This is a genomic window from Ruegeria sp. SAZD013, from assembly GCF_059612525.1.
Genome location: NZ_JBXWQT010000031.1, coordinates 1 through 55,433, shown reverse-complemented (window position 1 = coordinate 55,433; position 55,433 = coordinate 1). Strand labels below are relative to the sequence as shown.

Below are 55,433 nucleotides of genomic sequence, written 5' to 3'. Positions count from 1 at the left end.
GCCCCAAGATCAGCCTGTCGGGCAAACCCTTGGCTCGGGCAAACTGAACGTATTCGGCATCAAGGACCTCGATGATGGCGGCGCGCAGGTTTCGCATGATGATCGCCGACGTGTACAACGCCACCGCTACGGCAGGCAGGAACAGATGATACAGCCTGTCCATAAAGGTGTCGCCATAGCCGCCAACCGGAAACCACCGCAGTTGGGCGGCAAGAAAAGTCAGCAAGATCAGACCGATGTAAAACACAGGCATCGACAACCCCACTTGGAAAACCGTGCGGATCACTGCGTCGGGCCACCGTCCGCGGTTCAGAGCTGCAACAAACGCCAGTGGTCCTGCAATCAACAAAGACATGAGGACTGCATAGATTGTCAGAAAAGCCGTGGTCGGCAGGCGGTTGATGATGACTTCAGTAACCGGTGCGCGCATCAGGATAGACCGGCCCAAATCGCCTTGCATCGTATTTGTCAGAAACAGCCAAAACTGCACCAACAGCGGCTCGTTCAGTCCCAACCGTTCGCGGATAGCAGCAAGATCGGCATCCGAAGCCCGGTCTCCTGCGATGGCGATGGCCGGATCCCCCGGTAGAAGACGAACCAGAACAAAGATGATGATCATCACGAGGATGAATGTGGGGATCATCAACAACAAGCGTTTGAATGTGTATTGAAGGGTTGCCATCAAGGCCTCCGTCAAATGAACCGCCGGCAGGTACTGCCGGCGGCATTTAAGCGATCAGCGGCTGACGGTCGCCTGATCGAAGACGTTATTTCCCAGTGGTGTCTGAACGTATCCGTCCACGCTGGTCGATACTGCCACCGCAAAGGGCGTCTCATACATGAAAAGCAAAGGGGCTGCATCTGCATATATTTCCTGCATTTCAGCATACTGGGCCGCTCTTTTTTCAGCGTCTATTTCTGTTGCCGAAGCCTCAAACAGAGCATTGAATTTCGCGTTTTCCCAACCAGTGCCGACCGCATTGGCTGTAGGGGTATAACCTAACCAGCCGACGACCTGGCTGGGGTCGTTTACGTCGTTCACCCAGCCATAGGTGTGGATGTCAAATTCGCCCGAGCGGTTCTTGGCGCCACGTGTCGGCCCATCCACCTGTTCGACTGACAGATTGATCCCCAACGGAGCCCACATCTGCTGAAGGGCCGCAAATATGGTGCTGTCATCCGCAGAGCCAGCCAAAGTCGTAAAGGTGATTTCGGTTCCCGGCGCTACGCCTGCCTCGGCGATCAGAGCTTTGGCCTTGTCAAGGTCGTAGGCATACAACGGACCAAGATTTGCGGAAAGCTGGGTCGCCGCTGCCATCAGAGGTGAGGTCATTGGCTTGCCGGCGCCTTGCAGCACAAGCCCGATCAGTGCCTCTTTGTTGGTGGCATAGTTGAGTGCCTGCCGAACCCGAGCGTCTGACAACGGGTTAGGCGATCCGTCAGCACGGGTTTCACGCGTGTTGATCGGCGAATATATGATCCGTGTTGACGGATAGAGGTTCATGTTGATCGCTTGGTCTGCTTCAAGCTCCGGCACACGTGAAAACGGAATGAATTCAGCGGCATCCACTTCACCAGCCTGAAGCTTCAGAATCCGGGTTGCGTCATCAGGTATGATCTCAAAATGCACGCCGTCCAGGTAAGGCAGCGCTTTGCCGTCGGACCCTTTGCGCCAGTAGTTCTTATTGGCACAGAACTCCATGGAGGTTCCCTGCTCAAATCCACACAGATAGAAGGGGCCGGACCCGACACCGGGGCCTTTGGCTGCAAAGATTGCGGCGGACTTTTCCTGGTCAGTGGAACCTTCGGCCGCCTCAAAGACGGCTTTGGAGACAATACCGGTTGTGAAAGTGGCAAGCATTGAGAGGATTGTCGGGTCAGCCGCTTTCAGACTGATCGAGACGACATTTCCTTCCGCGCTTACATTGTCGATGGATCCCAGAAGTCCGGCCCAGGGGCTTAGATCGGGATTGCGGGCGCGATCCAGCGAAAAGACAACGTCTTCTCCGGTCAAAGGCGTTCCATCCGAAAAGGAGACGCCGCTGCGCAAGGTAAGCGATACAGACTGTCCATCATCGGAGATACTGTATTCTTCGGCCAGTCCTGGGATGACAGAGTTTCCATCTTCACTGGGGCGCAATAGCGTGTCGAAAAGGCTGCCAACCATCCAGATGTCAGAGTTTCGATCGGCATAAATCGGGTCAATCAGGTTTGATCCGTCATATCTGGCGAAATTCAGAATGCCACCACGCTCTTGTGCGAACAAAGGTAGGGCCATTGCGGTAGCCACGACGGCAGTCGCTGCCATCAAATTACGTTTCATTGATGAGTTCCTCCCAAAGCGATTCTCGATCGCATGAAGGCGGTATACATTAATTTCAATACTGCTAAAACAATTTTTAGTTAGACGTAAATTGCATATTGCGATCACAGGAGCATTGATTGGAAACCCAGGATGCGCCACGACATTCTGGGCAGCACTTTCAAGTGCGACCCCACGATAGAACTCGGAGAACTGTCGATGAACGGTTCGGCCGACCTGATTAGTTGGAGGAATTATTGATCGGCGTTGTATTTACCCACAATTCAACTGCTTCAGTGTCTCCTAGGACAATCGAATAATGCGGCTTGGAGGTGTCGTGATGTATCGTGTCACCGCTCGACAAGATGTGGACTTCGTCACCCAGATGGTATTCCAACTGACCCGAAATCAGATAGCAAAAGCTCTCGCCTTCGTGGCACATCTTCTCGGACATGTGGCCCGCAGGACGATGAACGATGCACGGATATAAAAGCGCGCCCGAAAACCCCGGACCCAACTTTTCATAGAACCGCCCGTTGACTCCCAATGCATAGGTTTGACGTCGATCTTTGCGAACGTATTCGGTGTATTCCTCGGGAACGCTGACAAGCTGTTCAATGCTGGTCTTTAAAGATGCAGCAATTGCCATAAGCGAAGACAGGGACGGGGCACTGATGCCGCGCTCGACCTGTGATATGAATCCTGTGGTCAAACCAGCTTCATCCGCAACCTCGACAAGTGTTTTGCCAAGCGCTTTCCGGCGGCGTCGAATTGCTTTTCCCAGTTGAGACGGGTGATTTTTCTGATCCATCATTTCTTCTCTAGTGGTCGAGCTCGACGGCTCTCTGGGGCCTTGTTTCAGCAAATCCTGTACCTGTGACCGACGGGAACAGCGATTCGCTTAACTAGGCAAACTTCATAACCGGTACGGTTATCATTGGCTAAGTTTCTACTAAAAGCGTTTTTAACCCGGAAAAGCAAATTAGGTTCCTTCCTTCGTGTCGCTGCAAACTTCTGAATGAGAGGCTTAGTCTCGGCGATCACGTGGGAGGAAGGTAGCCAAATCAGCCCACCGCTATGACTGGCTCGGATCTGACGAAGGACCTTGTTGCGGCCGACTTACTTCACCGCGCGCACAGAAGAAAATCAGTGAATTTGACGCCTTCATCCCAGAATGGAAGAAGAAACAGCCGCGTGCCCGTTACGTTGAAGTATCTTAGGGCCAAGTGCCAGGAATTCTGCACTGAGCGTACCTTCGAATGCGCCCGTGCAAAGACCAACGGTGAAAAAACGCAACTCGATTGTTGAGGGTCGCCTGATCAACTCTCGGACTGCGTTCGGCCATGATCTCTGTTCGATTGCGACAGGAAACTGTGTGCCTCAAGTGGAATTGCGCAGTATATTGAGCCGTCGTTATTGGGACGTTGCGGCCCCTCAAAGAGCTCATTGTGAAACCTGTTCGAAACCCATTTGTCCGAACCAATCTTTCATTTCCACATGCCAGTCATTCACCAAAAGATTGCAACTTATCCATCTGCTTTATTCGGTCGCAACTGCCTGAACATGCGCTGCGAAAGCAGGATCAAACATCAGTGCCTTGCACCTGTCGAACCGACCCGTTGCATAGGCCCAGAAATCTTCGGCGGGGTTATCATCGGCATGTTGGATCAAGCCCCAGAGTGTCCACAGAAGATCGCACATCGCCTTGTAGATCACCATTCGCCCGAATTGAGCCGCTGTTGGTGCCGCGCCGAAATAGGACGTCAGCATCTCGATTTCTTGCGCCTCGGTCAGCCCGGCTTCGACCGACAAATCGCCGAGGTCCCAAAGGGCATCATTCATGCCGGAATATTCGAAATCCACGATCCACATACGGTCACCGTTGTCGAGAAAGTTCTCGCAAAGCGGATCGCAATGGCTGGGAACCAGCATGCCCGGCCTGTCTTGCAGCAGCTGTTTGATCGGCGCAGCTTCCGCGACAATTTCTGTATAGCCTTCGGGCAGGGAAATATCCTTTGTTGACAGGACTTTCAGATATTCATCGATCATCGAAAAAAGTTCGAACCGAAATTCGAAAGGGCGGGGTGACTCGTGTAGTTGCCGCAGGGCATGCCCGGCACGTGCGGCCGCTCCGGAGCGCGTTGCGAAAAGCTCGGGTGTCATGGTGACGATACCGTCAATGCAGTCACTGATCATCACACCGGTATCTGCATCCGCCCAAAGCACAGCAGGACCGATACCAGCTTCGGCTGCGACCTTGGCATTGTGAATCTCAACGCCGCGATCGATATAATCCGCGGTGCCATCTCCGGGGATACGAACGATCATGGTGTGCCCGCCGGTTTCCACTCTGTAGACCAGATTGGTCAACCCACCCAGCCGTTTGATTTTGCTGTCTTGTGCTGAGATTTCCTCAAAACCTTTCAGGTTGCGAAGTTCACTCAGGACACGATCAGTGTTTCCGTCAGTCATTTTCTGCCCTCCCCCTCAGGCTTTTAGCCGCTCATTGGTCGGATCGTACAGAGGCCCATCCACCCGGTGGATCTGTTCGCGGTCTCCGAACAATTCGAGTTCGAATTCCGTCTGGTCCATCAGCGCCACCGGAAGATAGCCGTAGATGATCGTTTTCCCGACATGGTACCCATAGCCACCGCTGCTGGCGCGCGAAACGGTTACGCCATTGTGCAGGATGGTTTCCCCCCCGGTCATCGGCAGTTTTTCCTCGGTCACGAAGGTACAGAGTTTCTGTGCTGCGCCATTGGATTTCTGGCCCTCCAGAACATCGCGCCCGAAAAAACTTCCCTTGGATTTCAGGTGGACGCGAGAGCTCAGGCCCGCTTCTACAGGTGTATAGTCCGGGGTGATATCGGTGCTCCAGTAAAGATACCCCTTTTCCAGGCGCAGCGAGTCTATGGTCCGGTAGCCAATGTCGCGGATGCCATAGGCCTGTCCTGCCTTCCAAAGTTGATCATAGACATGAAGTGCAAATTCGGTTGGGATGTGCAGTTCCCAGCCCAATTCGCCGGTATAGCCGATGCGCACCGCACGCACTTTTGCTGCTCCGACCGTAATGTCGCGCGCTGTTGCAAAGGGAAACGCAGCGTTTGAGATATCCTCTTCGGTTACCGCCTGCAGGACGTCGCGCGCTTTTGGTCCGCAGATATTGATCACCGCCCGGGATGAGGTAACCTCGATCAGATGTGCCGATCCGTCTTGCGGCAGATGGCGTCGGATCCAGTCGGAATCGTGCACCCCGAATCCGGCGCCGGTCACGATATAGAAATGGTCGCGCCTCAGGCGGGTGATGGTGACATCCGCCTCGACGCCGCCTTTGTCGTTACAAAGCTGGGTATAGATTACGCTGCCATCCGGCTTGTCCATGTTTGAGACCGCTAGGTGTTGCAACACACCCAACGCGCCAGAGCCGATCAGTTCGAACTTGGAAAAGCTCGACTGGTCGATCAGAACGACACCTTCGCGGGCAGCGCGGTGTTCTTCGGCCGCGAAGACATTCCAACCGGGATTGAGAAAATCGAGTTGATCCACTGGGGCGACCCCAGCTGGCGCAAACCACAAGGGCCGCTCCCACCCGTTCTTTGACCCATAGACCGCCCCGTGTTCTTTCAATCGGTTGTATAGCGGAGACAGTCGCAAATTGCGTGCGGTCTCGGCCTCTTGGCCCGGATAGCGCATCTTGTAGTGATGCGCGTAATGTTCGACGGCTCGGGGATACATAAAGGCCTTGGTCGCATGATGTGGGCTGAACCGCCGCACGTCCAATGGCCAAAGATCCAGGCTTGGACGCCCGTTCAGAATCCATTCCGCGATCATTTCCCCCGCGCCCCCGCCAGCCGCAATACCGTAGAGGAACCCGGTCGAGAGCATCAGGTTTTTAACCTCAGGGGCCCAGCCCATGACAAAATCACCATCGGCGGAGTAGGGGATTGGTCCATTGATGATTTGCCGGATGCCGACCTGGTTCACGACAGGCGTGACGACACCGGCAAGTTCAGCCAGCGGCGCGAAACGGTCAAGATTGTCCGGTAGCAACTGGCGCACGAACTCTCCGGGAATGCCCCGTTCTCCAAATGGCAATGTGTCGTCTTCGTAACCTCCGATGACCAGACGCCCGCCAGCATCGGGCTTGTAATAGACCAGACGCTCAGGGTCGCGCAGCGTGGGCAGGCCCTTGACCAATTCCGGCTCTGGCAACGGTTCTGTTACGACGTATTGGTGCTCGACAGCGCAGGCTGGCACCACGACGCCCAGTTTTGCGGCCAGTTCACGGCTCCACATGCCCGAGGCCAGCACAACGGTTTCCGCCTCATAGTCGCCGTTGGTTGTCATCACTTTGGTTATGCGGCCATTGCGGATTTCGAAATCCTTGACCTTCACCCCCTGCCTGATCTGTGCGCCGTGGCTCCGCGCACCGGCTGCAATCGCCAGACACAGGCCAGCGGGGTCAACGTGGCCATCCGATGGAATAAAGGCAGCCCCCTCTAACCCGTCGGCATCAATATAGGGAAACAGGGCTTTCGCTTCGGCTGGTGAGATGATTTCCATCTCCAGGTCAAAACTGCGTGCCATTGTCGCCAGACGTTTTGCCTCCAGCAGCCGTTCCTTGGTTGCCGCCAGCCGCAAGCTGCCGACTTTCTTCCAGTCGAACTCCATACCGGTCTCGTCGGCCAGCCGGTCATAGAGCGCGACCGATCGTTTCAGCATCCGGGTCGTATTGCGGGAAGACCGCAGTTGCCCAACCAGCCCGGCAGCGTGCCATGTTGCCCCCTCTGTCAGAGATGCCTTTTCCAGAAGGACGACATCCGTCTCACCTGCCCGGGCCAGATGATAGGCGATTGAGCATCCGATGATGCCGCCGCCAATAATAAGGTGTTTTGCAGAATGGGTTGTCATGGCCTCGCCCCTGTCGACAAATTTGATGCCAGATCATCGTATCGACCAACAGAAATCAACAACAATTAAAAAAGAGTGTTGAAATATGTTGATTTAAAGATGTATCAACAATTCATCCTGTTAGAATCCAACATCCGAGTGGCTGAATGTCGAAATACGAAAAGGACATCCTAAGCGCGGTTAACATTCATGGCCGAATCTCGGTCATGGACCTGGCGCAGAGGCTTAACGTTTCCGATCAGACAATCCGTCGAATTGTGAAGCCGTTGGTGGATGCGGGGCACATCGACAAGGTTCACGGCGCGTTGGTCAGCACCCAAAAGGTTCTGGATCCCCCTTTCATCGCGCGTATGACAACCAACCGCGCGGCGAAAGTCGCCATTGCAAAGTCCATTTTGAACCTTGTGCCTGATAACGCGTCCATTGCTATTGATACAGGATCTACGTCGGGTTTTGTGGCTCAGGCTCTCAAGGCGCGCAGAGATCTTACCGTGGTGACGAATTCAGCGTTCATTGCAACAACTCTGGCGATGGGGAACGGCAACCGGGTATTTATGGCGGGCACACAGCTTAGAAATCATGACGGCGCAGCGTTCGACCGCGCGGCCTTTGACGTTATTGCAAATATGTCGGTGGAATACTCGATCCTGTCGGCGTCGCGTGTGCATCCGAAACAGGGTTTTTTGGTGTTCGAACAATGCGAAGTCGATATTGCGGTCGCAATGAAGGCGATCAGCGAACGATGTTTCATGGCAGTGGACTCGACCAAGTTCCAGGCATCCGAACCCAAACCGGCCTTGCATCTTCCAGCTCTTTCGGCAAGTGACTTCCTGATAACCGAGCGGAAGCCTACGTCAAAATTTGAAGGCGTTATAGGTCGGGCAAAGACAGTAATCGCCGCAGATTAGTTTCAAGCTTTTGACGAATGAGCGGCTAAGAAAGGACGCGGCCCACCTGCACGCCGCGTTCAGTCATGTTCTGGACAGAGTGTACCGGGGTTATAAGTTAACAGCGTGCAAGACTGTATCCTTGGGGAAGTGACAGGGCTTCAATGTGATCAAGTTGCGAACTGTTAACGAACTGTTTTATGGGAACAAACGTCAGATCACCTATGCTCCCCAACTGTATTTTAAAGTTGGCAACATAGTCTTCGTCCGCAAATGCGCGGCGTACGTCGCTCCGCCGCGCGTGTTTTCGGGCATCTAGGTCCGGATTAGAAGATAAATTGGCCAGCTGTAGACATCCGGATCTGCTTCAGTGGCTGAGAATCTTGGAAAGGAAATCCTGAGCACGCGGGCTTCGCGGGGAACCAAAAAACTCGGCCGAGGGCGCGTCTTCGACGATTTCGCCATGGTCTATAAAGACCACGCGGTCGGCCACCTTCTTGGCAAACCCCATCTCATGCGTGACGACCATCATCGTCATGCCTTCCTTGGCCAGTTCCACCATGACGTCCAGAACCTCGTTGATCATCTCTGGGTCGAGCGCCGATGTTGGTTCGTCAAAGAGCATTGCCATCGGCTCCATCGCAAGGCCGCGGGCAATCGCCACCCGCTGCTGCTGGCCGCCGGACAACTGAGAGGGGTATTTCTGCGCATGTTCCGTCAGGCCCACGCGCTCAAGAAGTGCGAGCGCCTTTTCCTCCGCCTCTTTCGGATCGCGCCCCAGCACCTTGATCTGGCCGATCTTGATGTTCTCGGTCACGTTCATATGGGGAAACAGCTCAAAATTCTGAAAGACCATACCGATCTTGGAGCGCATCTTGTCGAGATTTGTCGATTTCGCGGTGATCGAGGTGCCCGCGACGGTGATCTCGCCATCATTGATCGGCTCAAGCCCGTTCACCGTTTTGATCAGCGTGGACTTGCCCGAACCAGAAGGGCCGCAGACCACGATCACCTCACCTTTGGCGACGCTGAGGGTACAGTTCTTCAGAACCTGAAAGGTCTTGCCGTACCATTTGTTGACATTCTTCATCTCGATCATGTGGCAAGCCTTTTTTGCAGATACCGGACGCCCATGGAGGCGAGGAAACAGAGGGTGAAGTAGACCGCAGCGACGAAGAGGAACATTTCCACCAGCTTCTGGTCACGGTTTGCAACGATCTCGGCACTGACAAGGAAATCGCTTAGGCCGACGACATAGACGAGCGATGTGTCCTGAAAGAGGATGATCGCCTGTCTCAGCAGGATCGGAGTCATCGCCCGGAAGGCCCGAGGCAGCACGATATAGCGCATCGACTGGCTGTAGGTGAGGCCGATGGCGCGCGCGGCGGCCAGTTGTCCAGGGCGGACAAAGTTGATGCCGGCCCGGATGATCTCGGAATAATAGGCGGCCTCAAACAGGATAAATGCCACGAGAACCGAGGAGAAGGCGCCGACAGGTCGCCCGACGATAAGCGGCATAAGGAAGAAGAGCCAGAAGATCACGAGGATCAGCGGCAGCGAGCGGAAGAAGTTGACATAGGCCGCAGCAAACTGCCCCAGAACCGGTACCTTTGCGATGCGCAGAAGGGCAAGGACCGTGCCAAGGACGATACCCCCTGCCACTGCGAGGCCCGTCAGTAGAAAGGTCATTTTCATGCCGTCCCACAACAGTTCGCCATTGACGGGAATGACGGAGAAATCGAGTGTCATTACGCAGCCCCTTTTGCGAAGGTGCCGGGCAGGGCGGTCATCCTGTCGACCCGCCGCATAACCGCCATCACCGTGAAGGTGACAAGGCTGTAGACCACAGTTGCTGCGGTGAAGGCTTCAAACCCCTGGAACGTATATTCCTCGATCTGTCGTGTCATCGCCGTCAGTTCGACGACACCGATGGTCAGCGCTAGCGAGGAATTCTTGAAGATCGTCAAAAACTCGCTTGTCAGCGGCGGGATGATGATGCGGTAGGCATTGGGCAGAAGAATATATCGATGAACCTGCACCTCGGTCATGCCGATGGCGCGGCCTGCCTGGCGCTGGCCACGGCCCACGGCCTCGATTCCCGAACGGACCTGTTCGTAGACACGCGAGGCGGTATAAAGGCCGATAGCGACAATGGCGGTGGTCAGTGCCGGGAAGGGCATGTCGCGCTTGACCTAACGCGACCAGTCATCCGGCAGGACTTCGGGGAAAACGAAGTACCACAGGAACAGCTGTACCAGCAGCGGAAAATTGCGGAAGATCTCTACATAGGTGGTGCCAACGGCCCTGAGGACCGGGCTGGATGAGGTGCGGAAGACACCGAGCGCTGAGCCCACCGAAAAAGCGATTGTCCTGGCCAGAAGCGAGATAACTATGGTCCAGCCGAAATAGGGCTCGCGGAACAGAATGCCCCAGTCCCAATTATAGTTCATGTCATCCCCCTGCCGCAGCTGGGGAGGGGCGGATGTACCCGCCCCTTCTTTTGTTGCTTATTCTGGCAGTGCCTGAATTTCGAACGCGGTCGCCAGTGTATCGGAAAGCGGCATGTCGATGTTTGTCGGGCCCGGCTCGAACCAATTGGCGTAAATCTCCTTGATCTCACCAGAGCGCATCAGACCGGCCATGACCGTACGTCCAAGACGTTCGAATGTGGAGTCGTTGCGCTGCACCATCAGGGCATAGGGATCGAAGGACAGGTACCGCCCGGTGACCTGATAGCCAGTCGGATCGGACGCCTTTGAGATCAGGCCATAGAGCGGAACATCGTCCGAGCCATAGGCGTCGATGCGGCCCGTTTCCAGCGCCAGCCAGCCCTGGCCGCGATCTTTGACCGGTACGATCTCGACGTTCAGGCCCTTTTCTTCGATGATGGCCTTGATCGCCTTTTCGTTGGTCGTGCCCGCAGACAGGCCAATGACCTTTCCTTCCTGATCCTCGATCTCGGTGATGCCCGACCCGGTTTTAGAGGCAATCTTGGTGCCGGTGAGGAAGGTCGTGGGCGGATATTCCACCTGCAACTGGCGGGTCAGGTTGTTGTTGGTGGTATCGCATTCCATGTCGATCGTGCCATTGGCATCAGTGAGATGCAGGTCTGGCCGGTGACCGGCACATAGTGGACCTCCAGATTGTCTACGCCAAGCTCCGCCTTGATCGCATCGACAATCTTCAGGCACAGGTCGATCGAATAACCGATCGGCTTGTTAACAGGGCCGATACAGGAGAAAGGGATCTAGGTTTCCCTTTGGCCGATACTGACCACGCCGCGTTCTTGAATGCGCTGCAATACCGGGCTCTCGCCGGCATCGGCAAAGGCCGGACCCGCAAGGGGAAGAATCGCCGTGACGGTCACTTGTGCAAGCATGTGCTTCATTTTCGTCTCCTCCCAAAAGTCTGTCTCTATTAGGCTATAGCTTTCATATGGTGCAGTTTCCGCGACCATCTTTGATCCGCCGGGGCTGCACCCTAGCCCCCATCCATCACGCCGAATACCGCGCACCACCCCGACGGACTCGCATTATCATTACTCAATACATGCGCTATCTGAAATTTGTATCGCTATTTAGGCAAGTTTATATGCAGAAACTGAATGCTAATGTGTCGCCGTGGACAAAGACTCAATACTCGATCTGCTCGCGCTGATCCGCGCCGAAAGCGTTTCGCTTGCCGCGCATAGCCGCATTTCTTCGCAATCCGCCTATTCCAGGCGACTTCAGGCCCTTTAGCATCTGTTTGACACTGAACTGTTGGACCGGTCGCGACGACCGTCAGGCCCGACCTATCAGCTCAGGTCCCTACAGGTGGAGCTTGAAGCAGCACTCGTCGGCCTCAACCGGCTTTCCGACGCTTTTGCGATCACGTCCGCTGAACCATTGCGGATATCCGCATTGCATTCGATCTCGGCCAACATCCTGCCTCGGGCGCTTGCCGCGTTCGGCGACACGCTGGCATCTCACGACTTGCGGCTGCGGTCGGCCAATCAGGAAACCTGCTTTCAGATGCTGATGACCGAAGAGGTCATGGTTGCCTTCTCCTACGAGGCTGAAACCCGCAGGCTAAACCCGCCAAAGGATCTGGTGCATCGCGCACTTGTCGGCAAGGACGGGTTCGTTCCCGTGGCAGCCGCGGGGGATGTTGCAGGAGTTTCAGGCGCGTAGCGAGCGGGACGAGGTGTTGCCGATCATCTGCTATCCATCCAACGTCTTTATGGGTGATCTCACCCGCTCGGTGCTGTTGCCGCAAATTCCGCAAAGGGTCTCGTTAAAGATCGTTTCGGGCCTGACCCAGACGATCGCCAAATGCATTGAGCACGGGCTGGGTGTCGGATGGCTGCCACGAAGTTCCATCGAAGACCAGTTAGCGAATGGAACCCTGGTCGAGCTTTCCGATCTCGGCTTTCCGACCGCCTTGATCGACCTGACCATGATGCGGCTCAAGACGCGCAGCTTTTCCCAGCCCGAAAAAGTGGTTGAGGCGATCTCTGCCGAAATATCGGCAATCTTTTCGCGGCAGGCCTGACGCCTGTTCGTTGCCGTCGGCGGTTTCGGCGGCCTTGTCGAAATCCGTCCGTTTCAGCAGTTCGCCCAACTGTCAGTGTAGTCAAGACGCCATCTCCACTGATGCTGACATATATAAGTTACTGCGGCAAAACCGGTGACGCCAAGTCGACGCACCGCCTGAGTAACGTCGGGCTCAGAGGCCAGTGCAGTCACTCCACGATGCCTATCCGTTCGATCTGTTGCACTAACGTACCACAGCTGATCAGGGCCTGCCCCGTTGCCAGGATCATCTGGGGCAGGATCATCCATTCTAGCGTCCAGGCAACGCCGGAACGTTCCTGCTCGTGCACCAGCGCCTGATGCATGCCCGACAGTTGGGTTGCGTTGAAACGAGCCAGTGCGACCAGCAGTTCCGCACGGACCGGGTTGCGCTTGTGAGGCATCGCCGAAGATCCGCCGCCACCTGTCAGCGAAACCTCGTCCACCCCTTGCTGGGCCATGAGCGACACGTCCTGACCAATCTTCCCCAGCGATCCGGTTATCAATGAAAGCCATGAGGCAAGTTCTGCAAGATTGTCCCGGCGGGTATGCCAGTTTGCATTGCAGCTGGCCAGGCCAAGCCTGTCGGCCATATGATCTGCGATTGCCTGTCCGGATCCGAGCATCCCAACGCGGTCGCCAACGGCGCCGCCAAGTTGCAGCACAAGCAATCTGGGCTGCAATTCGGTCAGGCGTTTCTGGTGATCGGCCAATGGCAACCGCCAGTTTCGCAGGCGCGTGGCAACCGAAATCTGCAATGCCGCCTGCATTCGGGTTCGCCCCATCATCACGTGTTCGCCATATGCCTGCTCCAGCGCCACAAGCGCATCTATCAGGTCTGAAAGACGGGCCGAAAACACCTCCAGAATGTCTTTGATTGACAGAACCAGAGCGTTGTCGACAACATCCTGCGACGTCATCCCCTTATGCAGCGCGACGTGGCAATGATCGGGCAATGCCGCTTTGAGTGACCGCACCAGCGAGGGCACCACCACGCCATCCAATGACGTCCCGTCGCGCAGCGCCTGCATGTCGGGACGGTGTTGTCGGATAAGTTTAGCCGCGGTATCCGCCACCTCTGTTGGTACCTTGCCGACCGCCGCCAAAGCCTCAGAATATGCGGCCTCGACGGACAGCATGTGTCTTAGCTGAGTCTCTGCGCCCAGCATCTCTGAGGTCTGCGGGTCCTCAAACAGCCCGCTGAGCCAGGGATGAGTGGAAAGCTGTTCCATCCTATATGTGGCCTTTGAATTGAAGCGGGCGGATATCAATCGTCATGGCGCCATTACTCCCTGCGCTCAAAGAGCCAAAATCTCGCGGGCCTGTTGCCAGGTGGCGACCGGACGTTCGTGCTTTGCGCATAACTCGGTCACGCGATTGACCAGCGCAGCATTCGAAGGCGCAAGCGTGTTTCGGTTCAGCCGGACATTGTCTTCCAAACCTGTCCGCGTGTGCCCGCCCGCAGCAACGGCCCATTCATTTACCACAATCTGGTTTGGACCGATCCCGGCGGCACACCATTCGGCATCCGGTGCGCGATCCTGCATGGATTTCACGTAAAAGTCGAACACGGCCCTGTCGACCGGCATCGCGTTTTTGACACCCATGACAAATTGAACATACAGCTTGCCATACAGCTTGCCTTCCTTGTGCAATCTGATCGCTTGCAGGATGTGGGACAGGTCAAACGCCTCGATCTCGGGTGTGACTTTGTATTTTTGCATTTCGGCTGACAGCCAGTCCACCAGGTCGGGTGGATTTTCGTACACCCGGGTGGGAAAGTTGTTCGACCCGACAGACAGCGACGCCATGTCAGGGGCCAGGGGCAGCATTCCGCCCCTGGCCTGACCGGCGCCTGACCGCCCACCAGTGGAAAACTGGATGATCATTCCGGGACAGTGTTTTTGCAAACCCTCTTTCAGGAGAGCGAATTTGTCGGGGTCGCTGCTGGGCGTCTGATCATCGTTGCGAACATGGGCGTGGACAATGCTGGCCCCGGCCTCGAACGCCTCTTGCGTGCTTTCGACCTGTTCCGCAACCGAGATCGGCACCGCGGGGTTGTTGTTTTTGGTAGGCAGGGAACCGGTGATGGCCACGCAGATGATGCAAGGTTTGGTCATGGTGACTTCCTGAAATGAGTGCCGCCTTGGGAAGGCAACACCAAGTAATCAGATATCAAAAAAGACGGTCTCATCTTCGCCTTGTATCTTGATATCGAAGCGATAGACAACTTGACCGTCCCGATTGGTGCGTTTGGCCAGCAGCGTTGCGCGGCGGCGTTCCCATTCGATGAGATTAAGGACCGGGTCCTTGCTGTTGGCCTCTTCCTCATCCTCGAAATAGATACGCGTATTCAGACCGACATTGATGCCCCGGGCTACAACCCAAAGGTTTATGTGAGGCGCTTGCTGGTCCACGTTTCGTCCCGGTGTCGGGCCGGGTTTGACTGTGTCGAACGCCCATTCGCCGGTTTCAAAATTGGTGATGACGCGTCCCCAGCCGCGAAAGCCGTCTTCGACATCGCAGCCGCCCTCAGGATGGGCATAGACGCCCCTGGCATTTGCCTGCCAAGCCTCAAGCAAGACATCCTTGATGGGCGATCCTGCCCCGTCCACGACCAGTCCTTCGACCCGAATACGCTCACCTTCGGCATTTGGTCCGGCTATATCCCAGCCCAGTTCCTGCCTGTAGATCTCAAATCCGGCAGCCCCAGGCGCCAGACCGATATGGACGTAAGGCCCGGCTGTTTGCGAGGGGGTTTCCTTTAGATAATCCAGCTGTTGCATCTTCAGTTCCCCTCCAGACGGTTTTCAAACAGGGTCGAGCGCCGACCGCGCAAGACCACGTCAAATTTATAGGCGATGGTATCCAGAGGGATCGTTGAATTCATATCGAGCCGCGAAATCAGGCGGCTGATCGCATCGGCATCAGGAATAGTTTTCACGATCGGACACCTGTTGATCAGCGGGTCACCTTCGAAATAGCATTGTGTGATCAGGCGCTGTGCAAAACCTGTTCCGAATATCGACATGTGGATATGGGCGGGACGCCAGCTGTTCACCCAATTGCGCCAGGGGTAGGCACCGGGTTTTACGGTGCGGAAGAAATAATACCCGTTTTCATCTGTCAGGGTGCGGCCACAACCACCGAAATTGGGATCGATCGGTGCCAGGTAGGTATCCTTCTTGTGGCGATAGCGCCCACCCGCATTCGCCTGCCAGATTTCCACCAACGTGTTTGGCACCGGACGTCCGTTTTCATCCTGCACCCTGCCGTGCAGAATAATTCGCTCGCCAATCGGGCTTTCACCGGGCTGCGCATAGTTCGAGATCAGGTCCTTATCCAGAGGATCAACATCGTTGTGGCCAAAAACCGGGCCGGTGACCTCACTGATCGAGTTTTGCAGCGAGATCAGCGAATATTGCGGTGAACGGGTCACGCTGGTCTTGTAGTCGGGCGTCAGTGCAGGTGGGTGCCACTCGCGGTCACGCTGGTAGAATTCACCTTGTTTCAACATTGTCGGATCACACTTCCTTTTTGTCTAACTGGGGTTTCTGCGCGTTTCCCATTCAGTCCTGTTCCATTTCGTCATACGTTTGTTTTGCCAGCCTGAGGGCCTGATTGGCGCGTGGTACGCCCGCGTAAATCGCGACGTGCTGAAACGCTTCAAGTACATCCTGCTTGCTGGCGCCGGTACGGGCTGTGGCGCGGATATGCATCGGGATTTCTTCGAAATTGCCCAACGCAGCCAGCAAAGCCAGCGTCAGCATGGATCTCTCACGGTCGCTGATCCCGTCCGAAGCCCAGACAGTGCCCCACGCGCCTTCGGTGATAAGCGTCTGAAATGGACCGTCCAGATCAGATTTGGCGGCTTCGGCACGATCCACATGGGCATCGCCCAGAATTCTGCGCCGCACTCGCATACCGGACGCGTATTTGTCACTCATTGCGGTTCTCCATCAGGAATGCGGACAAGTGTTCAGCATAGGTGGCGGGGGCTTCCACGCATGGCAGGTGCCCGGTGTTGGGTATTTCGGCATAGCGCGCCCCGGGGATCATAGCACAGGTCTGCCGGACCAGTTCGGGCGGGCAGGCGCGGTCATCTGATCCGGCGATGGCCAGAACTGGCAATCGCAGCGCCCAGGTCATGGATTCAAGATCAACATTTGAAATCGCGTTGCAGCATCCCAGGTACCCAGAAACAGGGGTACGCACCAGCATGTTGCGCCAAAGCAGCACGTTATCGGTTGCCCTGAAACCCGCTGCAAACCAACGGTCCAGAATTGCGTCAGCCACAGACTCGATGCCGGACGATCGGATTGCGCCCATCCGGTCACGCCACATCTGGGCCGTCCCCATTTTTGCGGCGGTGTTGGAAAGAACAAGGGCGCGGATCAGGTCTGGTCGGCGCGAAGCCAGCGCCTGACCGATCATGCCGCCAATCGACAGGCCGACAAACACCGTGTCGCGAACCCCGATATGTTCAAGCAACGCCTCGGCGTCATCTGTCAGCTCAGCCAAGCTGTAAAGTGCCTGAGGGCATTCCGACAGGCCGTGACCACGCAGATCGAACCGGATCAGGCGCAGCCCCTTGGGCAGCAAGGGCAAAACTTTGTCCCAAAGGCGCAGGTCAGTTCCCAGCGAGTTGGCAAACACCACAGGCGTGCCATCTGGATCGCCATCCTCACGCCAATGCAGGTGAATGTTATTCAGCGCCGCAATCTGCATCAGTAGGGCAGCCCGACGTAGTTTTGTGCAAACACCGATTGGGCCTCTTTGTTTTCGCGCAGGAAATCAATGTCAGCCTTCTGTATTTTCAGGTCAAAGCCGTTCTGTTCCGGAAAACGGTGCAACAGGTTGGTCGTGGACCAACTGAACCGCTCGGCTTTCCAAATTCGGGCCAACGCTTTTTCGGAATAGCGGTCGATGCCTTCGCTGTCGTGGTTTTTATAGAATTGCAGCAGGGCGTTGTGCAGATAGTGGATGTCGCTTGCCGCCGTGTTAAGCCCCTTGGCCCCGGTGGGGGGCACGATATGCGCGGCATCACCACACAGGAACAAACGGCCCCAGCGCATTGGTTCAGTCACGAAAGACCGCAGCGCCGCAATTGATTTTTCGACAGATGGCCCGGTGATCAGTGTCTCAGCATATTGCGCGGGAATCCTGCGTTTCAGCTCCTGCCAGAAGGCTTGATCAGTCCAGTCATCGGCACTGTCAGACAGCGAGCATTGAATGTAGTAACGGCTGAGGTTCTCATTGCGCATGGAACAAAGCGCAAAACCGCGTTCCGACCCGGCATAGATCAGTTCGTCATGGACCGGGGGAGTTTCGGACAAAACGCCCAGCCAGCCAAACGGATAGACCTTTTCATATTCCCGGCGCACGGTCAGCGGGATGGTTTGACGCGACACCCCATGAAACCCGTCGCACCCGGCGACAAAATCGCAATCAATCCGGTGTCCGGTCCCATCCGCTTGATACGTCACATAAGGTGCATCGCTGTCAGCCCCATGAATCTGAAGATCATCGACGTTAAAAGCAATCTTGCCGCCCATCGCATCGCGTACATCATACAGGTCGCGGGTTACTTCCGTTTGTCCGTAAACAACCACATGTTTGCCCGTCAGCTCTTTAAAGTTGATGCCGAATTCGATATCGCCATACGAGATCACTGTGCCGTCATGGACAAAACACTCCTTGTCCATCCGATCTGCTACACCGGCTTCGCGCATCAGCTCCACAAAACCGGTTTCCAGAATGCCAGCGCGAATGCGACCCAGAACATATTCCCTGGTTTTGCGCTCTAACACGATGGTGTCTATGCCGTTGCGGTGCAACAACTGGCTGAGCAAAAGACCTGAAGGTCCACCGCCGATGATCGCGACCTGAACGCGCATGTTGGCTCTCCTGATTTCGCGTGTCTAATAATTGAACGTCATTTCTCGATATGTAAAATGAGTTCTGCTTGGACTTAGTTGCTATAATTGGAAAGTTATGATAGATCGCCGCATCAAAGTTAGGCATATTCAATGTTTTATTGAGATATGTCGCGAGAAAAGCCTGAAAGTTGCGGCAGAGAAGCTGTTTCTCACGCAACCGGCGATATCCAAGACGCTTAAGGAGCTTGAGGATATTCTGGGCACTGTGCTGTTGTCCCGTAACCGGTCCGGTGTTTCTCTGACGCGGCAGGGCGAAGTGTTTCTGCATTTCGCCGAAATGTCGCTGGCCGCTTTGCAGCAGGGCTTTTCTGGTGTAGAGCAGATCGAAGCGCGCGGCAGGGCCAGTCTTCGGGTCGGGGTGCTGCCTTCGGTTGCGGCCCGTTTGATGCCAGCCGTTGCCACCGAGTTTTCCGAACTTGCGGGCAATGCCCGACTGAGCGTTTTCGACGGTCCACATGGCCATTTGATGGAGCGTCTTCGTCTGGGCGACCTGGAGCTTGTTATCGGGCGTTTGGGTCGCCCTGAAACCATGCAGGGCATTTCCTTTACCCAGCTTTACGAGGAGAAGGTCGTCTTCGTCGTGCACGCGGATCACCCGCTGCTGAAAGCCCCCGATCTCAGGCGGATTACCGAGTGGCAAGTGCTTTATCCACCTGAAGGATCGGCAATCCGGCCCTTGGTGGATCGCCTCATGATCGCGCATGGGATTGGTGAAATCGAAGATCGTCTGGAAACTGTCTCGGGTGCTTTCGGACGGGTGTATACCCGACAGACCGATGCGATCTGGATTATCTCGGCAGGGGTGGTCGCCAATGAAATCAGCGATGGCCACCTTGTAGCGCTGCCGTTTGATACGTCGATCACACGCGGGCCCGTTGGGCTGATGCGTCGGCCTGACCAGGTTCTGTCACCTCAGGCGCAGGTTTTCGGGTTGGCTTTGGACAATGCAATTGCGAGGTTGGGCTTGTCGCCTGATGGTGCGACCTCTGATAACTAAGGCTGGTCCATTCTGCCGGGGTGGCGCGAGGACAGGAGCACAAGATGGATGACAAGGAACGCAGAATCCGTGAGGCGATTATCGAGAAATGCCTTTTTCTGAATTCCAGTGGTCTTAGCCAGGGAACATCCGGCAATATCTCGGCCCGATACGAGAACCGGATGCTGATCACACCTTCGGCGACGCCATATGACAAGCTGACCCCCGAGATGATCGTCTCAAGGCCATTTGATGGAGACTATGGGAGTTGGGATGGCCCGCTCAAACCTTCGACCGAATGGCGGTTCCACTTCGACATCCTCAAGACCCGCCCCGATATGGGCGCTGTTGTCCATGCACATCCGACCTATTGCACGGCGCTGGCGATTGCACACAAAGAGATCCCGGCAGCGCATTACATGGTCGCGGCCTTCGGTGGTACTAATGTTCGCTGCGCACCCTATGCGCGCTTTGGAACGCCCGAGCTGTCGGAGCTGGCGATCGAAGCGCTGCAAGACCGAACCGCCTGTTTGCTTGGCAATCATGGGTCCATTGCCATGGGTGAGGACCTGGACAAGGCCATGTGGCGCGCGGTTGAGCTGGAAACCATTGCCCGGCAATATTACCTTTCCTTGGCCCTCGGTCCGGTAATCCTGACCGATGAACAGATTTCTGAAACGCTATCCGGTTTCGCTTCTTACGGCATTCATGACGACTACAAGGACGTCGCAGAAGGTACTGCCGGGAAGCAAAATGAGCCTGAACAGACCTGACGACCAAGGTGGTTGCGCTGGGGGTCGATATATTGGGCTCAAGTCCAAAACGCCGCGACTTGATCAGGAGGTTTTCGGCTGTTCGGCGTTGGCGTCACGCGTCTTACCGTTCGCGCGGATACGGCAGCCTATTGATTTATTGCCGCGCGTAAAGAAAATGTAAGGTCAAAGCAAAAGAATTCCGTAAGCGGGTAGGTATGGCAAAAATAAGAAATATGGAGGAGTTTGCGGCCCTCAGCGGGATTTCTCGGCCAACGGTTTCCAAATATTTCCACGACCCGGAAAGCGTTCGTTCCTCTACGCGGGCGCGTATCGAAGAAGCTTTGGAAAAGTTCGATTACCGCCCCAACATCTATGCGGTGAACCAGAACCGAAAGCTGACCAAGAATATCGGCATCGTTGTTCCCTATCTAGCCGATCCATTTTTTGCCGAGATGGCCAGATACCTTGAGCAGAGCTGTATTGCTGCCGGGTATCGTCCATCTCTTTTCAGCTCGCATGGTGAACAGAAGCTGGAGAATGAAATTCTCGATAGTTTGCGCTCTCTGAAACCGGCGGGAGTGCTGTTTGCCCCATTAGGGCGTGCCTCAGACCGCGCTTACATCGAGAAGTTTTGCGCCGAGGTGCCTACTGTTCTGTTTGACAGCAACCTTGAAGGGTTGGGCGCCGCATTTATTGGATCGGACAATTTCAGTTTTGTGTCCCAAACCGTGGAATACATGACCCGGACGGGTGAACCTCCGTCTTTCTTTGAAATGCGCACGCCAGCAAACCCAAACGCCAACAAGCGACGCAAGGCATATATAGAGGTTATGGAACGTCTGGGGTTCGAGCCCGATGTCATTAAAATTGATGGCGAAGGCTGGGCGTTTGAAGAGATTGGGCATCAAGGTGCTTTGAGAGTGTTGGAGAAAGGCGCTCTCAGGACGAACTCGGTTTTGTGCAGCAATGACCGTCTTGCGATCGGATTTCTGGCAGCCTGTTATGAGCAGGGGATTCGGGTTGGGCGAAAGGAAGATTGCTCACTCCGCGTCGCATCAAATGACGACCACCCCTTTGCAAGATTTACTTGTCCATCGCTGACAACAGCTGCGCATGATTATGACAACGTGGCTGGGCGCAGTGTGGATACCTTGTTTGAACTCATTGAAAGCGGGGGAAAATTTGACGATCGGACGGAAACTCTGTTTCCAGCACGGCTTGTCTTGAGGGAATCTGCATGAACTAAAATTTAACGCGCGTAAAGTTTATATTGACGCCGCGACAATTTATAAACTAGGGTCTCTGTACAGCATCCAAGCTCAGGGAGGACAGGGATGTATTTGAAGAACGCACTTCGTGCGGCGACTGCGTTGACTTTCGTCGTTACGGCAGCAGCCCAAGCGGAAACCATCACGATCGCGACCGTCAATAATGGTGACATGATCCGGATGCAGGGCTACACAGACAACTTCACCAATGCGACAGGCATTGATGTCGAATGGGTGACGTTGGAAGAAAACGTTTTGCGTCAGCGCGTCACGACCGACATCACCACCAAAGGCGGTCAGTTCGACATCATGACCATCGGCATGTACGAAACCCCGATCTGGGGTGCGAACGGCTGGCTGGTACCGCTGGACGGTTTGTCCGATGAATATGATGTTGGTGATCTGCTGCCTGCGATGGCAGGCGGGTTGAGCCATGATGGCACGCTTTATGCTGCGCCTTTTTATGGCGAAAGCTCGATGATCATGTACCGCACCGACCTGATGGAAAAGGCCGGTCTGGAAATGCCAGAAGCACCAACATGGCAATTCATCCGTGAAGCTGCGGCTGCCATGACTGATCGCGACAACGACATCAACGGCATCTGCCTGCGCGGTAAGGCGGGCTGGGGTGAAGGTGGTGCCTTTATCACCGTAACCGGCAATTCCTTCGGTGCGCGCTGGTTTGATGAAAACTGGAAGCCCCAGTTCGATCAGCCTGAGTGGAAAGAGGCGCTGACGTTCTTCGTCGACATGATGAGTGAATCCGGCCCGGCTGGCTATGCCACTAACGGTTTCAACGAGAACCTGTCTTTGTTCCAGCAAGGAAAGTGCGGCATGTGGATTGACGCCACCGTTGCCGCGTCTTTTGTGACAAATCCGGAAGACTCAACCGTAGCTGACAAAGTTGGCTTCGCACTTGCACCAAATTCTGAAGGCGTCGACAAGCACGCCAATTGGCTTTGGGCTTGGGCGCTGGCGATCCCGGCGGGAACTCAGCGGGAAGATGCGGCCAAGCAGTTCATCGAATGGGCAACCTCGAAAGACTACATCGAGTTGGTGGCTGAAAACGAAGGGTGGGCCAATGTGCCTCCGGGCGCGCGGACCTCGCTTTATGAGAATGACAACTACAAGGCAGTCCCATTCGCAAAAATGACCCTGGAATCGATCCTGAAGGCTGACCCGCAGAATTGCTGTGTGCAGCCGACGCCCTATACCGGTGTCCAATTCGTGGCCATTCCGGAATTTGCAGGGATTGCCACACAGGTAAGTCAGGAATTCTCGGCCGTTTATGCCGGGCAGCAAACAGTGGATGAGGCGCTTGCCAAAGCGCAGGCCTTCACAGCAGAAGAGATGGAAGCCGCAGGGTACTGAGGCAACCTTCCCAGCGGGGGGCAGATCTTCTGTCCCCTGCTCCCACTTCCACAATTCGTGTTTTTCTCGCAGGCTGTCTTACGCCTGAACAGAGAGGTCTTGCGCAATGGCAACTCAACATTCCAGATCAGTAGCACGCCTGATGATGGCACCCGCAGTGGTGCTGCTGCTTGGCTGGATGCTCGTGCCGCTGACGATGACCCTGTATTTTTCCTTCAAGAAGTATCTTCCCCTGCGGGGCGGTGATCTCGGATGGGTGGGTTTCGACAACTATATCCGATTTGTTTCGTCCAGTTCGTTCTGGCCCGCCGTTCAGGCAACGCTTGTCATTGTTCTCGGCGTGTTGGCGATTACGGTCATTCTGGGCATCCTGCTGGCGATGCTTTTAGATCAACCGATGTGGGGCCAGGGGGTGGTGCGCATCCTTGTCATTGCGCCATTCTTCGTTATGCCGACCGTTTCGGCTCTGGTCTGGAAAAACATGTTCATGGACCCGGTCAACGGGTTGCTGGCCCATCTGTGGCGCTTTTTTGGGGCTGAACCGGTCTCGTGGTTGTCCGAAGCTTCAATGACCTCAATTGTCATGATCGTGTCGTGGCAATGGCTGCCATTTGCGACACTGATCCTTTTGACCGCAATCCAGTCGCTGGACAGTGAGCAACTGGAAGCTGCTGAAATGGACGGCGCTCCGCCGCTCAAGCGGTTCTACCACATCATTCTGCCGCACCTTAGCCGTGCAATCACAATCGTAATCCTGATCCAGACAATCTTTCTGCTTTCGATCTTTGCCGAGATTTTCGTCACCACAGGTGGCGCGTTCGGCACCCGTACACTCACCTACCTGATCTTCCAGCGCGTTTTGGAAAGCCAGAATATCGGTCTCGGATCAGCCGGAGGTGTCTATGCAATCATTCTCGCCAATATCGTTGCGGTCTTCCTGATGCGCATTGTCGGCAAGAACCTGGACGCGTGAGGAGATAAAACCATGGCCCGCACCGTCACAATCCAACGCAAGTCGGTGAACACAGCCCTGGCTTGGGCCGTCGGTCTGCTGATCTTTTTCCCGATCCTCTGGACGATCCTGACCAGCTTCAAAACCGAAGCGCAGGCCATTGCGAGCCCGCCACTGTTCCTGAACTTTGACTGGACGCTTGAGAACTATGCTGTCGTACAGGAACGCTCGAATTACATGCGTTTCCTTTGGAACTCGGTCATCATTGCAGGTGGGTCAACCCTGTTGGGTGTGATCATTGCCGTACCGGCAGCATGGGCAATGGCGTTTGTTCCTTCGAAACGTACAAAGGACATTCTGCTTTGGATGCTCTCTACCAAGATGTTGCCGGCAGTCGGTGTCCTTTACCCGATCTACCTGCTGTTCATCCGTCTGGGGCTGCTTGATACACGAGGTGGATTGGTCGTCGTGTTGATGCTGATCAACTTGCCGATCATCGTCTGGATGCTCTACACCTACTTCCGTGAAATTCCCGGTGAAATCCTTGAAGCCGCACGGATGGACGGGGCGACACTGAAAGAGGAAATCCTGCACATCCTGACACCCATGGCTGTTCCGGGCATCGCTTCGACTGTTTTGCTGAACTTCATTCTTGCCTGGAACGAGGCGTTCTGGACCCTCAACCTGACAGCCGTTGACGCGGCCCCGCTGACCGCATTTATCGCCAGCTATTCCAGCCCCGAGGGCCTGTTCTTTGCCAAGCTCAGCGCGGCTTCGACAATGGCGATTGCACCGATCCTGATCCTTGGCTGGTTTAGCCAGAAACAACTTGTCCGCGGCCTGACTTTTGGCGCTGTGAAATAAGGAAAACTTATCATGGGACGTATTCAACTCAGGTCCGTGACCAAAAGCTTTGGCGACGTACAGGTTATCCCGCCACTGGATCTGACCATCGAAGACGGAGAGTTCACGGTGTTCGTCGGGCCATCGGGTTGCGGCAAGTCCACTTTGCTGCGTCTGATTGCGGGGTTGGAGGACATCACGTCAGGTTCCATCGACATTGACGGGGCCGACGCGACAAACGTACCACCCGCAAAACGCGGTCTGGCGATGGTGTTCCAGTCCTATGCCTTGTATCCGCACATGTCCGTTCGCAAGAACATCGCCTTTCCCTTGCGCATGGCAAAACTGGATCAGGCCGAAATCGACAAACGTGTGAAAGGGGCCGCGCAGGTTCTGAACCTGACCGACTATCTGGATCGCCGCCCCGGCCAGCTGTCCGGTGGCCAGCGTCAGCGCGTTGCTATCGGGCGTGCCATTGTCCGTGAACCCGCAGCGTTCTTGTTCGATGAGCCGCTGTCCAACCTGGACGCTGCGCTGCGCGTTGGCATGCGGTTGGAGATCAGCGAGTTGCACGAACGGCTGGCGACCACCATGATCTATGTGACCCATGATCAGGTTGAAGCAATGACGATGGCCGACAAGATCGTCGTGCTTCAGGCTGGTGTGATCGAGCAGGTCGGAAGCCCGCTGGACCTGTATCGTACGCCACGAAACCTTTTTGTCGCCGGGTTCATCGGTTCGCCCAGGATGAACTTTATCGAAGGCGAAGAAGCTGCAAAACACGGCGCACATACAATCGGCATCCGCCCCGAACATATTGCTGTGTCCGAGAGCGACGGAACCTGGAGCGGTGTTGTAGGCGTGTCCGAGCATCTTGGATCAGATACGTTTTTCCACATACATGAAACCGGTCTGGCGGAAACAATCACGGTGCGAGCAGACGGAGAGGTTGGATTTAGGCATGGCGACCGCATCTACCTGACACCACGTGCCGACGTGCTTCATCGTTTTGACGCGCAAGGGCTGCGGATCGAATGAAGCGACTGGACGGAAAAACCGCGCTTATCACTGGTGCTGCGCGTGGAATCGGGCTGGCCTTCGCAAAAGCTTACGTCGCCGAAGGTGCGCGTGTGGCCATTGCCGACATAGATTTCGCGCGGGCGCAATCCGCAGCCTCGGAAATCGGTGACGCTGCAATGGCGGTCGAAATGAATGTTGTTGATCAGGACAGCATCGACATTGCTGTTGCGCGCGCAGTGGATCAGTTCGGCCAGATTGACATTCTGATCAACAATGCTGCCGTTTTCTCAGCAGCGCCAATCATCGAAATCGACCGCTCCGATTACCAGCGCGTTTTTGATATCAATGTTTCGGGCACCTTGTTTACAATGCAGACCGTTGCGCGGCACATGATCGACGCCAATGTCAAAGGCCGGATCATAAATCTGGCCTCACAGGCTGGTCGGCGTGGCGAACCTTTGGTCGCCGTTTACTGCGCCAGCAAGGCTGCCGTAATATCTTTGACGCAGTCAGCGGGGCTCAATCTGATCGCTCACGGGATAAATGTGAATGCGATCTCACCCGGTGTTGTTGATGGAGAGCATTGGGACGGCGTCGACGCCTTCTTTGCGAAGTACGAAAATAAAAAACCGGGGCAGAAGAAGCGTGAAGTTGCATCAGCGGTACCGTTCGGCCGTATGGGACGGGCCGAGGATTTAACCGGGATGGCGGTGTTTTTGGCGTCTGATGAAGCGGAATACATCGTGGCCCAGACTTACAATGTCGATGGCGGAAACTGGATGAGCTGATGACCCCTTTGGCGGACATAACACCGGTAGAGCTGTGCCTCGAACGCCTCGGATCGCTTCCTGCGGATGTCAAAATACCCGGATACCGGCGTGAAGACCTGACCCCTGGAATTGTTCATATTGGGCTTGGGAATTTTCACCGTGCGCATCAGGCGTGGTACATCCACAGGCTGATGCAAAAAGGGCAGGCCCTGGACTGGGCGATCATCGGGGCGGGCGTTCGGGCTTATGACGCGGACATGCGCGAAAAGCTGATTGGGCAGGACTGTCTGACAACTTTGATCGAGCTTGACCCGTCCGGTGTTTCGGCCGAAGTCATCGGTCCGTTGATGGACTATCTGCCCATTGAACCCGAAAATGCGCCTCTGATCCGGAAAATGTCCGATCCCGCCATTCGGATCGTGTCCCTTACCGTAACGGAAGGTGGCTATTTTCTGGATGCCAAGTCGGGTGTTTTCGACGTGGATCACGATGATATTCGACACGACGTGCAAAACCCGCAACAGCCTCGCACGGTCTTTGGTGCCATTGTGGCGGCACTTGGCAATCGCCGTGCCGCCGGGCATCTGCCCTTTACGGCATTAAGTTGTGACAACCTTCAGGGCAACGGTACTATCTTGCGCAACTGTGTTGTTGAACTGGCGCGCCGGACGGACCCTGATCTTGCGGATTGGATCGATCAGAACGGGGCGTTTCCGAATTCAATGGTGGATTGCATTGTTCCCGCCACCTCTGATCAAGTTCGGTCGCAGGCTCGAGCCCTAGGAATTGAAGACTGCGTTCCGGTGTCACACGAGAATTTCCGCCAATGGGTGATTGAGGATGATTTCTGCGCCGGGCGGCCAATGTTGGAGAATGTCGGCGTTACGATCACCAAGGACGTACACGCATATGAAACACTGAAACTGCGTATTCTGAACGGCGGGCACCAGATTCTGGCGAATGTGGGCGAGGTTCTGAACATCCCCACAATCTCGGACTGCATGAACGACCGGGAAATTTCGGCATTCTTCCTGAAAGTCCAGACCGAAGAAATTCTTCCTCATGCCAGTGCGGTTCCTAGGATGACACCGGAACAGTATCTGGATCTGGTTAAACGCAGATTTTCGAATACAGCTATTCACGATACCACGCGACGCGTGGCCTTTGATGGGTCTGCACGCCACCCCGGTTTCCTGCTTCCGTCCATTCGCGATGCTCTGGCCTCGGGTACATCTGTCACTGGGCTGGCACTGGTTGAAGCTTTCTGGTGCCGGATGTGCGCCGGTCTGCGTGAGGATGGATCAGAGATTGCGCCCAATGATCCCATCTGGAGCGATTTGCAGAGTGCGGCCCTTGCCGCCAGGGGACGGCCCGAAAAGTGGCTTGAGGTAGCAAACCTGTACGGAAGTACTGGCCGTGAAGCCCAGTTTGCAGAATCCTTCACACGCTGGTTGCCACGGATCTGGCAGCACGGATGCCGGTCGACGATCAAAAGCTATGTGAATGCGCTTTCCTGACGGTTGTGATCTCGGTTCAGGTGGTTTCTATCGTTTCGCTGGTCATGGTGATGGGAAATATCACGACAAAAAAGAATGAGTATTGCACTGTGCTAGCCGGTACCGGGTCATTTCGAGTGATCACGCGGCAGGGCAGGGCGGAACACCGCCAGCAGCGGCAGAAGACACAGAACAGCCAGACCATAACGGATCGCAAGCATGGTCATCGGTTCCACATAGGGCAGCCCCATCTTGGCAAAACTGTAGCCACCCGCCCAGAACAGCACGAACAGACCGGTGCACCCAACCAGAATATCGATACCGCGCGGACCAAGGTCATCATCTACTCCAGCTTCGAAGATAACCGCCGAAGCATATCAAGGCACTGGGCCATCTGTTCGACCGAGACGTATTCATCCGGTTTATGCGCCTGATCGATTGATCCGGGACCGCAAACAACGACGTTCATCCCCAACTGCTGGAATATCCCGGCCTCGGTACCGAAGGGTACAACGTCGGCTCCGTTTGCCCCTGTCAGTTCCATCACAAGGTCACGCGCCTCGTTGTCGTCCATTGGTTCTAGCCCGTCGACCTCACCGATAATTTCGGTCTTGATACCAGCATCGGGGTGAATAGCCTGCATTGCCGGGATCAGGGTTTGCGCGCAAAACCGGTGCAGTTCGTCTTTGACGTAATCCGCATCCGCCTTTTGCACTGGTCGCATCTCCCAATCGACCCGCGCCTTACCGGGGATCACATTATGGGCCACCCCGCCCACCAACGTACCGGTATTTATTGTCGTCCATGGTGGGTCGAACGGGCTGTTTGCCGGTGCTCTCCTTTGCAAATCAGCCTTCAGCGTCAACAGTTTCGAGACGTATTGCACCGCGTATTCGACGGCGTTTACACCGCGCTCGGGGGCCGAGCCATGGCCTTCGAACCCGGTAAAATGCGCTGTATATTCATAGCAGCCCTTATGGCCCTCGATGATGCGCATCGAGGTGGGCTCGCCAATGATGACCACAGCGGGTTTGATCGCTTTCTTCCGCAGGGTCTTGGCCAAAGCCTGCGCGCCAAAACAGCCGATTTCTTCATCATATGTAAAGGCGAAATGCAATGGGCGCTGAAGATCCAGCTTTGCGTAATACGGGGCCATGACGACTGCCGCCGCGATAAACCCTTTCATATCGCAGGTGCCGCGACCAAACCACTTGCCGTCCCGCTCCTCCATCACGAATGGGTCCGAGGACCAGTCCTGATCCGTAACAGGCACCACATCGGAATGGCCTGATAGGACGATACCACCGTCGCGCTTGGGGCCCAATGAGGCAAAAAGATTGGCTTTGGTGCCGGTTTCGTCATGCCATATTTCCACCTCTGCACCGCAATCGCTCAACCGGTCCGCGAGGTGCTTGATCATGTCCAGGTTACTGTCTGACGAAACCGTGGGGAAGCTGATCAGTTCGCCCAGCAGGGTCTTGGCGTCTTCGAGGGTGCTCAAGGCTTAGTCTTTCACAAAGAGCTTTCGCTCGATATTGCATAGGGCTTCGGCGGGGCCGTTTTCAGTGATAAGAATGGTTTCCGTGGTCTCAAGGCCCCAGCTGTCCATCCACAACGCAGGCATGAAATGGAAAACCATGCCCGGTTGCAGAATGGTCTCGTCTTCGGCGCGGATCGACGCTGTCCGTTCGCCCCAATCTGGCGGATAGCTCAAACCGATAGGGTATCCCATGCGCCCCTCCCGTTCGATTCCGTGACGGGCAAGAACCTTAAGAAAAGCGTTTGCAATGTCGCTGGTCCGATTGCCAGCCCGGGCAGCCTCTAGACCCGCAGCTATCCCTTCGATCTGTGCGTGTTCCGCGTCCCGCATTTCCGGCGGCGGAGTGCCAAGATAAACCGTGCGGCAAAGCGGAGCGTGGTAGCGCCGATAGCAGCCTGACAGTTCGAAAAATGTTGCTTCACCCTTCTTCATCGGTGCGCCATTCCATGTCAGGTGCGCGGCTGTGGCATCCAGCCCTGAGGGTGTCAAAGGGACAATGGCTGGGTAATCCCCCCAATCATCCTCAACCCCGGTAATCCCGGCATGAAAGATATCTGCGACAAGGTCGTTCTTGCGCACTCCCACTGCAGCGCGATCAATGGCCGTTTGGATTACTTTTTCCGAAATCCGGGCCGCCTTGCGAATAAAGACAATTTCTTCTTCCGACTTGATTAGACGCTGCCAGTTTACCAGTGCCGTCGCATCCACCAGCGTCGCTTCGGGCAATTCCGTGCCCAAAACCTCGTGTGCCTTTGCGGAATAGTAATAGTTCTCCATCTCAACGCCGATGCGGGTTGTACCCAGCCCGAGCGCGCGAATGTGGCCCGCCAGATCCTGCATGGGATGGCGTATGGTTGATTGGACGTAGTGGTCTGCATAGCCGCGAATGTTGTCCTTGGACATCCAGCAAGTGCGCAACCCACCCAATGCATCCATCTGGCGTCCCCACCAAATCGGCTCACCTTCCATGCCGAGCAATACGCCCTGATGCACATAAAAGGACCAACCATCATAGCCAGTCAGCCAAGCCTGGTTCGAAGGGTCGGTGACAAACAGTAGCTCTAGCCCCGCTTTTTCCATAGCGCTTCGGGTCTTGGCGATCCTGCGGTCATATTCCGCTTGGCTGAAAGGGGCGTGTTCAATTGGCATGGCATCCTCGGAGGCTGAATCTGACATGTACTTGAGCGCAATCTTACCAATTTGTACACAAATGAACTTGTGAGCGATACCTGAACCGCGACTCCTTTTAGAAACCAATGGATTATCTGATGGGGCGATCCCGGTATGGGAACAAAGTAGCCGCACTCAGCATCGAAGGACGCCGTAGAATGGAGCGCTGGATGCACGCGAAGGTCCCAGTTCAGCGGATAGCGCGCATCCGGAACCGCGCCAAAAGCCATGAGTCACCGAGGGTCACGAATAGCTCTTCAGACCTCATCTGATCGCGGTATTCACGGGTCTCTCGGCTATGTGTGCGGTTTTATGCTGCGCCAGAGCGAGGATCGGCATTTCTCCGCTGGATATGATTGCAAGATGGCAACGGTGGCGCCTGATTTCGTGGGTGGCATGGTGCGGGAGGTAGTTGTCCTGAGGCACAGTGAAGGCTCGCTGCCAAACCCCAGATGTCCAAGGACTCAACCAATGTTACACACTGCGCCCGCCTGTCGAGAGGCGGCCCCTTGTTTCGATGCATGTCGATCCAGCGCGCTCGACACCAACGGCACTCTCAATTCAACGTGTGCCGCGTCCCCCGTGGTGAACGAGGCAGAGTGTCAGAGCCTGCGCAACTCGACCGGTCAGGGGAATGCGCGCAATCTTTGGGGAATGGGTGCGTGGGGTGTGTTGGTGATAGTCCAAATCGCCGCATACGCCGCCATGTTCTATGGCGTGTTGGTTATGCATATCTCGCTGCTTCCTTACGTATTTCTGGTCACACTGACAGTCTTATTCTGGCTGGGTTACGATTGCATTCGCGATATGCGCAAGGATACTTCCTCAGCTACCGGTCAGAGATAGCTATCCATTCTTACCAAAATGACTTTGGGTCAACGAGAGTCGATATCTGTGGCCAAACTGCCGGAACCTGTGAAATGTTAGTGTCGCCCTTCGCGATTTCCTAGGGGCAGGGCGCTTTCAGGTTCATGACACACCCTTTCAACGGGGCATCATTCACGAAAGTCAGTGACAGAGCCGGTTGACAACAGGTTTTGTATTTTGGATACATTTGTCAGGGATATCGCAACGACCTGTATTGTCACTGAACGCTCTGACGACAAAGAGCCATGCGATTGTCTTGCCAAGTCCATTTCTGGGAGAAAATCATGAAACTCAATCTTCTGGCCGCAACCACGGCAATAGCCCTGTCGGGTGCCGTGGCACAGGCAAATACCCTGGTGTATTGTTCCGAAGGTTCACCCGAGGGGTTCGACCCTGCACTGTTTACCGCAGGAACAACCTTTGATGCCTCGTCGCATCCTATTTATAACCGGTTGCTGGAATTCGAAACCGGTACAACCAACGTGATCCCCGGTCTGGCTGAAAGTGTCGAGGCCAGTGATGATGGCCTGGAATACACCTTCAAGCTGCGCCAGGGTGTCAAATTCCATTCGAATGATGAATTCACCCCGACCCGCGATTTCAACGCCGATGACGTAATCTTCTCGTTCATGCGCCAAAAGGACGAGAACCACCCCTATAACCAAGTGTCTGGCGGCACGTGGGAATACTTCCAGGGTATGGGGATGCCGGATCTGGTCTCTTCTATCGAAAAGATTGATGACTACACGGTGAAGTTCACCCTGTCCAAGCCAGAGGCGCCTTTTGTTGCGAATATGGCGATGGATTTTGCATCGATCATGTCAGCCGAATATGGCGATGCCATGATGGCTGCCGGCACGCCTGAGAAACTGAATACCGCGCCCATCGGGACCGGGCCTTTCTCGTTCGTGGCCTATCAGAAAGACGCGGTGATCCGCTATGCCGCCAATGGCGATTATTGGAAGGAACCGGCGCAGGTCGAAAACCTGATCTTTGCCATTACGCCGGACGCGTCTGTTCGCTACCAGAAGCTGAAAGCTGGCGAGTGCCATGTGATGCCTTACCCGAACCCGGCTGACATTCAGGCGATGAAGGATGATGCAGACATCAACATGATGGAGCAGGAAGGGCTGAACGTCGGGTATCTTGCCTACAACACCACGATGGCGCCGTTCGACAACCCCAAGGTTCGCAAGGCGTTGAACATGGCGATCGACAAGCAGGCGATCATCGACGTGGTTTTCCAGGGCTCGGGCCAGGCTGCCAAGAACCCGATCCCGCCAACCATGTGGGGCTATAACGACGCTATTGTGGACGATGCCTATGATCCCGAAGCGGCCAAGGCCATGCTTGAGGCCGAAGGCGTCTCGGACCTGTCGATGAAGGTCTGGGCGATGCCGGTTCAGCGCCCCTATAACCCCAATGCCCGCCGCATGGCCGAGCTGATTCAGGCCGATTTTGCCAAGGTTGGTGTGGGCGTCGAAATCGTTTCGTACGAATGGGGCGAATACCTGTCACGCTCGAAAGAACTGAACCGCGACGGTGCTGTTCTGCTGGGCTGGACCGGGGATAACGGCGATCCGGACAACTTCCTGGCCGTTCTGCTGGGCTGTGACGGTGTCGAAGCATCGAACCGCGCGCAATGGTGCCACCAGCCGTTCGAGGATCTGATCCTGAAAGCCAAGCAAAGCACCGATCAGGCCGAGCGGACCAAACTGTATGAAGAAGCGCAGGTCGTGTTTAAAGAGCAGGCCCCATGGGCAACCATTGCTCACTCGGTTGTATTCATGCCGATGAGCAACAAGGTGCAAGGTTACAAAGTGCACCCGCTGGGCGGCCACATCTTCTATGGTGTGAGCGTCGAGTAAGCCACCACTCACTCACCGGAGCCGCCTGTTTGGCGGCTCCGGCTTTCTTATTGAGGAGGTCGGCCTGAATGCCGGATCTGTCCGAATATCGTCAACTGGCACGGGACATGTCAGTCGACGCTGTTGCTCTTGTACCTGGCCCGAATTTCACCCGCGCTTTGGGAAAAGCTTTCATGAGCCACGAACGGCCCTTCGTGGTTGTTGTCCCGCCTGAGGGACAGGCCGCAGCGATTGTGCCCAATCTGGAACTGGCCTCATGGGATCTTGTCGGATTCGAGGGCGCTGTTTTCGATTGGCGCGATCAGACCGGTTATGACGATGCGTTTACCGCATTGGCCGCACAAATGCCGATCCGCTCGCTTGCGGTGGAAGGTCAGGTGATGCGGGTTTTCGTCTCTGCGGCGTTCACCCGTGCTTTGCCGGGCTTACGGATCGTCGACGGTGAACGCGAAATCTCGGGCCTGCGCATAATCAAGACCGATGAAGACATTGCTGCGATGCAGGCGGCCATCGATATCTCGGAACGTGCTCTGGGTCGTGTGATTGCAGATGTGCGTGTCGGCCAGACCGAAAAACAGATCGAGCAAGCCCTGATACAGGCGCTGTTTGCAGAAGGGGCCGAGTCACTGGCGTTTTCACCCATCGTAGCGGCTGGCGACAATTCGGCACGGCCGCATGGGAAAGCGCGCAACGACTACCAGATCAGGGCAGGCGACGCGTTACTGTTCGATTTCGGTGCCCGCAAAGATGGTTTCGCCGCCGACATTACGCGAACCTTCTTTGTTCAGGACGTGTCGGACGAGGGCAGGGAAGTCTACGACACCGTTCTGCGCGCCAACAAAGCCGGGTTCGAAGCCTGCCGCCCTGGTGTAGCGGCCCATGACATAGACGATGCGGTCATAAGCGTGCTCGAGGCCTCGCCATTTGCGGATCGTATTCGCACCAAAACGGGTCACGGGTTGGGTCGGGATGTGCATGAGGCACCTTATATCATGCGTGGGAATCATCAGAAAATCCTGCCGGGTATGGTCTGGACGAATGAACCAGGTCTGTATGCGCTCGAAAGTTTTGGCGTTCGCATCGAAGATGATGTGCTTGTCACTGAGGATGGCTGCCGGTCGCTGACCCATTTCCCCAAAGAGCTTACAATCATAGGTCGCTGATGTTTGGTTACTTACTCACCCGCATTGGCCTGTTCGTCCCGACCTTTCTGGGCGTGACGTTGATTTCATTCATGTTTATCCGGGTGCTACCGGGTGATCCGATCATCGTCATGGCCGGCGAGCGCGGCATGACTGAAGAACGCTACCAGGAAATGGTAGAAAAGCTGGGTTTCGACAAACCGGTGTTGCAGCAATACTGGGAATACCTTGCCGGAGTTTTGCAGGGCGATCTCGGCGAAAGCTTTGTCACAAAAAAACCGGTCTGGGAGGAGTTCTTTTCGCTGTTCCCCGCGACAATGGAACTTTCGCTCTGCGCCATGATCTTCGCCATCGCATTGGGTCTGCCTGCCGGTGTGATTGCGGCGGTAAACCGGGGGAAGTTTTTTGACAGGGCACTGATGTCTTCGGCATTGGTCGGATATTCGATGCCCATCTTCTGGTGGGCGCTGCTGCTGATCATCGTGTTTTCGGGCAATCTTGGCTGGACACCGGTGTCCGGCCGGATCGACCTGCTTTATTACTTCCCAAGTGTCACTGGCTTTATGCTGATCGACAGTCTTTTGTCCGGGCAGGAAGGCGCATTCGGGTCGGCCGTTCGTCATCTGATCCTTCCGACGATTGTGCTGGGTACTATTCCGCTGGCAGTGATCGCGCGTCAGACCCGGTCGGCGATGCTGGAGGTTCTGGGCGAGGATTACATCCGCACCGCACGTGCCAAAGGGTTGTCGCCGACCCGGGTAAACGGGCTGCATGCGCTACGTAACGCGCTGATACCGGTTGTCACGGTGATCGGGTTGTCGGTTGGTACGTTGCTGGCGGGGGCAATTCTTACTGAAACCATCTTCAGCTGGCCGGGCATCGGCAAGTGGATGGTCGACAGTATTTTCCGCAGGGATTACCCGGTGGTGCAAGGGGGTTTGCTGATGATCGCGGTGATCGTGATGCTGGTGAACCTGCTGGTCGATGTTTTGTACGGCATCATCAACCCCAAAATCCGGAGACGATGATGACCGAGCTTTCGTCGAACCAACCAATGGCCGAAAATCGTCCCAGCGCACTGCGAGAGTTCTGGTACTATTTCAGCGAAAACCGCGGTGCCGTGATCGGGTTGTGGGTTTTTGCCGCCTTTGTGTTCTGTGCGGCCTTTGCCCCTTTGTTGGCCCCCTATGATCCGACCGAACAGTTCCGGGACCATATCCTGCAACCCCCTGCCTGGCAGGAAGGCGGAAGCTGGGCCTTCCCGTTGGGCACCGATCCATTGGGCAGGGATATGCTGTCGCGGCTGATCATGGGTTCACGCTATTCCTTCTTTGTGGGGATCGTTGTGGTCTGTGTTGCCGTAACGGGCGGCGTAATGGTCGGCCTTCTGTCGGGTTTTGCGCCCAAATGGGTTGATACGTTGATTATGCGGGTGATGGACATCGTCCTGGCTTTCCCGTCTCTGCTGCTCGCCCTTGTTCTGGTCGCCATTCTGGGCCCATCACTGACCAATGCGATGATTGCTATCGCCATCGTGTTTCAACCGCATTACGTGCGCCTGACCCGCGCGTCGGTTCTGGCGGAACGGCAGAAAGACTATGTGACCTCGGCTCGTGTGGCCGGTGCTGGCAAGTCGCGGCTGATGTTCATCACGGTATTGCCCAACTGTCTGGCGCCAATCATCGTTCAGGCGGCCCTGTCTTTTTCGACTGCCATTCTGGACGCGGCGGCCCTTGGGTTTCTGGGCATGGGCGCGCAGCCCCCCACACCAGAATGGGGCACCATGCTGGCTGAAGCGCGCGAGTTCATCCTGCGCGCATGGTGGGTTGTAACCTTCCCCGGTCTCGCGATTCTGGTCACCGTGCTTGCCATCAATCTGATGGGTGACGGGTTGCGGGATGCGCTGGACCCGAAACTGAAACGGAGCTGATCGCATGAGCCTTTTGCAGATCCGTAATCTGACTGTCGAGTTCGCCACATCTTCGGGTAGTTTCCGCGCCGTGGACGGTGTTGACCTGTCGGTCGACAAAGGCGAATTGCTGGCCATCGTCGGCGAAAGCGGTTCGGGCAAGTCCGTGTCGATGCTGGCACTGATGGGCTTGCTGCCCTGGACCGCCACGATCACCGCCGATGAGATGAGCTTTGAGGGCCGTGACCTGTCCGGTATCTCGGCCCGCGAACGGCGCAAGATCATTGGTAAGGACATGGCGATGATCTTTCAGGAACCGATGTCCTCGCTGAACCCCTGTTTTACTGTCGGGTTTCAGATCAAAGAGGCATTGCGCATCCACCTTGGCCTGAACCGAAAAGAGCGTCACGAGCGTGCGGTCGAATTGTTCGATCAGGTTGGCATTCCCGCGCCTGAAAGCCGCCTGAATTCCTTTCCGCATCAAATGTCAGGGGGCATGAACCAACGGGTTGTGATCGCGATGGCCATTGCCTGCAACCCCAAGCTGCTGATCGCCGATGAACCGACCACGGCGCTGGACGTGACCATTCAGGCGCAGATTCTGGATCTGTTGATCCGGTTGCGTAATGAGCATGGCATGGGTCTGGTTCTGATCACCCATGACATGGGTGTCGTGGCGGAAACCGCCGAGCGGGTTCAGGTGCAATATGCCGGGCAAAAGGTTGAAGAACAGCCTGTCAGGGATTTGTTTCGAACGCCGCGTCATCCCTATACCACGGCCCTGCTAAGTGCTTTGCCGGAGCGGGCAACGTCCAAGATTCTGCCGACGATTCCAGGTGTTGTACCTGGGCAATTCGACCGGCCAAAAGGATGCCTTTTCAGCCCACGGTGCCGCTTTGCCGATGCGACCTGCGCTCAGACCCCGCCGACCCCTCATGCCGAGGCATTTGGCAAGGCGCGCTGTCACCATGTTGAAAAGATTGCCGCCGGAGAGCTGGTATGACCACACCTATCGTTCAGGCCAACGCCCTGGCCCGGTTTTACACGGTCAAAGGCGGGTTGCTGTCCAAACCCGCAACCGTAAAGGCGCTGTCGGGGGTGGATTTCGACCTGCAACCGGGAAAAACATTGGCCATTGTCGGAGAGTCAGGCTGTGGCAAGTCTACGCTGGCCAGACTGATCACAATGATCGAAGAACCAACCTCGGGCAGCCTGACGATAAACGGGGTCGAAATTACCCCTTCGCAATGGAGCAAGATGCGAGAGACGGTGCAGATCGTCTTTCAGGATCCCTATAGCTCGTTGAATCCGCGTCAGCGCATCGGCCAGATCCTGCAGGAACCGCTGATCATCAACCGGCCTCAGATGACGGCCGCCGACCGTGAAATGCAGGCACGCAAGATGATCGAGATGGTGGGCCTGCGCCCGGAACATTATGACCGCTATCCGCATATGTTCTCGGGTGGGCAGCGCCAGCGGATCGCCATTGCGCGGGCGCTTATGCTGGACCCAAAGGTGCTGGTTCTGGATGAACCTGTCTCGGCACTGGATGTGTCGATTCAATCGCAGATCCTGAACTTGCTGGTCGATCTTCAGGAACGGCTGAACTTGGCCTACCTGTTCATTTCACATGACTTGTCGGTTGTCCGGCATTTCGCCGACGACGTGATTGTCATGTATCTGGGGCGCGCGGTCGAAAAAGGTCCGAAAGAGAAGCTGTTCGCTGCTCCCCGACATCCGTACTCCAAGGCGTTGCTCTCCACGACGCCCCGTGCCGACCCGGATGCCCGGAAAGAGCGGATCAAGCTGGAAGGCGAGTTGCCGTCACCCATGAACATCCCGAAAGGGTGCGCATTTGCGCAACGATGCTGGCTCGCGACTGAACAGTGCAGGCAAACATTGCCTGAACTGGATGATGAAATTCATCAGGTCGCGTGTCTGCATCCTCTTTTCTGAAAAACCAGATGGCCAGCGAAAACGCCCGGGCCTTAGGACCGGGCGTTAGAAAATCCGCACGTCCTTGAAGGCGTCAGAGCCCCCATTTCTCGCGGTTTGCTTCAAAGAAGCCTTCCGCTTTTTTCACTTCGATCCAGTTGTTTACATAATTTATCCAGATCTGGTCGCCTTGTGGCAGGATCATTGCAATCGGCGAAGGTGACCGGGGGCCGGCGTTTTTCACGCGCTCTACTGGAAACTTCTCCTCTAGTGTCGATCCTTCGATGTTCGACGTGATGAACACATCAGCACGACCGGCGATAACTTCCTGAAAACCGCGGGCTGGGGCCTCGACCACCTTGATCTCGGCGTTAGGGAACCACTCGCGGACCCGTTTTTCAAACGTGGTGCCCAAAGTCGTCGCGACCTTAACTCCGGGTTGATTGATCGAGTCATATCCGTCGAATTTTTCGACCTTGTCCTTGGTGGTGTAGGGGAAGAGTTCCACCGAGATATAGCTGTCTGAAAAACCCGCAACTTTCATGCGCGGTGGTGAAATCGATGCCGACCCGGTCAGGTGGTACTTGCCCGCGACCACACCATTCACCAGTGTTTTCCAGTCGGTGGGGACAAATTCTACCTCAACCCCAAGATCGGCGGCCAGTGCATTCATGATGTCGATGTCGTACCCTTTGTAGCTGTTGGTTGCCGGGTCGCGCAGTGTCATAGGGTTCCAGTCACCTGTGGTGCCAACCTTGAGCACGCCGGAATCCAGAATCTCGTTCAGCGCAGATTGCGCCTGTGCGGAACCTGACAATACAAGCCCCAACACGGCAGCCGCCGCGGCTTTCCAAAAAACGCTCATAGGTATCTCCCGTTGGTGGCGTTACGATCTTGTGATCGTATTCTTCATTGATTTAAGTCTAAAGGGAAAGATAACCTCAAGAAAATTTTATACTGAGGCTAAAATAGGGGCAATTCAGCTTATGCCAGACGCCGCAATCGAACTTGTGGATGTGAATAAGTGGTTTGATACCTTTCACGTTCTCAAGGACATCAATCTGACAGTTAACAGCGGCGAAAAGGTGGTAATTTGCGGACCTTCCGGGTCAGGAAAATCGACCGTTGTGAGATGTATCAACCAGTTGGAAAAGCACCAGAAAGGTACCATTCGTGTAGACGGGATTGAGCTGACGGATGATGCAAAATCTGCGGCAACCATTCGGTCAGAAGTCGGGATGGTTTTCCAGCAATTCAATCTGTTTCCACATTTGACCGTTTTGGAGAACCTAACTCTGGGCCCGATCAAAGCGCGCGGCCTGAGCCGGAAGGACGCGGAAGAAAAAGCGCGCCATTATCTGGATCGGGTACATATTCCCGATCAGGCGGACAAAAAGCCCATGCAGTTGTCCGGTGGTCAGCAACAGCGCGTGGCCATCGCGCGGTCCCTGTGCATGGAGCCACGCGTGCTGTTGTTTGATGAACCCACGTCGGCGCTGGACCCCGAGATGATCTCGGAAGTGTTGGAAGTTATGGTGGAACTGGCGAATGAGGGCATGACCATGGTGGTCGTGACCCACGAGATGGGGTTTGCCCGCAAAGTGGCTGACAAGATGATCTTCATGGATGCTGGTGAGATCGTCGAAGAAGGCAAGCCGGAACATTTCTTCACCAACCCTCAGTCTGATCGGTGTCGCAAATTCCTGTCTCAGATACTACAGCACTAAGAGGGGCAGATGAAAAAACTCTTTATGATAATGCCCCTGCTGATGCTCACAGGCTGTTCGTCGTCCCAGACCTGGGGTTGGTATGTGATCAACCCGACCACAGCATCGGGTTGGATCAATGTAAAATTCCTGATCTCAGGGATGGGGGCAACGATCCAGATTTCACTGATCGCGGCCGTGTTGTCGATCGTACTGGGGCTGATGGTGGCCCTGCCGGGATTGTCCGAGAAACGCGGCTGGCGGCTGGTCAACCGTGTTTACGTTGAATTCATTCGCGCCATTCCCCTGCTGCCGATGCTGTTCTGGGTCTTTTACGGATTGCCCATTGTGTTCAAGTCGATGGGCATGAACGTCCCCATCGATCCCTTTTGGGGTGCGATCATCACATTGGCGATTTCTGACAGCGCCTTCACTGCCGAGATTTACCGCGCAGGAATTCAATCCATTGCGCGTGGTCAGAGCGAAGCGGCGCAGACCATCGGGCTGAACTATATGCAGACCATGCGCTATGTGATCCTGCCGCAGGCAATCCGGCGCATTCTGCCGCCCTTGGCAAACCAGTTCATCTACATCGTCAAGATGAGCGCATTCGCCAGCGTTATCGGGATGCAGGAACTGACCCGGCGCGCGAATGAGCTGGTGGTCACGGAATACCGCCCGTTGGAAATCTATACCCTGTTGATCTTTGAATACCTGATCCTGGTTCTGATCATCAGTGCCGGTGTGCGCTGGCTGGAGCGTCGCATGGGCGCGGACGAGCGCGGTTAAGGAGACTGGATATGGACTGGAAAGCTTTCATGGCCGAGACCGAGGCCAATATCGGAACTTTTTCGAAGGAGGTGCCCGAAACCGTGCGCGGCTTTGGCATCATGGGCAAGGCCGCCAAGACCGATGGCGCGCTGAGTGAGAAAACCAAGGAATTCATGGCCCTTGGCATCGCCATTGCGACCCGCTGCGACAGCTGCATCGGATTTCACGTGCGTTCCCTTGTCCGGCTGGGTGCCACCCGAGACGAGATGTGCGAGGCATTGGCGATGGCGACCTATATGGGTGGCGGGCCGTCTTATGCCTACAGCGCCAAAGCGTTGAAGGCTTATGATGTGTTTTCTGGGTAATTGCCACGCAAATCACTAAAGCGGTTAGTGATCATCCGTTTGGTTCCGGTTTCATTTGCCCCATGCCTCCAGCGTTTTCTTCGGCGGTTTTGCGAATAATTGCGCCAATTTTCAGGAGGTTTTCGCCCAGCGGGTTGGTCTTTCGCCAGATCAGGCCGATGGTCCGGGTTGGTGGAGTATCCTGAAAGCGGGCGATGGACACGTCGGCAGACCGGGTTTCCAGCCCCACGGCCATTTCCGGTATCAGCGTCACACCGATGCCCGCCCCGACCATCTGCACCAATGTGGACAGAGAGCTGCCCTCCATAATGTGTTGCGGTTCGATATTGCGGATCGAACAGAATGAAAGCGCCTGATCCCTGAAACAATGCCCTTCTTCCAGCAACAGCAGCCGCATGGTTCTGAGCTGTGACGAACTTGGCATTGGCAACCCGGCGTCCCGCGCCGGGCGAACCAGCAGAAAGTCTTCGTTAAACAACGAAAATTCCCGAAGGCTAGGTTCCGAGACCGGCAAAGCGACAACGGCAAAATCCAGTCTGGAGTCCAAAATTTCGCCGATCAGGGTTTGGGTGATGGTCTCTTTGGGTTCGATCGTCAGCTGCGGGAATCGTTGCGACAGTGCCTTAATGATTGATGGCAGCAAATAAGGCGCGACCGTGGGGATGACCCCGATTCTGATGCGACCCGACAAGGGACCAGCGGAAGATTGCACAAGATTCCCCAAATCTTCGACCCGCGTCAGGATTTCGCGGCCATGTTTTAGGACATCTTCGCCAAGCGCGGTCAGGCGGGTTTCGCGTGCTGCGCGTTCGACCAAGGGGCCACCCATTATGGCCTCCAGCTCCTTGATTTGTATGGAAAGCGCGGGTTGCGATATCGCGCTGGCTGCCGCCGCCTTGCCAAAGTGGCCGTGGGTGGCAAGCGCTTCGAAGTAGCGCAGGTGTTTAAGTGTGAGTGACTTCATAGGAAAAATTAATCGCAATGATAGTAATTACAAATTTCCAATTATCGAAACCGTAAGGTACGAGTCAAGACATCTGAACCCCTCGGTAAATACTCAGGAGATTTACAATGGACGGTAATCCCCACAATCACCAATCCGGCGGCTGCCCAGTCTTGCATGGCGGGAACACGGGCACGGGCAACTCTGTCACCAAATGGTGGCCGGATGCGCTGAACCTGGACATTCTGAGCCAGCACGACACCCGCACCAACCCGATGGACGCGGATTACAACCACCGCGAGGCAGTCAAAGGGCTGGATTTCAACGCTGTTCGTGCTGACGTCGAAGCGTTGCTGACCGACAGTCAGGACTGGTGGCCGGCCGATTGGGGCCACTATGGCGGCCTGATGATCCGACTGGCGTGGCACTCTGCCGGGTCGTACCGTCTGGGGGATGGTCGTGGTGGCGCAGGCTCGGGCAACATCCGTTTTGCACCGCTGAACTCATGGCCGGATAATGCCAGCCTTGATAAAGCGCGCCGTCTGCTCTGGCCGGTGAAAAAGAAATACGGCAATGCGCTGTCCTGGGCAGACCTGATTGTTCTGTCGGGAACGGTTGCCTACGAAGCCATGGGTCTGAAGACCTTTGGCTTTGGCTTTGGCCGCGAAGATATCTGGGGCCCGGAAAAAGACGTCTACTGGGGTTCGGAAAACCAGTGGCTGGCTCCGTCCGAGAACCGCTATGGCGATCTGGAAACCCCCGGCACGCTGGAAAACCCGCTGGGCGCGGTGCACATGGGCCTGATCTATGTGAACCCCGAAGGTGTGAACGGTAATCCGGACCCGGCGAAAACAGCGCTGCACATCCGCGAAACCTTTGCCCGCATGGCGATGAATGACGAAGAGACGGCGGCGCTGACCTGCGGTGGTCACACAGTCGGCAAAGCCCATGGTGCGATGGCAGGCGATCATATCGGTGCCGAGCCCGAAGCCTGCCCGGTCTCCGGTCAGGGCCTGGGTTGGAACAACCCCGATCAGAACGGCAAGGCAACCAACGCATTCACCTCTGGTATCGAGGGTGCGTGGACAAAAAACCCGACCAAATTCGACATGGGCTTTTTCGATTACCTGTTCGGATATGAGTGGGAATTGGGTAAATCGCCCGCGGGTGCACAACAGTGGCAGCCTATCGACATGCCGGAAGATGAAAAGCCGGTCGACCCGACCGACCCTTCGGTTCGGCGAATGCCGGTCATGACCGATGCGGACATGGCAATGAAGATCGATCCGATTTACAACGCGATCTGTCAGAAGTTCATGGCTGACCCGGATTACTTTGCTGACACCTTTGCCCGCGCTTGGTTCAAGCTGACCCACCGCGATATGGGGCCACGCGTCAACTACTATGGCCCAAACGTCCCGTCAGAAGAGCTGATCTGGCAGGACCCGGTCCCTGCCGGTTCGACCGCGTATGACGTCGGTGCCGTCAAGGCAAAGATCGCCGACAGCGGTCTGACCACGGTCGAGATGATCACCACAGCATGGGACAGCGCCCGCACCTTCCGTGGCTCGGACAAACGCGGCGGCGCAAACGGTGCACGTATCCGTCTGGCGCCACAGAAAGACTGGGCAGGGAATGAGCCCGAGCGTCTGGCAAAAGTGCTGGGCGTGCTGGAGCCGATTGCAGCGGAAACCGGGGCCTCGATTGCAGACGTGATCGTTCTGGCGGGCAACGTCGGTCTGGAACAGTCGATCAAAGCCGCAGGTTTTGACATGACGGTTCCGTTCTCGGCTGGTCGCGGCGACGCAACGGACGAGCAGACCGATGCCGTCAGCTTCTCGGTGCTGGAGCCGCTGGCGGACGGGTTTAGAAACTGGCAGCTGAAGGAATACGCGGTATCCCCCGAGGCGATGATGCTGGACCGCGCGCAACTGCTGGGTCTGACCGCAGCCGAGATGACGGTTCTGGTTGGTGGCCTGCGTGTGCTGGGTGCCAATCACGGTGGAACAGAGCATGGGGTCTTCACGGATCGCGTGGGTCAGTTGACCACCGACTTCTTCGTCAATCTGACGGATATGTCGCTTAGTTGGCACCCGGTTGACGGCGGCACCTATGAGCTGCGTGATCGCGCCTCGGGCGAGGTCAGGTTCACCGCAACCAGCGCGGATCTGGTCTTCGGCTCGAACTCGATCCTGCGTGGCTACGCCGAGGTCTATGCCCAGGACGATAATGCCCAGAAGTTCGTGCGCGACTTCGTAGCGGCCTGGACTAAGATCATGAACAACGACCGGTTCGATCTGGTAGCCTAAGTCAAAAAAAATTCAGGCGAGGGAAACCTCGCCTGATATCGTGTTCGGGCTGATATCTGGTAGTGCCCGATTATCCCGCGATCACATTCTGTTTTTGAACACCCAGGCCTTCGATGCCCAGTTCCATCGTGTCGCCGGGTTTCAGATAGACTTGCGGGTTTTGCCCCATGCCCACACCCGGCGGAGTTCCGGTCGAGATCACATCGCCCGGCTGCAAAGACATGAATTGCGACAGGTGTGAGATCACAGTTGCCACCCCGAAATGCATCGTCCGGGTCGAGCCGTCCTGATAACGGTGGCCGTTGACCTCAAGATACATCGGCAGGTTCTGTGGGTCTGCAACCTCGTCCCGCGTCACCAGCCAGGGACCGATGGGGCCGAATGTATCTGCCGACTTGCCCTTGACCCACTGCCCCGAGCGGTGAAGCTGAAAATCACGTTCCGACAGGTCATTGACCACGCAATAGCCAGCGACGTGATCCATCGCTTCGGCCTCGGAGATGTATTTTGTTTCCTTGCCGATCACCACGCCCAACTCGACCTCCCAGTCGGTCTTGACGGACCCGCGCGGGATTTCCACCGTGTCGTTCGGCCCGATAATGGCCGATGTCGCCTTGAAAAAGATCACAGGTTCCTGCGGCAATTCCATACCGCTTTCTGCCGCGTGGTCGGCATAGTTCAGGCCGATACAAATGAACTTGCCCACATGGCCGACACACGCCCCTAAACGGGTGTTGCCTTCAACCATCGGCAAATCTTGTGCATTCAGCGCGCGCAGTCGCGCCAACCCTTCGTCGCTGAGAACGTCGCCCGAAATATCGTCGATGACGCCTGACAGGTCGCGAATTGTGCCATCGTCGTGCAGCAGCCCGGGCTTTTCAGCACCCAAGGCGCCAAACCGCAGTAGTTTCATATTGTGATCCCTTTCAGCTTAAATCGCCCATCCGCCATCAATGGCAAAGGGCTGACCAGTGGTAAATGCACTGCTGTCGCTCGCAAGGTAGAGCGCCAGATCGGCAATCTCGTCCGCGGTTCCAATGCGCCCCATTGGCTGGCGGGCGATGAAATCCGTCATCGCCTTTTCGTAGTCGCCCGTCGCCCGCAAACGCTCGTGCAGGCTGGGGCTGTCGACAGTGCCGGGACAGATGGCGTTGCACCGAATGCCCTGCGTGACGAAATCGGCGGCGATCGACTTGGTCAGGCCAATTACGGCAGCCTTTGATGCGCAATATACAAACCGGTTTGGAACGCCCTTCATCGACGAGGCGACCGAGGACATATTGATGATCGACCCCCCGCCGTTTTTCAACATCGCGGGCAGGGTCAGACGGATCAGGCGATACATGGCCTTCACATTAAGATCGAAACTGAAATCCCAGTCGTCCTCTTCGCACTCAAGAATGGTGCCGTTTGCCACGTATCCAGCGCAATTGAACAGGATATCCAACGGTGGCAATTCAGCCACGGCACGTTTCACGGCATGCGCATCTGTCACGTCGAGATGGATCGGAGAGATCCCGTCGATCTCCGAAAGCCCGGCCAAGTTGGTTTCGTTGATGTCGCTGGCAAAGACATGCGCGCCTTCGGCTGCGAACAGTTCGGCCGTGGCACGTCCGATGCCCTGTCCAGCGGCGCTGATGAATGCGGTTTTGCCTTTTAGTCGGTCAGAAGGCTGATGCGATGTCATTCTGGTCCTCATGATTTTCCCGAAACCGGGTGGTGTGGTGGGGATAACTGCCCTTCTGTTCGCGCCTCAGGGAAAACACTGGGCAGGATAAGCGGGCGCAAAACGGTGCGTCGCGTGTTTGGAGTCCGGTGCAGCACCGTCAAATCCTGATGTGATAGGCCTTTGCCGCATTCCCTCCGAGGATGGTTTCGCAGTCATCGGAGGAAAGTGCGCTTAGCAGTTCAGCGGTTGCATCGATCCAGCGTTCATAGCTGCTGGCCAGTGTGCAGACCGGCCAGTCGCTGCCCCAGATCAACCGCGATGGTCCGAACGTGTTCAGTAGGTGATCTACATAGGGGTACAGGTCCCGAACCGTCCAGTCAGGCGCAGCTTCGGTGACAAGACCGGACAGTTTGCAGAACGCGTTGGTGTCCCGCGCGATGGCGGCCATGTCTTCGGCCCACCCGTCAAGTACACCCTCCCGGATCAGAGGTTTTGAGCCATGGTCAATCACAACCCGCATGTTTGGGTGCCGCGCCACAAGTTGACGTAACGGGCCTAGGTGTCGGGGTAGGGTGAGGGCATCAAAAGTCAGATCGTTTGACTGGATGGCCTCAAAGGCAGGCGTCAGTGCCGCGCCGAGCATCCAGTTCGGATCAGCGATGTCCTGAATCATCGGCCGCAATCCAACCAAAGCGGGATGAGCGGCAAGTCTGGTGATTTGTGCACGCGCATCAGGGGCGTCAAAATCGACCCAGCCAACCACACCTTTGATAAAAGGTGTCTTGTCGGCCAGTGACGACAGGTACTCCGTCTCGGCGACGGTCGGCGCGGCCTGAACCAGAATTGTCCCGTCGATGCCCTGTGCTTGCAACAATGGCGCAAGGTCATCTGGCCCGAAGTCCCGGTAAATCTGGCCCAGGTTGGGTGTCAGCCACCCATAGTCACCACGCGACAGCGCCCAAAAATGCTGATGGGCGTCGATCTTCATGCGATCACGCCCTTCTTCAGGATGATGTTGCCGTAGAGCCTGCGTTCGCCGGTCTGAATGATGGCAAATGCGGATGCCGCGCGTTGGTAGAAGGCGAACCGGTCCAGACCCTGAATTTGCGCGGGGTTGTCAGCCCGCGCGTTGATGATCTTCTGGAAATCCGCGACGGCCTCGGGCACGACTTCGGGATCACCGACAACCTGCATGGTCAGTGCGGGGTCGGGCACGAATGTATCCAGCGGCATGACAGACAACACGGCGCCAAGCAGGTCGCTTGCCGTTGAACCGTCTGCACGGATGCAGTCGGGCCCAAGGCTTGAGCCCGGGAAATTGGCATCTGCAATAACGATGTCATCGCCATGGCCCATGGCGCGCAGGGCGTACAGCAATTCAGGAGACAGCAGCGGGTCGAGATTACGCAGCATTGACAGGTTCCTTGGGCAAGGGGGCATCTGACCGGATCAGGCCTTCGGTATGCAGGTCTGACCAAAGCTGGGCGGGGATGGAGCGTTCCAGCAGGGCGACATTGGCTTGAACCTCGGCCGCGTTAACAGCGCCCGGAACAACCGTTTTCACGGCGGGGTGTCCCAGAACAAATTGCAGCGCGGCTGCGATCAGTGGTGTGTCATGGGCCGCACAGACGGTCTCGATCCTGCGCACCCGTTCAAGAATATCCTCAGGCGCATCGGAATAGTTATACTTGGCCCCTGACACCGCTCCGGTGGCGAGGATGCCCGAATTATACGGCCCGCCCAGAATGATGCCCACATCGCGTTTCTCGCAAAGCGGCAGAAAACTGTTCAAGGCTTCCTGCTCCAAAAGCGTATACCGACCCGCCAGAAGAAACCCGTCGAAATCGCCAAGACCCAGCAGTTTCTCGCAAACCTGCCATTCGTTCACGCCCGCGCCAATCGCGGCGATCTCGCCTGCGTCTCGCAGTTCAACCAGCGCCTTGTAACCGCCGTCATCGAACAACTCGCGCACTTTGGCGTCTGACATTTCCTGACTGCCCTGACTGAAAGCGCAGACGTCATGCACCAGAAGAATGTCTGCATTGGCAACACCGATCCGGTCCCGGCTTGCCTCATATGACCGCATGACGCCGTCATAGGTATAGTCGAACACAATGCGTTTCTGCGGAACGTCCACAAACGCTTCGGGCGTCACCTCATGTGGTTCGCAATCCAGCAGCAGACGACCAATTTTGGTCGATAGCTGGATGTTCTCACGTCCAAACCGCCTGATCGCTTCGCCAAAGCGATACTCGGACCGGCCCAACCCGTATTGCGGCGCGGTGTCGAAAAACCGGATGCCTGCGTCAAATGCGGATTGGAGCGCAGCTTGCGCATCAGCATCCGAGACCTTGCGATAAAGATTGCCCAAAGGTGCGCCGCCAAACCCCATGCGGGTCAGCGGCACGGGCCGGGACGTTTTGTTGTTCAGAAGAGCGGTTTGCGAAACGGTCATCCTGCCTCTCGGGTGGTTTGGGGCGTTAAGTTAAACAGCTGCGGTCTTTCCTGTTGCAGCCGTTCGATCCGAGGCATCAGTTGCCCAAGGTGATGGCGCATGGCGTCTTGTGCCGCACGTTCGTCATGGGCACTGATGGCATCGAATATCGCCCGGTGTTCGGACAGTGTTTCCGCAATGCGGCCGGGTGTCGGCAACAGCAACATCCGTGCGCGGCTGACCTGTAGCGACACGGTCTGTGCCACATCCGGCAGGCGAAGCATCCCGGTGAACGCCATCAACAGGGCGTGGAATTCCTCATCTGCGTGGTAAAACCCGGCAATGTCTTCATCTTCGATCAACAGCTCTTGCAGGCGCACATTGCGGCTCAGCTTTTTGCGCTGATCTTCGGTCAGGTCACGCGCAACCTTGGCCACTGTTGCCAGCTCCAGGGCCTCTCGCAGAAAGGCGCCTTCGCGAATTTCCTCCATCGAGAAATAGGACACACGTGTACCCGATTGCGGCACCACATCCACCAGCCCTTCGGCGGAAAGCCTGGTGATGGCGTCCGCGACAGGTGCGCGGGACACACCCAATTGCGCGCAGATCGGCGCCTTCCGAAGGTTAGCGCCGGGGGGGAAATCCAATGCCAGGATCGCCTGTTTGATGGATTGGTAAACGCGCTGCGCGAGCGACCCCTCAAATGTTGAAATGTCGGGCAGGCGGGTGGCGTCAATGTCGTATGGGTGGTTCATAAATCTGAACTATCATACTAACATGTTAGTTGACAAGAGAGGATTATCCCCGTAGCTCTGTGGCGAACAAGCGGGGAATCCATGCACCCAGTTTCAGAGATCAAAGCCCAGGGCGGCCCCGCCCGTGACACAATCCGGCTGAACCCGGATGACAACGTGATCATCGCGTTGCGCGACCTGAAAGCCGGCGCGCAACCGGATGGGTTATCGGTGCAGCTTCCCACGGAAATCGCACGCGGGCACAAGATCGCCACCGCCCCGATTGCGGCAGGTGAGAATGTGATCCGCTATGGACAGATCATAGGTCAGGCCAAAGCGGATATCGCCGCAGGCGAGCATGTTCATGTCCATAATCTGGGTATGGGGACGCATCAGCAGGACTACGCATATGCAAGCGCGAACACGCCGCTGCCCGAGATTTCAGGCTCCCGTATCTTCCAGGGCTTCCACCGCGCCGATGGCAAGGTCGGCACGCGCAACTACATCGGCATTTTGACAACGGTGAATTGCTCTGGCTCCGTGGCGAGGTTCATAGCCGAAGCCACCGAGAAACGGGGCTTGTTGGACGCGTACCCGAATGTGGACGGTATCGTCCCGATCGTTCATGGCACCGGATGCGGGATGTCGGGAAAAGATGAAGGCTATGCCACACTGTTCCGGACATTGGCTGGATATGCCCAGCACCCGAATTTCGCCGGTATCCTTCTGATCGGTTTGGGGTGCGAGGTGATGCAGGTAGCCGATCTGGTTGGGGGTCGTCCGATCCGTCCTGATGGCGTGCTGCGTTACATGACCATTCAGAGTGAGGGCGGTACGCGCCGTACCATTGAACGTGGATTGAACGAACTGCGCGGGATTGCCGAACTCGCGAACAAGGCCGAACGCGAACCTGCGCCGATCAGTGCGATAACGGTTGGAATGCAATGCGGCGGGTCGGATGGCTATTCCGGGATCACCGCCAATCCCGCTTTGGGTTATGCCTCGGATTTGCTGGTGCGGCATGGCGGTACGACGATCTTGTCCGAAACCTCGGAAATCTACGGTGCAGAACACCTTTTGACCCGGCGGGCCGAGACCGTTGAAGTCGGGGAAAAGCTGATAGAACGCATTCGCTGGTGGGAGGGGTATACTCACCGCAACGGTGGTGAGATGAACAACAACCCTAGCCCCGGCAACAAGCGCGGCGGGTTGACGACCATTCTTGAGAAATCGCTGGGCGCTGTCGCCAAAGGCGGAACCGCGCCCTTGCGCGGTGTTTACAAGTTTGGCGAGAAAATCGACAGGACCGGGTTTGTTTTCATGGACAGCCCCGGTTTCGACCCATGCTCGGTCACGGGGCAGGTGGCATCAGGCGCGAACCTGATCGTGTTTACCACAGGGCGAGGCTCGGTTTCGGGTTATCAACCAACGCCCTGCATCAAGCTGGCAACCAATTCCGAAATGTATGCCCGGATGTCAGAAGACATGGATCTGAACTGTGGGGACATCGTCACAGACGGCGTGAGCATCCAGGCAAAAGGCGAAGAGCTGTTCGAAATGCTGATCCGCGTTGCATCGGGTGAACAAACAAAAAGCGAAGAACTTGGCTTTGGTGGGGTCGAATTTGTCCCCTGGCAAATCGGCGCAGTGATGTAGGCCGCACCACCCCTTGGGGAGAGGGGTGTTTGGGAGGGTAAATGACAAAACTGGTCGACATGTCGGGGATCGAGAAACACTTTCCCGGAGTCCATGCGCTGAAATCAGTGCAGTTCGATCTGGTGCCCGGTGAAGTCCATGCGCTGATGGGCGAGAACGGTGCAGGCAAAAGCACGCTGATGAAAATCCTCTCGGGGATCTATCAGCGCGACGGCGGCACACTGCAAATCGAAGGGCGTAATGCAAACCCAACCACGCCACGCGAGGCGCAGGCTTTGGGTATCGGTATCATCCATCAGGAACTGAGCCTGATGAATGATCTGACGGTGGCACAGAATATTTTTATTGGCCGCGAACCTCGCAAACGGTTTGGCCGACTGAACGATGCCGAGTTGAATGCACAGACAGCCGAGATTTTTGCGTCCATGAACCTAAACCTCGACCCCAGGGCGCAGGTCGGCAGTCTGACCATCGCCAAACAACAGATGGTCGAGATCGCCAAGGCCCTGTCTTTCCGGTCCAGGGTTCTGATCATGGATGAACCGACCGCGGCCCTAAACGATGCTGAAATTGCCGAGCTGTTCGTCATCATCCGCCGTCTGAAGGCCGAAGGCGTGGGCATTGTCTATATCAGCCACAAAATGGATGAGCTGAAGCAGATCGCTGACCGGGTCACGGTGATGCGCGACGGAGAATACGTTGGCACAGTTGACGCGGCAGCAACGCCGATCAGCCAGATTATCGCGATGATGGTGGGTCGCGAAGTCAAGGAAGAGCCGCTGGTTCCCCCCGATCTGAGCGATGCCGAAGTTTCGCTGGAAGTGACCGGGCTGTGTCGGGGTCACGAAATCCACGATGTCAGCTTCTCGGTTCTGAAGGGTGAAATCCTGGGCTTTGCCGGGCTGATGGGGGCCGGACGTACCGAAGTTGCGCGGGCAATCTTCGGGGCAGATCCCAAGGATAGCGGAGAAATCCGGGTGCATGGGCAGGTGGTCTCGATCCGCACGCCATCCGATGCCGTCAAGGCGGGCATTGGCTATCTTTCCGAGGATCGCAAGCATTTCGGCCTCGCCACTGGGATGAGCGTTCGTGACAATGTTGCCTTGGCGTCGATGGATATGTTCACCGGACGTGTCGGTGTTCTGAACGACAGTGAAATCAGCACGACGGCCAAGAGTTACATAATGCAGCTGGGTATTCGCACGCCTTCGGACACGCAGGAGGTGCGTCTTCTGTCCGGGGGCAATCAGCAGAAAGTTGTCATTGCCAAATGGCTGCTGCGGAATTGCGATATCCTGATTTTCGATGAACCCACGCGTGGCATCGACGTGGGCGCAAAATCTGAAATCTACAAGCTGCTGGAAGAACTTGCCGGGCAGGGCAAGACGATCATCGTGATTTCGTCGGAACTGCCCGAGATCATGCGCCTAAGCCATCGCATCGCTGTGATGTGTGAAGGCCGGCTGACCGGCATTCTGCCGGGCGGCAAAGACACCACTCAGGAAGATATCATGCATCTGGCGACCCAGCGGGTGGCAGCGATGCAGGTAACAGGAACAGCGTAATGACCTCAGCAACGGATATCGAAAAGAAAAGCCCGCTGGCGGGTCTCTCCGAAAGTGGCGCCTATCAAAAGCTGCTGGCCTTCGCCAGCTTGATTGCCTTGCTGATCGGGTTTTCAATCGCGTCGCCGAATTTCATGCAAACCTCAAACATGATCGCCATTTTGCAGGCGACATCGGTCAATGGGGTGCTGGCGGTTGCTGCAACACTGGTCATCATAACTGGCGGGATCGATCTGTCCGTGGGAACTCTGATGACGTTCTGCGCCGTCATTGCCGGTGTCGCGCTGACCTATCTCGGAATGCCGCTGTTGCTGGGGGTTGTGGCAGCGATTGCGGCGGGTGCGTTCTGCGGGCTGTGTTCGGGCACCTTTGTCGCCAAGATGAAAATCCCGCCCTTCATTGCCACGCTAGGTATGATGCTGATCCTAAAAGGGTTGTCGCTGGTGATCTCGGGCACGCGGCCCATCTACTTCAACGACACGCCGGGTTTTGACCAGATTTCGCGCGGGTCGCTGATCGGAGAGGTTTTCCCTGCTTTGCCGATCCCAAATGGCGTGCTGATCCTTTTCCTTGTTGCCATTGCAGCTTCGTACATTCTGGGGCGCACGGTTCTGGGCAGATACACCTTTGCGCTGGGATCGAACGAAGAAGCGGTGCGCCTTTCGGGGGTGAATACCGATCTTTGGAAGATGCGCATTTACGCTTTGGCAGGTGCGATCTGCGGTATCGGTGGAATCCTGATCGCGTCGCGTCTGAATTCGGCGCAGCCCGCGCTGGGGCTTGGCTACGAGCTGGAAGCTATTGCTGCCGTCGTGATCGGGGGCACGTCCCTGTCCGGTGGGCGCGGTACGATCCTTGGCACCCTGATCGGTGCCCTGATCATGGCAGTTCTGACCAATGGTTTGCGGGTGCTGTCCGTCGCGCAGGAATGGCAGACCGTTGTCACCGGCGCGATCATCATTCTGGCCGTTTACGCCGATATGGCGCGGCGCAGGAAGACAGGTTGAACATTCACAAAAATTAGAAACGAAGACCAACTGGAGGAGAAGACATGCTAACACGTCGTTTCATTTTGGGGGCCCTGAGTGCGGCCAGCCTTTCGATACCTGCATCAATGTCATCAGCGGAAGACATATATATTCCGCTGGTGTCCAAAGGGTTTCAGCACCAGTTCTGGCAGGCGGTAAAGTCGGGTGCGGAACAAGCCGCCGAGGAATACGGTGTCACGATCACCTTTGAAGGCCCGGACAACGAAACCATGGTGGATCGTCAGATCGACATGCTGGCGGCGGCCTTGGCCAATAACCCCAAGGCCATCGGTTTTGCCGCTCTGGACAGCCAGGCCGCCATTCCACTGTTGAAGCAAGCTGATGAAAAAGGCATTCCGATCATCGCCTTTGACAGTGGCGTTGACAGCGACATTCCGGTTTCTACAGCAACCACAGACAATCAGGCCGCGGCTGCGCTGGCTGCGGACAAGATGGCCGAGATGATTGGCGGCAAAGGCAAAGTGGCCGTTGTTGCGCATGACCAGACCAGCCGCACAGGCATTGATCGGCGTGACGGCTTCGTCAATCGTATTGCTGAAAAATACCCGGACATCGAAGTTGTCACGGTTCAATACGGTCAGGGTGACCACCTGAAATCGACCGAGGTGACCAAAGCAATCCTGACGGCGAACCCCGATCTGAATGGCATCTTCGGCACCAACGAGGGCTCGGCCATCGGTGTGGTGAACGGGGTGCAAGAACTGGGGGCCGAGGGGCTGGTCATCATCGGGTATGACAGCGGTAAGGCCCAGAAAGATGCGATCAAAAGCGGGTTGATGGCGGGTGCAATCACTCAGAATCCCGTGGGCATCGGGTATGAAACCGTCAAGGCTGCTGTAGCTGCGATGAAGGGCGAAGAAGTTCCTGCCCTGATTGATACCGGGTTCTACTACTACGACGCATCCAACATCGACGATCCGAAGATCGCGGCAGTGCTGTACGACTGATTTTCATTGTCATACTTGTTCCTGGCTCTTGGTTCTCCAAGGGCCAGAAGCTTGTCAGAATCCCTGCATCAGCATGTCGATGCCGGCGGCGATCTGCGCAAAGTGATCATCAAGGTTGTCGACTGGCGATTTTAGAATGCCCACCGGAACGGCAGCCATGAATTGGGTCGCCATTACAAACGGTTTGCCCTGGATATCAAAGACGGGATTGAGCCGGGTGGCTGGGATCGGCGCCGTCGCTTCGGGAAGCAGGGGCACGACGACGCGTGTGTTCAACCCGCTCAGCAGATCGCTCTGGATGTCCAGAAGATACCCGTCACCTGACGGGTTGGGGAACACGTCGTATTTTGGCATCAGAACTGTCGGTAGGTATCCAGCGGTAAGCCATTATGCTCGACATACGCGTTGGAACTCTCAAGTGCGGCCTTGTTTTCGGCTTTCCAGCGTTCAGCTTTTGCGCTGGCGACTGCGGCCCGAATGCCGTCTTCGGCTGCCCGGGACAGGTTGATCTTCAGATCCCGCGCCTCGGACAGTATATCGCCATCCAGTGATAGATTTGTCGGTCTACGAGATGGAGCATTCATTTGGTTACCCTCAAGACTGCGCCATTTTACCACTACGCTATATGCGCGTCAAACATGCGCATATTGCTCGACGCGCGGAAAATCTCTGTTCAACGGCACGTGGCAATCAGGAAGTTATTGGCCTGAAAAGAGCATTGCGCTCTGTTCTTGAGCTCCCCCTATTACTGTGCGACTTTTTGTTTGTGTTTGTTGAACTGTTGGTCGAAGAGGTTTTTGAAGGGGCCGTT

The 55,433-nt window shown here is 56.1% G+C and carries 59 protein-coding genes (1 of these 59 running past the window's edge); 28 read left to right on the top strand and 31 right to left on the bottom strand.

Annotated elements, in window-relative coordinates; translation table 11 throughout:
- From AC2FLU_RS16680 to AC2FLU_RS16660, 5 genes are all read right to left on the bottom strand, one after another.
- Positions 1–682: the 5' portion of an ABC transporter permease gene (locus AC2FLU_RS16680; RefSeq protein WP_480520891.1), read on the bottom strand. The gene continues 260 nt to the left of window position 1, outside the view; 682 of the gene's 942 nt are visible here — the first part of the coding sequence; its start codon is at positions 680–682; its stop codon lies off the left edge, out of view.
- 54 nt (positions 683–736) lie between these two features.
- A complete protein-coding gene (locus AC2FLU_RS16675) occupies positions 737–2,323 on the bottom strand; it encodes an ABC transporter substrate-binding protein (RefSeq protein ID WP_496808865.1) in 1,587 nt (528 codons plus the stop codon).
- A gap of 220 nt (positions 2,324–2,543) precedes the next feature.
- On the bottom strand, positions 2,544–3,116 hold the full coding sequence (locus tag AC2FLU_RS16670; protein WP_496808866.1) for a helix-turn-helix domain-containing protein: 573 nt from the start codon (positions 3,114–3,116) through the stop codon (positions 2,544–2,546).
- A 725-nt stretch (positions 3,117–3,841) separates the two neighbouring features.
- Complete coding sequence (locus AC2FLU_RS16665) at positions 3,842–4,774, bottom strand: phosphotransferase (RefSeq protein WP_496715828.1); 933 nt, start codon at positions 4,772–4,774, stop codon at positions 3,842–3,844.
- 15 nt (positions 4,775–4,789) lie between these two features.
- Positions 4,790–7,213, bottom strand: coding sequence for a GcvT family protein (locus AC2FLU_RS16660; protein ID WP_496808868.1), 2,424 nt, complete (start codon positions 7,211–7,213; stop codon positions 4,790–4,792).
- 146 nt (positions 7,214–7,359) lie between these two features.
- On the opposite strand from AC2FLU_RS16660, the gene AC2FLU_RS16655 reads away from it, so the two are divergent.
- Positions 7,360–8,121: a DeoR/GlpR family DNA-binding transcription regulator gene (locus tag AC2FLU_RS16655; protein WP_480495848.1), complete on the top strand. Its 762-nt coding sequence runs from the start codon at positions 7,360–7,362 to the stop codon at positions 8,119–8,121.
- Between the two features lie 346 nt (positions 8,122–8,467).
- Here AC2FLU_RS16655 and AC2FLU_RS16650 read toward each other — a convergent pair whose 3' ends face one another.
- The 6 genes from AC2FLU_RS16650 to AC2FLU_RS16625 all read right to left on the bottom strand — a co-directional run bounded on the left by AC2FLU_RS16650 (position 8,468) and on the right by AC2FLU_RS16625 (position 11,488).
- Positions 8,468–9,199 (bottom strand): amino acid ABC transporter ATP-binding protein, encoded by a 732-nt coding sequence (locus AC2FLU_RS16650; protein WP_496715830.1) that lies wholly within the window; start codon positions 9,197–9,199, stop codon positions 8,468–8,470.
- On the bottom strand, positions 9,196–9,849 hold the full coding sequence (locus AC2FLU_RS16645) for an amino acid ABC transporter permease (RefSeq protein ID WP_480520879.1): 654 nt from the start codon (positions 9,847–9,849) through the stop codon (positions 9,196–9,198). Before AC2FLU_RS16645 ends, AC2FLU_RS16650 begins: the two co-directional genes overlap by 4 nt.
- The gene (locus tag AC2FLU_RS16640) at positions 9,849–10,280 is read right to left on the bottom strand and encodes an amino acid ABC transporter permease (protein ID WP_480520877.1); all 432 of its coding nucleotides are present in this window, start codon (positions 10,278–10,280) and stop codon (positions 9,849–9,851) included. The genes AC2FLU_RS16645 and AC2FLU_RS16640 overlap by 1 nt, the downstream gene beginning before the upstream one ends.
- 12 nt (positions 10,281–10,292) lie before the next feature.
- Complete coding sequence (locus AC2FLU_RS16635; protein WP_480555691.1) at positions 10,293–10,550, bottom strand: ABC transporter permease subunit; 258 nt, start codon at positions 10,548–10,550, stop codon at positions 10,293–10,295.
- Positions 10,551–10,607: 57 nt separating this feature from the next.
- Positions 10,608–11,174, bottom strand: a complete 567-nt coding sequence (locus tag AC2FLU_RS16630) for an ABC transporter substrate-binding protein (RefSeq protein ID WP_496812053.1) — start codon at positions 11,172–11,174, stop codon at positions 10,608–10,610.
- Between the two features lie 173 nt (positions 11,175–11,347).
- Positions 11,348–11,488: a hypothetical protein gene (locus AC2FLU_RS16625; protein ID WP_480555687.1), complete on the bottom strand. Its 141-nt coding sequence runs from the start codon at positions 11,486–11,488 to the stop codon at positions 11,348–11,350.
- 427 nt (positions 11,489–11,915) lie between these two features.
- Here AC2FLU_RS16625 and AC2FLU_RS16620 point away from each other — a divergent pair, with 427 nt between their 5' ends.
- Together AC2FLU_RS16620 and AC2FLU_RS16615 are read left to right on the top strand one after the other, a co-directional pair.
- Complete coding sequence (locus AC2FLU_RS16620; RefSeq protein ID WP_496715836.1) at positions 11,916–12,272, top strand: LysR substrate-binding domain-containing protein; 357 nt, start codon at positions 11,916–11,918, stop codon at positions 12,270–12,272.
- The gene (locus AC2FLU_RS16615; protein WP_496715837.1) at positions 12,250–12,633 is read left to right on the top strand and encodes a LysR substrate-binding domain-containing protein; all 384 of its coding nucleotides are present in this window, start codon (positions 12,250–12,252) and stop codon (positions 12,631–12,633) included. Before AC2FLU_RS16620 ends, AC2FLU_RS16615 begins: the two co-directional genes overlap by 23 nt.
- Before the next feature lie 190 nt (positions 12,634–12,823).
- On the opposite strand, the gene AC2FLU_RS16610 is transcribed toward AC2FLU_RS16615, so the two are convergent.
- The 7 genes from AC2FLU_RS16610 to pobA all read right to left on the bottom strand — a co-directional run bounded on the left by AC2FLU_RS16610 (position 12,824) and on the right by pobA (position 18,550).
- Positions 12,824–13,885, bottom strand: coding sequence for a 3-carboxy-cis,cis-muconate cycloisomerase (locus tag AC2FLU_RS16610; RefSeq protein WP_496715838.1), 1,062 nt, complete (start codon positions 13,883–13,885; stop codon positions 12,824–12,826).
- A 66-nt stretch (positions 13,886–13,951) separates the two neighbouring features.
- Entirely contained in the window at positions 13,952–14,773 is an 822-nt protein-coding gene (locus AC2FLU_RS16605) for a 3-oxoadipate:acetyl-CoA acetyltransferase (protein WP_496715839.1), read from the bottom strand.
- A 48-nt stretch (positions 14,774–14,821) separates the two neighbouring features.
- The gene (gene pcaG, locus AC2FLU_RS16600) at positions 14,822–15,439 is read right to left on the bottom strand and encodes a protocatechuate 3,4-dioxygenase subunit alpha (RefSeq protein ID WP_496715840.1); all 618 of its coding nucleotides are present in this window, start codon (positions 15,437–15,439) and stop codon (positions 14,822–14,824) included.
- A 2-nt stretch (positions 15,440–15,441) separates the two neighbouring features.
- Positions 15,442–16,170, bottom strand: a complete 729-nt coding sequence (pcaH, locus tag AC2FLU_RS16595) for a protocatechuate 3,4-dioxygenase subunit beta (protein WP_480555681.1) — start codon at positions 16,168–16,170, stop codon at positions 15,442–15,444.
- Between the two features lie 52 nt (positions 16,171–16,222).
- The gene (gene pcaC, locus AC2FLU_RS16590) at positions 16,223–16,600 is read right to left on the bottom strand and encodes a 4-carboxymuconolactone decarboxylase (protein WP_480477645.1); all 378 of its coding nucleotides are present in this window, start codon (positions 16,598–16,600) and stop codon (positions 16,223–16,225) included.
- Positions 16,593–17,381: a 3-oxoadipate enol-lactonase gene (gene pcaD / locus AC2FLU_RS16585; RefSeq protein WP_496808876.1), complete on the bottom strand. Its 789-nt coding sequence runs from the start codon at positions 17,379–17,381 to the stop codon at positions 16,593–16,595. Before pcaD ends, pcaC begins: the two co-directional genes overlap by 8 nt.
- Positions 17,381–18,550, bottom strand: a complete 1,170-nt coding sequence (gene pobA / locus AC2FLU_RS16580) for a 4-hydroxybenzoate 3-monooxygenase (RefSeq protein WP_496715842.1) — start codon at positions 18,548–18,550, stop codon at positions 17,381–17,383. The genes pcaD and pobA overlap by 1 nt, the downstream gene beginning before the upstream one ends.
- A 97-nt stretch (positions 18,551–18,647) precedes the next feature.
- On the opposite strand from pobA, the gene pcaQ reads away from it, so the two are divergent.
- The 9 genes from pcaQ (at position 18,648) to AC2FLU_RS16535 (ending at position 28,064) form a co-directional block, all read left to right on the top strand.
- The gene (gene pcaQ, locus AC2FLU_RS16575; protein ID WP_480520862.1) at positions 18,648–19,589 is read left to right on the top strand and encodes a pca operon transcription factor PcaQ; all 942 of its coding nucleotides are present in this window, start codon (positions 18,648–18,650) and stop codon (positions 19,587–19,589) included.
- Positions 19,590–19,633: 44 nt separating this feature from the next.
- Positions 19,634–20,341 (top strand): class II aldolase/adducin family protein, encoded by a 708-nt coding sequence (locus AC2FLU_RS16570; protein WP_496808877.1) that lies wholly within the window; start codon positions 19,634–19,636, stop codon positions 20,339–20,341.
- Between the two features lie 197 nt (positions 20,342–20,538).
- Complete coding sequence (locus AC2FLU_RS16565) at positions 20,539–21,564, top strand: LacI family DNA-binding transcriptional regulator (RefSeq protein WP_480560444.1); 1,026 nt, start codon at positions 20,539–20,541, stop codon at positions 21,562–21,564.
- Positions 21,565–21,657: 93 nt separating this feature from the next.
- The gene (locus AC2FLU_RS16560; RefSeq protein WP_480477635.1) at positions 21,658–22,962 is read left to right on the top strand and encodes an ABC transporter substrate-binding protein; all 1,305 of its coding nucleotides are present in this window, start codon (positions 21,658–21,660) and stop codon (positions 22,960–22,962) included.
- Between the two features lie 106 nt (positions 22,963–23,068).
- Complete coding sequence (locus AC2FLU_RS16555; protein WP_480477633.1) at positions 23,069–23,935, top strand: carbohydrate ABC transporter permease; 867 nt, start codon at positions 23,069–23,071, stop codon at positions 23,933–23,935.
- A gap of 12 nt (positions 23,936–23,947) precedes the next feature.
- Positions 23,948–24,778 carry a carbohydrate ABC transporter permease gene (locus AC2FLU_RS16550; protein ID WP_480520854.1) on the top strand — a complete coding sequence of 277 codons (831 nt, stop codon included), beginning with the start codon at positions 23,948–23,950 and terminating at the stop codon, positions 24,776–24,778.
- Positions 24,779–24,790: 12 nt separating this feature from the next.
- Positions 24,791–25,795 carry an ABC transporter ATP-binding protein gene (locus AC2FLU_RS16545; RefSeq protein WP_480607256.1) on the top strand — a complete coding sequence of 335 codons (1,005 nt, stop codon included), beginning with the start codon at positions 24,791–24,793 and terminating at the stop codon, positions 25,793–25,795.
- A complete protein-coding gene (locus AC2FLU_RS16540; protein WP_480520850.1) occupies positions 25,792–26,565 on the top strand; it encodes an L-iditol 2-dehydrogenase in 774 nt (257 codons plus the stop codon). Before AC2FLU_RS16545 ends, AC2FLU_RS16540 begins: the two co-directional genes overlap by 4 nt.
- Positions 26,565–28,064, top strand: coding sequence for a mannitol dehydrogenase family protein (locus tag AC2FLU_RS16535; RefSeq protein ID WP_496808878.1), 1,500 nt, complete (start codon positions 26,565–26,567; stop codon positions 28,062–28,064). The genes AC2FLU_RS16540 and AC2FLU_RS16535 overlap by 1 nt, the downstream gene beginning before the upstream one ends.
- 107 nt (positions 28,065–28,171) lie before the next feature.
- Here AC2FLU_RS16535 and AC2FLU_RS16530 read toward each other — a convergent pair whose 3' ends face one another.
- The 3 genes from AC2FLU_RS16530 to AC2FLU_RS16520 are packed head-to-tail and all read right to left on the bottom strand — an operon-like array spanning position 28,172 to position 30,732.
- Positions 28,172–28,330, bottom strand: coding sequence for an EamA family transporter (locus tag AC2FLU_RS16530; protein ID WP_480477623.1), 159 nt, complete (start codon positions 28,328–28,330; stop codon positions 28,172–28,174).
- 56 nt (positions 28,331–28,386) lie between these two features.
- Complete coding sequence (argE, locus tag AC2FLU_RS16525) at positions 28,387–29,544, bottom strand: acetylornithine deacetylase (RefSeq protein WP_496808879.1); 1,158 nt, start codon at positions 29,542–29,544, stop codon at positions 28,387–28,389.
- Positions 29,545–29,547: 3 nt separating this feature from the next.
- Positions 29,548–30,732 carry a M24 family metallopeptidase gene (locus AC2FLU_RS16520; RefSeq protein ID WP_496812052.1) on the bottom strand — a complete coding sequence of 395 codons (1,185 nt, stop codon included), beginning with the start codon at positions 30,730–30,732 and terminating at the stop codon, positions 29,548–29,550.
- A gap of 492 nt (positions 30,733–31,224) precedes the next feature.
- Between AC2FLU_RS16520 and AC2FLU_RS16515 the strand changes: the two genes are divergently transcribed.
- From AC2FLU_RS16515 to AC2FLU_RS16485, 7 genes are all read left to right on the top strand, one after another.
- The gene (locus AC2FLU_RS16515; protein ID WP_496716055.1) at positions 31,225–31,599 is read left to right on the top strand and encodes a hypothetical protein; all 375 of its coding nucleotides are present in this window, start codon (positions 31,225–31,227) and stop codon (positions 31,597–31,599) included.
- 305 nt (positions 31,600–31,904) lie between these two features.
- The gene (locus AC2FLU_RS16510; protein ID WP_496716054.1) at positions 31,905–33,488 is read left to right on the top strand and encodes an ABC transporter substrate-binding protein; all 1,584 of its coding nucleotides are present in this window, start codon (positions 31,905–31,907) and stop codon (positions 33,486–33,488) included.
- 68 nt (positions 33,489–33,556) lie between these two features.
- Entirely contained in the window at positions 33,557–34,651 is a 1,095-nt protein-coding gene (locus AC2FLU_RS16505) for a M24 family metallopeptidase (RefSeq protein ID WP_480520840.1), read from the top strand.
- Entirely contained in the window at positions 34,651–35,658 is a 1,008-nt protein-coding gene (locus tag AC2FLU_RS16500; RefSeq protein ID WP_480477613.1) for an ABC transporter permease subunit, read from the top strand. The genes AC2FLU_RS16505 and AC2FLU_RS16500 overlap by 1 nt, the downstream gene beginning before the upstream one ends.
- The gene (locus tag AC2FLU_RS16495; protein WP_480488831.1) at positions 35,658–36,560 is read left to right on the top strand and encodes an ABC transporter permease subunit; all 903 of its coding nucleotides are present in this window, start codon (positions 35,658–35,660) and stop codon (positions 36,558–36,560) included. Before AC2FLU_RS16500 ends, AC2FLU_RS16495 begins: the two co-directional genes overlap by 1 nt.
- 4 nt (positions 36,561–36,564) lie before the next feature.
- Positions 36,565–37,542, top strand: a complete 978-nt coding sequence (locus AC2FLU_RS16490) for an ABC transporter ATP-binding protein (protein WP_480555657.1) — start codon at positions 36,565–36,567, stop codon at positions 37,540–37,542.
- Positions 37,539–38,495, top strand: a complete 957-nt coding sequence (locus AC2FLU_RS16485; RefSeq protein WP_480555655.1) for a dipeptide ABC transporter ATP-binding protein — start codon at positions 37,539–37,541, stop codon at positions 38,493–38,495. The genes AC2FLU_RS16490 and AC2FLU_RS16485 overlap by 4 nt, the downstream gene beginning before the upstream one ends.
- Before the next feature lie 73 nt (positions 38,496–38,568).
- Here AC2FLU_RS16485 and AC2FLU_RS16480 read toward each other — a convergent pair whose 3' ends face one another.
- Positions 38,569–39,339, bottom strand: coding sequence for a transporter substrate-binding domain-containing protein (locus AC2FLU_RS16480; RefSeq protein WP_496716051.1), 771 nt, complete (start codon positions 39,337–39,339; stop codon positions 38,569–38,571).
- A gap of 121 nt (positions 39,340–39,460) precedes the next feature.
- Between AC2FLU_RS16480 and AC2FLU_RS16475 the strand changes: the two genes are divergently transcribed.
- The 3 genes from AC2FLU_RS16475 to AC2FLU_RS16465 are packed head-to-tail and all read left to right on the top strand — an operon-like array spanning position 39,461 to position 41,316.
- A complete protein-coding gene (locus AC2FLU_RS16475) occupies positions 39,461–40,201 on the top strand; it encodes an amino acid ABC transporter ATP-binding protein (RefSeq protein WP_480477603.1) in 741 nt (246 codons plus the stop codon).
- A 9-nt stretch (positions 40,202–40,210) separates the two neighbouring features.
- Positions 40,211–40,969 (top strand): amino acid ABC transporter permease, encoded by a 759-nt coding sequence (locus AC2FLU_RS16470; RefSeq protein WP_480477601.1) that lies wholly within the window; start codon positions 40,211–40,213, stop codon positions 40,967–40,969.
- A gap of 11 nt (positions 40,970–40,980) precedes the next feature.
- Positions 40,981–41,316, top strand: coding sequence for a carboxymuconolactone decarboxylase family protein (locus AC2FLU_RS16465; protein ID WP_480477599.1), 336 nt, complete (start codon positions 40,981–40,983; stop codon positions 41,314–41,316).
- A gap of 31 nt (positions 41,317–41,347) precedes the next feature.
- On the opposite strand, the gene AC2FLU_RS16460 is transcribed toward AC2FLU_RS16465, so the two are convergent.
- Complete coding sequence (locus AC2FLU_RS16460) at positions 41,348–42,280, bottom strand: hydrogen peroxide-inducible genes activator (protein ID WP_480520830.1); 933 nt, start codon at positions 42,278–42,280, stop codon at positions 41,348–41,350.
- Positions 42,281–42,387: 107 nt separating this feature from the next.
- Between AC2FLU_RS16460 and katG the strand changes: the two genes are divergently transcribed.
- Positions 42,388–44,568 carry a catalase/peroxidase HPI gene (gene katG, locus AC2FLU_RS16455; RefSeq protein WP_496808882.1) on the top strand — a complete coding sequence of 727 codons (2,181 nt, stop codon included), beginning with the start codon at positions 42,388–42,390 and terminating at the stop codon, positions 44,566–44,568.
- 70 nt (positions 44,569–44,638) lie between these two features.
- On the opposite strand, the gene AC2FLU_RS16450 is transcribed toward katG, so the two are convergent.
- The 6 genes from AC2FLU_RS16450 to AC2FLU_RS16425 form a co-directional block, all read right to left on the bottom strand.
- Positions 44,639–45,481, bottom strand: a complete 843-nt coding sequence (locus AC2FLU_RS16450) for a fumarylacetoacetate hydrolase family protein (RefSeq protein WP_480495879.1) — start codon at positions 45,479–45,481, stop codon at positions 44,639–44,641.
- Positions 45,482–45,499: 18 nt separating this feature from the next.
- Positions 45,500–46,255, bottom strand: a complete 756-nt coding sequence (locus AC2FLU_RS16445; RefSeq protein WP_496808883.1) for an SDR family oxidoreductase — start codon at positions 46,253–46,255, stop codon at positions 45,500–45,502.
- 139 nt (positions 46,256–46,394) lie between these two features.
- Positions 46,395–47,225 carry an amidohydrolase family protein gene (locus tag AC2FLU_RS16440; protein ID WP_496808884.1) on the bottom strand — a complete coding sequence of 277 codons (831 nt, stop codon included), beginning with the start codon at positions 47,223–47,225 and terminating at the stop codon, positions 46,395–46,397.
- Complete coding sequence (locus AC2FLU_RS16435; protein WP_496808885.1) at positions 47,222–47,650, bottom strand: RbsD/FucU family protein; 429 nt, start codon at positions 47,648–47,650, stop codon at positions 47,222–47,224. The genes AC2FLU_RS16440 and AC2FLU_RS16435 overlap by 4 nt, the downstream gene beginning before the upstream one ends.
- A complete protein-coding gene (locus AC2FLU_RS16430) occupies positions 47,640–48,692 on the bottom strand; it encodes an aldo/keto reductase (RefSeq protein WP_496808886.1) in 1,053 nt (350 codons plus the stop codon). The genes AC2FLU_RS16435 and AC2FLU_RS16430 overlap by 11 nt, the downstream gene beginning before the upstream one ends.
- The gene (locus AC2FLU_RS16425; RefSeq protein ID WP_480520815.1) at positions 48,689–49,426 is read right to left on the bottom strand and encodes a GntR family transcriptional regulator; all 738 of its coding nucleotides are present in this window, start codon (positions 49,424–49,426) and stop codon (positions 48,689–48,691) included. Before AC2FLU_RS16425 ends, AC2FLU_RS16430 begins: the two co-directional genes overlap by 4 nt.
- 81 nt (positions 49,427–49,507) lie before the next feature.
- On the opposite strand from AC2FLU_RS16425, the gene AC2FLU_RS16420 reads away from it, so the two are divergent.
- The 4 genes from AC2FLU_RS16420 to AC2FLU_RS16405 are packed head-to-tail and all read left to right on the top strand — an operon-like array spanning position 49,508 to position 54,622.
- Positions 49,508–51,061: a UxaA family hydrolase gene (locus AC2FLU_RS16420; protein ID WP_496808887.1), complete on the top strand. Its 1,554-nt coding sequence runs from the start codon at positions 49,508–49,510 to the stop codon at positions 51,059–51,061.
- A 41-nt stretch (positions 51,062–51,102) separates the two neighbouring features.
- The gene (locus AC2FLU_RS16415; protein ID WP_480495890.1) at positions 51,103–52,626 is read left to right on the top strand and encodes a sugar ABC transporter ATP-binding protein; all 1,524 of its coding nucleotides are present in this window, start codon (positions 51,103–51,105) and stop codon (positions 52,624–52,626) included.
- On the top strand, positions 52,626–53,633 hold the full coding sequence (locus AC2FLU_RS16410) for an ABC transporter permease (protein WP_480495892.1): 1,008 nt from the start codon (positions 52,626–52,628) through the stop codon (positions 53,631–53,633). Before AC2FLU_RS16415 ends, AC2FLU_RS16410 begins: the two co-directional genes overlap by 1 nt.
- Positions 53,634–53,677: 44 nt before the next feature.
- Entirely contained in the window at positions 53,678–54,622 is a 945-nt protein-coding gene (locus tag AC2FLU_RS16405) for an ABC transporter substrate-binding protein (protein ID WP_496716311.1), read from the top strand.
- A 54-nt stretch (positions 54,623–54,676) separates the two neighbouring features.
- Here the strand turns inward: AC2FLU_RS16405 and AC2FLU_RS16400 are convergent, their stop codons facing one another.
- The gene (locus tag AC2FLU_RS16400) at positions 54,677–54,976 is read right to left on the bottom strand and encodes a CcdB family protein (protein WP_496808888.1); all 300 of its coding nucleotides are present in this window, start codon (positions 54,974–54,976) and stop codon (positions 54,677–54,679) included.
- Positions 54,976–55,206, bottom strand: coding sequence for a type II toxin-antitoxin system CcdA family antitoxin (locus AC2FLU_RS16395; protein ID WP_480520806.1), 231 nt, complete (start codon positions 55,204–55,206; stop codon positions 54,976–54,978). Before AC2FLU_RS16395 ends, AC2FLU_RS16400 begins: the two co-directional genes overlap by 1 nt.
- Here AC2FLU_RS16395 and AC2FLU_RS16390 point away from each other — a divergent pair.
- Positions 55,194–55,433: hypothetical protein (locus tag AC2FLU_RS16390; RefSeq protein WP_496808889.1), on the top strand; the 240-nt coding region annotated here is incomplete at its 3' end. The genes AC2FLU_RS16395 and AC2FLU_RS16390 overlap by 13 nt on opposite strands.

Bases quoted from the DNA above. Each gene is read 5' to 3' on its own strand.
- AC2FLU_RS16495 (WP_480488831.1), top strand. From the start codon at position 35,658: ATGACCGAGCTTTCGTCGAACCAACCAATGGCCGAAAATCGTCCCAGC.
- AC2FLU_RS16650 (WP_496715830.1), bottom strand. From the start codon at position 9,199: ATGATCGAGATGAAGAATGTCAACAAATGGTACGGCAAGACCTTTCAG.
- AC2FLU_RS16635 (WP_480555691.1), bottom strand. From the start codon at position 10,550: ATGAACTATAATTGGGACTGGGGCATTCTGTTCCGCGAGCCCTATTTC.
- AC2FLU_RS16675 (WP_496808865.1), bottom strand. From the start codon at position 2,323: ATGAAACGTAATTTGATGGCAGCGACTGCCGTCGTGGCTACCGCAATG.
- AC2FLU_RS16450 (WP_480495879.1), bottom strand. From the start codon at position 45,481: ATGAAACTACTGCGGTTTGGCGCCTTGGGTGCTGAAAAGCCCGGGCTG.
- AC2FLU_RS16510 (WP_496716054.1), top strand. From the start codon at position 31,905: ATGAAACTCAATCTTCTGGCCGCAACCACGGCAATAGCCCTGTCGGGT.
- AC2FLU_RS16405 (WP_496716311.1), top strand. From the start codon at position 53,678: ATGCTAACACGTCGTTTCATTTTGGGGGCCCTGAGTGCGGCCAGCCTT.
- AC2FLU_RS16555 (WP_480477633.1), top strand. From the start codon at position 23,069: ATGGCAACTCAACATTCCAGATCAGTAGCACGCCTGATGATGGCACCC.
- AC2FLU_RS16645 (WP_480520879.1), bottom strand. From the start codon at position 9,849: ATGACACTCGATTTCTCCGTCATTCCCGTCAATGGCGAACTGTTGTGG.
- pcaH (WP_480555681.1), bottom strand. From the start codon at position 16,170: ATGTTGAAACAAGGTGAATTCTACCAGCGTGACCGCGAGTGGCACCCA.
- AC2FLU_RS16515 (WP_496716055.1), top strand. From the start codon at position 31,225: ATGTTACACACTGCGCCCGCCTGTCGAGAGGCGGCCCCTTGTTTCGAT.
- AC2FLU_RS16540 (WP_480520850.1), top strand. From the start codon at position 25,792: ATGAAGCGACTGGACGGAAAAACCGCGCTTATCACTGGTGCTGCGCGT.
- AC2FLU_RS16440 (WP_496808884.1), bottom strand. From the start codon at position 47,225: ATGAAGATCGACGCCCATCAGCATTTTTGGGCGCTGTCGCGTGGTGAC.
- AC2FLU_RS16485 (WP_480555655.1), top strand. From the start codon at position 37,539: ATGACCACACCTATCGTTCAGGCCAACGCCCTGGCCCGGTTTTACACG.
- AC2FLU_RS16630 (WP_496812053.1), bottom strand. From the start codon at position 11,174: ATGGAATGCGATACCACCAACAACAACCTGACCCGCCAGTTGCAGGTG.
- AC2FLU_RS16570 (WP_496808877.1), top strand. From the start codon at position 19,634: ATGGATGACAAGGAACGCAGAATCCGTGAGGCGATTATCGAGAAATGC.
- AC2FLU_RS16550 (WP_480520854.1), top strand. From the start codon at position 23,948: ATGGCCCGCACCGTCACAATCCAACGCAAGTCGGTGAACACAGCCCTG.
- AC2FLU_RS16640 (WP_480520877.1), bottom strand. From the start codon at position 10,280: ATGCCCTTCCCGGCACTGACCACCGCCATTGTCGCTATCGGCCTTTAT.
- AC2FLU_RS16565 (WP_480560444.1), top strand. From the start codon at position 20,539: ATGGCAAAAATAAGAAATATGGAGGAGTTTGCGGCCCTCAGCGGGATT.
- AC2FLU_RS16410 (WP_480495892.1), top strand. From the start codon at position 52,626: ATGACCTCAGCAACGGATATCGAAAAGAAAAGCCCGCTGGCGGGTCTC.
- AC2FLU_RS16500 (WP_480477613.1), top strand. From the start codon at position 34,651: ATGTTTGGTTACTTACTCACCCGCATTGGCCTGTTCGTCCCGACCTTT.
- pcaG (WP_496715840.1), bottom strand. From the start codon at position 15,439: ATGCAACAGCTGGATTATCTAAAGGAAACCCCCTCGCAAACAGCCGGG.
- AC2FLU_RS16480 (WP_496716051.1), bottom strand. From the start codon at position 39,339: ATGAGCGTTTTTTGGAAAGCCGCGGCGGCTGCCGTGTTGGGGCTTGTA.
- AC2FLU_RS16465 (WP_480477599.1), top strand. From the start codon at position 40,981: ATGGACTGGAAAGCTTTCATGGCCGAGACCGAGGCCAATATCGGAACT.
- AC2FLU_RS16655 (WP_480495848.1), top strand. From the start codon at position 7,360: ATGTCGAAATACGAAAAGGACATCCTAAGCGCGGTTAACATTCATGGC.
- pcaQ (WP_480520862.1), top strand. From the start codon at position 18,648: ATGATAGATCGCCGCATCAAAGTTAGGCATATTCAATGTTTTATTGAG.
- AC2FLU_RS16470 (WP_480477601.1), top strand. From the start codon at position 40,211: ATGAAAAAACTCTTTATGATAATGCCCCTGCTGATGCTCACAGGCTGT.
- AC2FLU_RS16660 (WP_496808868.1), bottom strand. From the start codon at position 7,213: ATGACAACCCATTCTGCAAAACACCTTATTATTGGCGGCGGCATCATC.
- AC2FLU_RS16420 (WP_496808887.1), top strand. From the start codon at position 49,508: ATGCACCCAGTTTCAGAGATCAAAGCCCAGGGCGGCCCCGCCCGTGAC.
- AC2FLU_RS16545 (WP_480607256.1), top strand. From the start codon at position 24,791: ATGGGACGTATTCAACTCAGGTCCGTGACCAAAAGCTTTGGCGACGTA.
- AC2FLU_RS16520 (WP_496812052.1), bottom strand. From the start codon at position 30,732: ATGCCAATTGAACACGCCCCTTTCAGCCAAGCGGAATATGACCGCAGG.
- AC2FLU_RS16605 (WP_496715839.1), bottom strand. From the start codon at position 14,773: ATGACCAAACCTTGCATCATCTGCGTGGCCATCACCGGTTCCCTGCCT.
- AC2FLU_RS16475 (WP_480477603.1), top strand. From the start codon at position 39,461: ATGCCAGACGCCGCAATCGAACTTGTGGATGTGAATAAGTGGTTTGAT.
- pcaD (WP_496808876.1), bottom strand. From the start codon at position 17,381: ATGCAGATTGCGGCGCTGAATAACATTCACCTGCATTGGCGTGAGGAT.
- AC2FLU_RS16395 (WP_480520806.1), bottom strand. From the start codon at position 55,206: ATGAATGCTCCATCTCGTAGACCGACAAATCTATCACTGGATGGCGAT.
- AC2FLU_RS16535 (WP_496808878.1), top strand. From the start codon at position 26,565: ATGACCCCTTTGGCGGACATAACACCGGTAGAGCTGTGCCTCGAACGC.
- AC2FLU_RS16415 (WP_480495890.1), top strand. From the start codon at position 51,103: ATGACAAAACTGGTCGACATGTCGGGGATCGAGAAACACTTTCCCGGA.
- katG (WP_496808882.1), top strand. From the start codon at position 42,388: ATGGACGGTAATCCCCACAATCACCAATCCGGCGGCTGCCCAGTCTTG.
- AC2FLU_RS16625 (WP_480555687.1), bottom strand. From the start codon at position 11,488: ATGAAGCACATGCTTGCACAAGTGACCGTCACGGCGATTCTTCCCCTT.
- AC2FLU_RS16425 (WP_480520815.1), bottom strand. From the start codon at position 49,426: ATGAACCACCCATACGACATTGACGCCACCCGCCTGCCCGACATTTCA.
- pobA (WP_496715842.1), bottom strand. From the start codon at position 18,550: ATGCGCGTTCAGGTCGCGATCATCGGCGGTGGACCTTCAGGTCTTTTG.
- AC2FLU_RS16610 (WP_496715838.1), bottom strand. From the start codon at position 13,885: ATGGAACAGCTTTCCACTCATCCCTGGCTCAGCGGGCTGTTTGAGGAC.
- AC2FLU_RS16400 (WP_496808888.1), bottom strand. From the start codon at position 54,976: ATGCCAAAATACGACGTGTTCCCCAACCCGTCAGGTGACGGGTATCTT.
- AC2FLU_RS16670 (WP_496808866.1), bottom strand. From the start codon at position 3,116: ATGATGGATCAGAAAAATCACCCGTCTCAACTGGGAAAAGCAATTCGA.
- AC2FLU_RS16560 (WP_480477635.1), top strand. From the start codon at position 21,658: ATGTATTTGAAGAACGCACTTCGTGCGGCGACTGCGTTGACTTTCGTC.
- AC2FLU_RS16435 (WP_496808885.1), bottom strand. From the start codon at position 47,650: ATGCTGCGTAATCTCGACCCGCTGCTGTCTCCTGAATTGCTGTACGCC.
- pcaC (WP_480477645.1), bottom strand. From the start codon at position 16,600: ATGAGTGACAAATACGCGTCCGGTATGCGAGTGCGGCGCAGAATTCTG.
- AC2FLU_RS16430 (WP_496808886.1), bottom strand. From the start codon at position 48,692: ATGACCGTTTCGCAAACCGCTCTTCTGAACAACAAAACGTCCCGGCCC.
- AC2FLU_RS16445 (WP_496808883.1), bottom strand. From the start codon at position 46,255: ATGACATCGCATCAGCCTTCTGACCGACTAAAAGGCAAAACCGCATTC.
- AC2FLU_RS16490 (WP_480555657.1), top strand. From the start codon at position 36,565: ATGAGCCTTTTGCAGATCCGTAATCTGACTGTCGAGTTCGCCACATCT.
- AC2FLU_RS16505 (WP_480520840.1), top strand. From the start codon at position 33,557: ATGCCGGATCTGTCCGAATATCGTCAACTGGCACGGGACATGTCAGTC.
- AC2FLU_RS16460 (WP_480520830.1), bottom strand. From the start codon at position 42,280: ATGAAGTCACTCACACTTAAACACCTGCGCTACTTCGAAGCGCTTGCC.
- AC2FLU_RS16665 (WP_496715828.1), bottom strand. From the start codon at position 4,774: ATGACTGACGGAAACACTGATCGTGTCCTGAGTGAACTTCGCAACCTG.